At 50.4% G+C, this 52,699-nt stretch carries 38 protein-coding genes and 1 pseudogene (1 of these 39 only partly in view); 11 read left to right on the top strand and 28 right to left on the bottom strand.

Annotated features, from left to right (window positions below; all coding sequences use genetic code 11):
* Window positions 1-281 precede the first annotated feature (281 nt).
* From G8770_RS09750 to mdeB, 4 genes are all read right to left on the bottom strand, one after another.
* Window positions 282-836: an NADPH-dependent FMN reductase gene (locus tag G8770_RS09750; protein WP_167185445.1), complete on the bottom strand. Its 555-nt coding sequence runs from the start codon at window positions 834-836 to the stop codon at window positions 282-284.
* 240 nt (window positions 837-1,076) lie between these two features.
* Window positions 1,077-2,825 (bottom strand): dihydrolipoyl dehydrogenase, encoded by a 1,749-nt coding sequence (lpdA, locus tag G8770_RS09745; protein WP_167185442.1) that lies wholly within the window; start codon window positions 2,823-2,825, stop codon window positions 1,077-1,079.
* Window positions 2,826-2,836: 11 nt separating this feature from the next.
* Window positions 2,837-4,171 (bottom strand): dihydrolipoyllysine-residue acetyltransferase, encoded by a 1,335-nt coding sequence (locus G8770_RS09740; protein WP_167185439.1) that lies wholly within the window; start codon window positions 4,169-4,171, stop codon window positions 2,837-2,839.
* A gap of 2 nt (window positions 4,172-4,173) precedes the next feature.
* A complete protein-coding gene (mdeB, locus tag G8770_RS09735; protein WP_167185436.1) occupies window positions 4,174-6,882 on the bottom strand; it encodes an alpha-ketoglutarate dehydrogenase in 2,709 nt (902 codons plus the stop codon).
* A gap of 514 nt (window positions 6,883-7,396) precedes the next feature.
* Between mdeB and G8770_RS09730 the strand changes: the two genes are divergently transcribed.
* The gene (locus tag G8770_RS09730; protein ID WP_167185434.1) at window positions 7,397-7,867 is read left to right on the top strand and encodes an Lrp/AsnC family transcriptional regulator; all 471 of its coding nucleotides are present in this window, start codon (window positions 7,397-7,399) and stop codon (window positions 7,865-7,867) included.
* 21 nt (window positions 7,868-7,888) lie between these two features.
* Here G8770_RS09730 and G8770_RS09725 read toward each other — a convergent pair whose 3' ends face one another.
* Window positions 7,889-8,731, bottom strand: a complete 843-nt coding sequence (locus G8770_RS09725; RefSeq protein ID WP_167185431.1) for an AraC family transcriptional regulator — start codon at window positions 8,729-8,731, stop codon at window positions 7,889-7,891.
* Between the two features lie 97 nt (window positions 8,732-8,828).
* Here G8770_RS09725 and G8770_RS09720 point away from each other — a divergent pair, with 97 nt between their 5' ends.
* Window positions 8,829-9,788, top strand: a complete 960-nt coding sequence (locus tag G8770_RS09720; RefSeq protein WP_167185428.1) for a quinone oxidoreductase family protein — start codon at window positions 8,829-8,831, stop codon at window positions 9,786-9,788.
* Between the two features lie 146 nt (window positions 9,789-9,934).
* Here the strand turns inward: G8770_RS09720 and G8770_RS09715 are convergent, their stop codons facing one another.
* From G8770_RS09715 to G8770_RS09685, 7 genes are all read right to left on the bottom strand, one after another.
* On the bottom strand, window positions 9,935-12,127 hold the full coding sequence (locus G8770_RS09715; protein ID WP_167185425.1) for a xanthine dehydrogenase family protein molybdopterin-binding subunit: 2,193 nt from the start codon (window positions 12,125-12,127) through the stop codon (window positions 9,935-9,937).
* Window positions 12,124-12,624 (bottom strand): (2Fe-2S)-binding protein, encoded by a 501-nt coding sequence (locus G8770_RS09710; protein ID WP_167185422.1) that lies wholly within the window; start codon window positions 12,622-12,624, stop codon window positions 12,124-12,126. Before G8770_RS09710 ends, G8770_RS09715 begins: the two co-directional genes overlap by 4 nt.
* 125 nt (window positions 12,625-12,749) lie before the next feature.
* Entirely contained in the window at window positions 12,750-15,164 is a 2,415-nt protein-coding gene (locus G8770_RS09705) for a TonB-dependent receptor (protein ID WP_167185419.1), read from the bottom strand.
* A 354-nt stretch (window positions 15,165-15,518) separates the two neighbouring features.
* Window positions 15,519-15,950: a nuclear transport factor 2 family protein gene (locus G8770_RS09700; RefSeq protein WP_167185417.1), complete on the bottom strand. Its 432-nt coding sequence runs from the start codon at window positions 15,948-15,950 to the stop codon at window positions 15,519-15,521.
* An 18-nt stretch (window positions 15,951-15,968) separates the two neighbouring features.
* A complete protein-coding gene (locus tag G8770_RS09695; RefSeq protein WP_167185415.1) occupies window positions 15,969-16,856 on the bottom strand; it encodes an alpha/beta hydrolase in 888 nt (295 codons plus the stop codon).
* A gap of 38 nt (window positions 16,857-16,894) precedes the next feature.
* The gene (locus G8770_RS09690) at window positions 16,895-18,418 is read right to left on the bottom strand and encodes an amidohydrolase family protein (protein ID WP_167185410.1); all 1,524 of its coding nucleotides are present in this window, start codon (window positions 18,416-18,418) and stop codon (window positions 16,895-16,897) included.
* A 235-nt stretch (window positions 18,419-18,653) separates the two neighbouring features.
* Window positions 18,654-19,565, bottom strand: coding sequence for a LysR family transcriptional regulator (locus G8770_RS09685; RefSeq protein ID WP_167185407.1), 912 nt, complete (start codon window positions 19,563-19,565; stop codon window positions 18,654-18,656).
* A gap of 275 nt (window positions 19,566-19,840) precedes the next feature.
* Between G8770_RS09685 and G8770_RS09680 the strand changes: the two genes are divergently transcribed.
* Window positions 19,841-22,027, top strand: a complete 2,187-nt coding sequence (locus G8770_RS09680; RefSeq protein WP_167185404.1) for a TonB-dependent receptor — start codon at window positions 19,841-19,843, stop codon at window positions 22,025-22,027.
* 219 nt (window positions 22,028-22,246) lie between these two features.
* Here the strand turns inward: G8770_RS09680 and G8770_RS09675 are convergent, their stop codons facing one another.
* Entirely contained in the window at window positions 22,247-24,412 is a 2,166-nt protein-coding gene (locus G8770_RS09675) for a TonB-dependent receptor (protein ID WP_167185401.1), read from the bottom strand.
* A 198-nt stretch (window positions 24,413-24,610) separates the two neighbouring features.
* Window positions 24,611-25,855, bottom strand: coding sequence for an MFS transporter (locus G8770_RS09670; RefSeq protein ID WP_167185398.1), 1,245 nt, complete (start codon window positions 25,853-25,855; stop codon window positions 24,611-24,613).
* Window positions 25,856-26,152: 297 nt separating this feature from the next.
* Between G8770_RS09670 and G8770_RS09665 the strand changes: the two genes are divergently transcribed.
* Window positions 26,153-26,773, top strand: a complete 621-nt coding sequence (locus G8770_RS09665) for a nuclear transport factor 2 family protein (protein WP_167185395.1) — start codon at window positions 26,153-26,155, stop codon at window positions 26,771-26,773.
* Window positions 26,774-26,878: 105 nt separating this feature from the next.
* On the opposite strand, the gene G8770_RS09660 is transcribed toward G8770_RS09665, so the two are convergent.
* A complete protein-coding gene (locus G8770_RS09660; protein ID WP_167185392.1) occupies window positions 26,879-27,982 on the bottom strand; it encodes an amidohydrolase family protein in 1,104 nt (367 codons plus the stop codon).
* Window positions 27,983-28,047: 65 nt separating this feature from the next.
* Complete coding sequence (locus G8770_RS09655) at window positions 28,048-28,839, bottom strand: alpha/beta hydrolase (protein ID WP_243760407.1); 792 nt, start codon at window positions 28,837-28,839, stop codon at window positions 28,048-28,050.
* A 381-nt stretch (window positions 28,840-29,220) separates the two neighbouring features.
* Between G8770_RS09655 and moaA the strand changes: the two genes are divergently transcribed.
* Window positions 29,221-30,207, top strand: coding sequence for a GTP 3',8-cyclase MoaA (gene moaA, locus G8770_RS09650; protein ID WP_167185386.1), 987 nt, complete (start codon window positions 29,221-29,223; stop codon window positions 30,205-30,207).
* A gap of 10 nt (window positions 30,208-30,217) precedes the next feature.
* Here moaA and G8770_RS09645 read toward each other — a convergent pair whose 3' ends face one another.
* The 5 genes from G8770_RS09645 to G8770_RS09625 all read right to left on the bottom strand — a co-directional run bounded on the left by G8770_RS09645 (window position 30,218) and on the right by G8770_RS09625 (window position 36,637).
* Window positions 30,218-31,072 (bottom strand): fumarylacetoacetate hydrolase family protein, encoded by an 855-nt coding sequence (locus G8770_RS09645; RefSeq protein WP_167185383.1) that lies wholly within the window; start codon window positions 31,070-31,072, stop codon window positions 30,218-30,220.
* 85 nt (window positions 31,073-31,157) lie between these two features.
* A complete protein-coding gene (locus G8770_RS09640; RefSeq protein ID WP_167185380.1) occupies window positions 31,158-32,090 on the bottom strand; it encodes a VOC family protein in 933 nt (310 codons plus the stop codon).
* Between the two features lie 11 nt (window positions 32,091-32,101).
* Window positions 32,102-32,944 (bottom strand): 4Fe-4S dicluster domain-containing protein, encoded by an 843-nt coding sequence (locus G8770_RS09635; protein ID WP_167185377.1) that lies wholly within the window; start codon window positions 32,942-32,944, stop codon window positions 32,102-32,104.
* A 9-nt stretch (window positions 32,945-32,953) separates the two neighbouring features.
* The gene (locus G8770_RS09630; protein WP_167185374.1) at window positions 32,954-35,938 is read right to left on the bottom strand and encodes a molybdopterin-dependent oxidoreductase; all 2,985 of its coding nucleotides are present in this window, start codon (window positions 35,936-35,938) and stop codon (window positions 32,954-32,956) included.
* Between the two features lie 126 nt (window positions 35,939-36,064).
* A complete protein-coding gene (locus G8770_RS09625) occupies window positions 36,065-36,637 on the bottom strand; it encodes a VOC family protein (protein WP_167185371.1) in 573 nt (190 codons plus the stop codon).
* Window positions 36,638-37,026: 389 nt separating this feature from the next.
* Here G8770_RS09625 and G8770_RS09620 point away from each other — a divergent pair, with 389 nt between their 5' ends.
* The gene (locus G8770_RS09620) at window positions 37,027-37,983 is read left to right on the top strand and encodes a glutathione S-transferase family protein (RefSeq protein ID WP_167185368.1); all 957 of its coding nucleotides are present in this window, start codon (window positions 37,027-37,029) and stop codon (window positions 37,981-37,983) included.
* Window positions 37,984-38,190: 207 nt separating this feature from the next.
* Here G8770_RS09620 and G8770_RS09615 read toward each other — a convergent pair whose 3' ends face one another.
* Window positions 38,191-38,400, bottom strand: a complete 210-nt coding sequence (locus G8770_RS09615; RefSeq protein ID WP_341771129.1) for an amidohydrolase family protein — start codon at window positions 38,398-38,400, stop codon at window positions 38,191-38,193.
* A 937-nt stretch (window positions 38,401-39,337) separates the two neighbouring features.
* On the opposite strand from G8770_RS09615, the gene G8770_RS09610 reads away from it, so the two are divergent.
* The 3 genes from G8770_RS09610 to G8770_RS09600 all read left to right on the top strand — a co-directional run bounded on the left by G8770_RS09610 (window position 39,338) and on the right by G8770_RS09600 (window position 43,263).
* On the top strand, window positions 39,338-41,518 hold the full coding sequence (locus tag G8770_RS09610) for a TonB-dependent receptor (RefSeq protein WP_167185362.1): 2,181 nt from the start codon (window positions 39,338-39,340) through the stop codon (window positions 41,516-41,518).
* 140 nt (window positions 41,519-41,658) lie between these two features.
* On the top strand, window positions 41,659-42,735 hold the full coding sequence (locus tag G8770_RS09605) for an aromatic ring-hydroxylating oxygenase subunit alpha (protein ID WP_167185358.1): 1,077 nt from the start codon (window positions 41,659-41,661) through the stop codon (window positions 42,733-42,735).
* A gap of 48 nt (window positions 42,736-42,783) precedes the next feature.
* On the top strand, window positions 42,784-43,263 hold the full coding sequence (locus tag G8770_RS09600; RefSeq protein WP_167185355.1) for a MarR family winged helix-turn-helix transcriptional regulator: 480 nt from the start codon (window positions 42,784-42,786) through the stop codon (window positions 43,261-43,263).
* A gap of 165 nt (window positions 43,264-43,428) precedes the next feature.
* On the opposite strand, the gene G8770_RS09595 is transcribed toward G8770_RS09600, so the two are convergent.
* The 4 genes and pseudogenes from G8770_RS09595 to G8770_RS24635 form a co-directional block, all read right to left on the bottom strand.
* A complete protein-coding gene (locus G8770_RS09595) occupies window positions 43,429-43,971 on the bottom strand; it encodes a VOC family protein (RefSeq protein WP_167185352.1) in 543 nt (180 codons plus the stop codon).
* On the bottom strand, window positions 43,916-44,122 hold the full coding sequence (locus G8770_RS09590; RefSeq protein ID WP_167185349.1) for a VOC family protein: 207 nt from the start codon (window positions 44,120-44,122) through the stop codon (window positions 43,916-43,918). Before G8770_RS09590 ends, G8770_RS09595 begins: the two co-directional genes overlap by 56 nt.
* A gap of 20 nt (window positions 44,123-44,142) precedes the next feature.
* Window positions 44,143-44,685, bottom strand: coding sequence for a polysaccharide deacetylase family protein (locus G8770_RS24150; RefSeq protein WP_243760380.1), 543 nt, complete (start codon window positions 44,683-44,685; stop codon window positions 44,143-44,145).
* A 4-nt stretch (window positions 44,686-44,689) separates the two neighbouring features.
* Window positions 44,690-44,803 (bottom strand): annotated as a pseudogene (locus tag G8770_RS24635) (hypothetical protein); the annotation flags it as partial.
* A gap of 378 nt (window positions 44,804-45,181) precedes the next feature.
* Between G8770_RS24635 and G8770_RS09575 the strand changes: the two are divergent.
* Window positions 45,182-46,195 carry a Tn3 family transposase gene (locus G8770_RS09575; protein WP_167185340.1) on the top strand — a complete coding sequence of 338 codons (1,014 nt, stop codon included), beginning with the start codon at window positions 45,182-45,184 and terminating at the stop codon, window positions 46,193-46,195.
* A 468-nt stretch (window positions 46,196-46,663) separates the two neighbouring features.
* Here G8770_RS09575 and G8770_RS09570 read toward each other — a convergent pair whose 3' ends face one another.
* Window positions 46,664-47,527, bottom strand: a complete 864-nt coding sequence (locus G8770_RS09570) for a helix-turn-helix domain-containing protein (RefSeq protein ID WP_341771128.1) — start codon at window positions 47,525-47,527, stop codon at window positions 46,664-46,666.
* Between the two features lie 520 nt (window positions 47,528-48,047).
* Here G8770_RS09570 and G8770_RS09565 point away from each other — a divergent pair.
* Window positions 48,048-50,516 (top strand): beta-glucosidase, encoded by a 2,469-nt coding sequence (locus G8770_RS09565; protein ID WP_167185335.1) that lies wholly within the window; start codon window positions 48,048-48,050, stop codon window positions 50,514-50,516.
* 428 nt (window positions 50,517-50,944) lie between these two features.
* Here the strand turns inward: G8770_RS09565 and G8770_RS09560 are convergent, their stop codons facing one another.
* Window positions 50,945-52,699, bottom strand: the 3' portion of a protein-coding gene (locus tag G8770_RS09560; RefSeq protein WP_208022166.1) for a DUF3604 domain-containing protein. The gene runs 129 nt beyond the window's last position; 1,755 of the gene's 1,884 nt are visible here — the last part of the coding sequence; its start codon lies beyond the right edge, outside the window — the gene reads right to left on this strand; it ends in the stop codon at window positions 50,945-50,947.

The raw sequence follows: 52,699 nt of genomic DNA, 5'->3' as shown, positions 1-52,699 counted from the left end.
CTGGGAGTATGACAAGGAGATGTACAAAAAGCGCAATGAAGTAGAGCGCCTATTTAGACGGCTGAAGGGATTCCGGAGAATCTTCAGCCGCTTTGAGAAACTGGATGTTGTCTTCCGGTTTTTTATTAACTTCTCGCTGATTGCTGACAAGCTAATTAGTGTGAACAGGCCCTAGCTTGATGCCTGAGAAGATGTGGGGTTTGTGGTTACTAACAATCTCGACTCTGTACACTCAGGAGTGAAGGTGCCCAGTTGTTAAGAGACAGCGCTCATGGGCAAGATTAAGAAATCCCGTTAATCTCATCTGACATCCTCTTAAAAGCGGCAACTGCAAAGTCGATTGCTGCCACATCCTCAAATTGACCATCGACTATCTTTGTTCCAATATTTCCAATAACGATTTCCGGGGTGTTAACTGGTCGCGCGAGCGCAGATACCAATGCCTCTCGTATTTGGTACTGTGCGCGAACTCCACCGGTGAACGCTGGGGAGCTGGTTAAAATCAATACTGGCTTGTCCCTCAACGGAGAGTTGTTGTGTGGTCGAGATGCCCAGTCAAGCGCATTTTTCAGCACCCCCGGAATGCCATGATTATACTCCGGAGATGAGATCACGATCCCATCCGCTACAGCAATCTGATCGCGTATTTTTTGAACACTATCCATCAGCGGATCGACATACAGGTCCTGATTAAAGTGTGGAAGGGAGCCAATATCAGCATACTCGTAGTCGGCCTCCAAAGTAGTTGCCTCAGAAAGTGCCATTAGTAGCGCGGTAGAATATGAGTTTTCACGCAGGCTACCAGAAATTCCGAGGAGTCGGAGTTTCCTGGACATATAAAAGCTCCTTTTTAAATTTGAATGAGTAAGTAACTGTTTTAGTTTTTTTAAATATATCAAAGGGGCTACAATAATACTTACAGTTTTAGGAGGAATGTAGCCAATCACGCTAAAATGATTAGAGAAAGATTAAAGACCTCGCCTGTCGACGAGGCCGCAGGTAAAACGCTTGGTGACACCAACTAAATCATAAACCGAGCGGTACAAATCCCACAAAATGTGGATGGCTAATAAAAACTATTTCACCGGAGGCAAGTCTGTACAACTTCCGTGAGCCGCTTCAGCAGCCAATCCAATGGACTCACCAAGTGTTGGATGCGGGTGGATGGTCTTTCCAATATCAACATCGTCCGCACCCATCTCAATCGCCAGAGCGACTTCACCAATCATATCTCCCGCAGAAGGGCCAACAATGGCACCGCCGAGAATACGTCCAGTGTCGATATCAAACAGCAGCTTACTAAAGCCCTGTTCACAACCATTGGCGATCGCACGTCCCGAGGCACTCCAGGGGAAAACACCTTTACGAACCTTGATGCCCTGTTCATTTGCTTGATTTTCCGTCAGCCCAACCCAGGCGATTTCCGGATCAGTGTAAGCCACGCTGGGAATAACATGTGCATCAAAGGAAGTGGTCTGCAATTTTTTATCGCCTTTAATCTCACCGGCGATCACTTCTGCGGCCACGTGCCCCTCGTGAACCGCTTTGTGAGCTAACATCGGCTGGCCCACAATATCTCCAATTGCAAAAATACCGGCGATATTCGTACGCTGTTGCTTATCCACGGTAATAAACCCGCGCTCATCCACTTGAATTCCGGCAGCTTCGGCTCCCACTTTGTGGCCATTGGGGCGTCGCCCCACCGCTTGCAGAACCAGGTCATAGGTTTCGCTTTGTGGGGCTGAACCGCCATCAAAGCACACTGCAATACCATCGTCTGTCGCGCTGGCGGATACCGTTTTAGTTCGCGTCATAATACGATTGAAACGATGCTTATTCATCGCCTTCCAGACTTTAATTAAGTCTTTATCGGCACCCGCAAAAATATCATCCAGCATCTCGACGACATCGATTTTACTTCCCAACGCAGCATAGACTGAGCCCATTTCCAGGCCAATGATGCCACCGCCGATGATCAACATGCGTTCGGGAATGCTCTTCAGTTTCAGTGCACCGGTGGAATCCACGATACGTTCATCTTCGGGTAAAAACGGCAACTGTACGGATTCCGAGCCGGCCGCGATGATGGCACGCTTGAAACCAATGATTTGACGCTCGTCATTGGCATCCACGGTCAAGAGAGCGTTGCTGACAAATTGGCCGGAGCCTTCTACTACCTTGACCTTGCGCATTTTGGCCATGGCCGCGAGGCCTCCGGTGAGCTTGCCAATCACACCTTCTTTATGACTTCTGAGTTTTGCCAGGTCGATGTCGGGATCGCTAAAGTCCACGCCCAAGTCTTTAAAGTGCTTAACTTCTTCCATCACAGAGGCAACATGCAGAAGCGCTTTCGAGGGAATACAACCCACATTCAGACAGACGCCACCCAGTGTAGGGTAACGTTCGACCAGTACCACATCCAGACCGAGATCGGCAGCACGGAAGGCCGCCGAGTACCCACCGGGGCCACCACCAACAACAACCAGATCGCAGTTTAGATCTGCCTCATCGCTCTGTTGAGTTGTGGAACCGGGCGGTGTCGCAGGTTCCGGCTTTGCCGTTGGCGTGGCTTCACTCATATTACTGGATATGGTTTCCAGCGTTGCTATCAGAGTCCCTTCACTGACCCTATCGCCGACACTGATTGTCAGTTCGGTAATAATCCCGGCCGCGGGCGAGGGAATTTCCATGGTGGCTTTATCGGTTTCGATACTGATCAGACCGTCCTCTTCAGCGACGCTGTCTCCGACAGCAACCAGAATCTCAATGACTTCTACATTGTTGATATCACCAATGTCAGGAACCCGTATTTCTATGTTTTTCACAGTCATTGCTCCTACAGGGAAATACGTCTGAAATCTGCCAGTGCACTGGCCAGGTAAGCGTTGAACTTACCCGCCATAGCGCCATCAACAGCGCGATGATCCCAGCTCAGGCTCATCGGTAACACGAGCCTTGGTTCGACCCCGCCATCAGTCCATGTGACCTGTGTGCGCGCTTTACCCACCCCGAGAATCGCTATCTCTGGTGCGTTAATAATGGGGGTAAAATAGGTGCCGCCAATACCGCCCAGAGACGAAATCGAAAAGCACCCCCCGCTCATGTCGGCTGCGGTCAGTTTGCCGTTACGGGCCTTGGCCGCCAAGCCCCGAACTTCCTCGGCGACTTCTAACAGGCCCTTTTTATCCGCGTCGCGGATCACGGGGACGACCAAGCCATTGGGTGTGTCAGCCGCAAATCCAATGTGGTAATACTGCTTAAGAACGATCTCCTCGCCTTCAATGCTGGCATTGAATTCAGGAAACTTCTTCAGGGCAGCAACGCACGCTTTGATCAACATGGCCACTAGCGTCACCTTAACACCGTCGCGCTCGTACTCTCCATTTAAGCTGACACGAAACGCCTCCAGCTCGGTAATATCCGCATCTTCGTGATTGGTCACATGGGGAATCGTGACCCAATTGCGATGAAGATTGGCACCGCTGATCTTTTGGATACGTGACAGTTCTCGACGCTCCACTGGGCCGAACTTTTCAAAATCGACTTTTGGCCAGGGCAATAAACCTGGGAATCCGCTGGTGACTTGCGAGGCCGAAGTCGCCCCCGAAGCTTGTCCGCGCATCACCCCTTTGACAAAAGCAAAGACGTCGTCACGGGTAATACGCCCCTTATCACCCGTCGGTTGAACTTGAGCGAGGGGGACTTCCAGTTCGCGCGCCAACTTCCGTACAGACGGCGAGGCATGAGCCGTGCCGCTGCTGACTGGGGCCTCTGGAGCCGAAGTTCCGGTTTCGATTTTGCTCTGGTTGTTGGCCAAAGGCTGACTGTTGGCTAAGGGCTCCTTACTGGCTGAAGGCTGCTCAATGGCTGAAGGCTCTTTTTCAGTAGCGCCCGATGCTGGTTCGACGGTTGCTGATGAGGTTTCGTCCGCGGCCAATTCGAGCAGTGCAATCACACTGCCTTCACTGACCTTGCTGCCCTCTTCGATGTGCAGTTCCTTGATGATGCCGGCGTGGGACGATGGGATTTCCATCGTCGCCTTATCGGTTTCCACGGCGAACAACTCCTGCTCCACCGTAATCCTGTCACCCGGTTTTACCAGTAACTCAACCACTTCGACATTTTCCGCACCACCAATGTCGGGAACCCGGAGTTCAATTATGCTACTCATGATCACGCCTCCCATGCTGATGTGGCTTCGGTATCAATCTGGTACTTTTCAATCGCTTGCGCACAGATGGACGCGTCAATCTGACCTTGTTTTACCAATGTTGCCAATGCGGTCACGACGATGTGATGACGATCGACGCCGAAAAAATTCCGCAACGCTGTGCGCGTATCACTGCGACCATAACCGTCAGTACCCAATACGCTGTAACGCGGTTCAATGTAAGAGGCAATCAGCTGCGGTACACCACGCACATAATCCGAAGCGGCAATAACCGGAGTATTGCCATGCAAACACTGAGCTACATGACTGCTACGCGGAGTTTCCAGCGGATGGTGATGGTTCCAGCGCTCCACTTCGCGGGCTTCGCGAGCCAATTCCGTGTAGCTGGTGACACTCCAGATATCGGATTCAATACCCCAGTCTGTCGCCAGCAGTTCCCCGGCGGCAATCACTTCCAACATGATGGTGCCAGAACCCAGTAAATTCACTTTGCCGTTAGCGCTATCAACATTTTGAGTGGCGTAGCGGTACATCCCTTTAATGATATCTTCCTCTACACCTTGCGGCAGGGATGGCTGCGCGTAGTTTTCATTCATCACCGTGATGTAATAAAACACGTCTTCCTGTCGCTCTAGCATTCGCCGCGAACCGTGATCCAGAATCACCGCCAATTCACCCGCAAAAGCCGGGTCATAAGCGCGACAATTCGGTACGGTGGATGCCACCAGATGACTGCTGCCATCCTGGTGTTGCAGGCCCTCACCACCCAGTGTGGTTTTACCGGCGGTAGCGCCAATCAAAAACCCGCGCGCACGTTGATCACCTGCCGCCCAAATAAAATCACCAATGCGCTGGAAACCAAACATGGAGTAATAAATGTAAAACGGCAACATCGTCACGCCGTGCACGGAGTAACTGGTCGCTGCCGAAATCCAGGAACTGATGGCACCGGCCTCGGTAATGCCCTCTTCCAGAATCTGACCATCCTGTACTTCGCGATAACTCAGGATAGAGCCAATATCCTCCGGCTCATAACGCTGGCCAACATTGGAATAGATACCCACCTGTTTAAACAGGTTGGCCATCCCGAAGGTACGCGCTTCGTCAGCAACGATAGGCACTACGCGTGGACCCAAGGTTTTATCTTTGAGCATCGATGACATCATGCGCACAAAGGCCATGGTGGTGGACATTTCTTTGCCATCGGCTTCCAGAGCGAACTTTCCATATTTGGACAATTCAGGAATCGGCAGGGTTTCTGCCGTTGTGCGGCGGCTGGGCATATAGCCCCCCAACGCCTGACGACGTTCGTGCAGGTAACGCATTTCTTCACTGTCATCTCTTGGCTTATAAAAACTGAGTGTTTCGGTTTCTTCATCGGTCAGAGGCAATTGAAAATGATCTCTGAAATTTAACAACGCCTCACGGTCCAGCTTTTTCTGCTGGTGTGTGGTCATCTTGCCCTGTCCGGCTTCACCCATGCCGTAGCCTTTTTTGGTCTGAGCCAAAATAACGGTGGGACGGCCGGTGTGGTTTTTCGCCGCGTGGTAGGCTGCATAAATTTTAACGAGATCGTGACCACCGCGTTTGAGTTTATCAATCTGATCGTCGGTCAAGCCTTCAGCCAGCTTTTTCAGCGATTCATTCTGACCAAAGAAATTTTCCCGGTTGTATTTGCCGTCTTTAGCCGCAAACGTTTGAAACTGACCGTCGACGGTATCGGCAAACACACGAGTGAGTGCGCCATCGTGATCCTGAGCAAACAGTCCATCCCAGTCGGAACCCCACAACAGCTTGATGACATTCCAGCCGGCACCATTAAATTGAGTTTCCAGCTCATCGACAATGCGGCTGTTACCTCGCACCGGACCATCCAGGCGCTGCAAGTTACAGTTCACCACCCAGATCAAATTATCCAATCCTTCGCGAGACGCAAGAGTCAGCGCTGACATGCTCTCGGGCTCATCCATTTCACCATCGCCAAACACTCCCCAGACTTTACGGTTCGACGTGTCCTGCAAACCACGATGTTCCAGATAGCGCATAAAACGGGCATGATAAATGGAACTCATTGGGCCGATACCCATAGAGCCGGTAGGGAACTGCCAGAAGTCCGGCATTAACCAAGGGTGTGGATAGCTGGACAGCCCTTGCGCCCCCACACGTTGGGCGGTCACCTCTTGTCGATAATGCTCAAGATCCTGCTCATTCAAACGGCCTTCCAGGAATGCCCGGGCGTACACACCCGGTGCCGAGTGGGGCTGGTAAAAAACGAGATCGCCATCGCTATTATCATCTGACGCCTTGAAAAAGTGGTTAAAACCTACCTCGAACAGGTCCGCCGCACTGGCGTAACTGGCGATATGCCCGCCCAACTCACCATAGGCTTTGTTGGCCCGAACGACCATCGCCAGCGCATTCCAGCGCATCAGTGACACCAAACGCTCTTCGATCGTCAGATCGCCGGGAAACGACGGCTGCTGTTCCACCGACACGGTGTTCACATAAGGGGTGCCATAGGACGGTTGCCAACCAATAGCCGGATCTCGGGCCAGAGATGTAATAGAATCCAGAATTTGACGGGCCCGTTCAGGGCCTGCGTTCGCCACTAGTGACTGCAGTGCTTCACACCACTCCGCCAGTTCTTGATGATCATTGTCTGTTTGTGATGCCGCTGAACCACCGGCAATTAACGTATTGTAATGCGCCATAGAATGCACCTCCTTTATTTGAGGACAGTGTAACCTGTAACTGGCAACTTTAAGTGCTCTTTTGGGTTGTCAAAATGGAAAATATAGGTATATTATGCCGTAATAAAAGAGATATTCGGCATAAAATAACTGAAACGGGAAGGAGTCGATGCACAAATACTTCGAAAACTGAAAAGCGAGATCAGCATCACTTATGCTGATCTCGTAAAGAAGTTAACTTTTCATCTTCACCTTGTTTTACACGGGTTAATTGATTAGAAGCCAAAGTTTACGGAAGACGAATAGAAAATGGGTTACACACTTTCATATAGGTTTTGATGTGGATTTCGTCGATCACCTTGACTGTTTCGATCCACCAGCAATCCAGGTATTGTAATGAGCCATCATGTGATGCCCCTGAGCCTTATCGTAAGGTTATGGGGGTAATTTAAGTACTGTTGTTCGTATTTCACACCGGTACTTTCGGCATAATGTGCTTAGTAAAATCTTTTTACACAGGAAATGTTATTAACCTATGAAACTCGACAAAACCGACGCGAAGATTTTGCGTGAACTACAAAATGACAGCAGCATTACCAATGCTGAATTGGCACAGCGTGTAAACCTCTCCCCCTCTCCTTGTCTGACCCGGGTAAAGCGACTCGAAGCTGAAGGCTTGATTCGCGATTATGTAGCGCTGTTGGACCCTGCGCAGCTGGGTTTGCATTTGAATGTTTTTATTTCCATAAGCCTAAAGGCACAAAGTCGGGAATTATTGAAGGAATTTGAACGTCGGATTTGCACTCACGATGAAGTCATGGAGTGCTACCTTATGACCGGTGATTCTGACTATTTGATTCGTGTCGTTATGCCTGATATGACGGCCCTGGAACGTTTTATTGTTGATGTGATATCGCCCATGCCTGAAGTGGAAAATATTCGATCCAGTTTTTCTTTGAAGCAAGTTCGTTACAAAACATCCTTACCCCTGCCAAAGACCTTTTAATTTGATCCAGGGTTTAATCAACTATAGCAGGTTTGAAGTACTTGGTTTTGGGCAGCGTATAGCTTTCATAAATTCTCCGGGTGACATTCCCAGATTTTGCTTAAACATGGCAATAAAGGCAGAACTGGACTCGTAACCTAAATCGCCGGCTACCTGGGTAATCGTAACACCGTCTTCTGCTAATCTCTGTTGTGCAATTTGTACCCGCAATTGTTGCCGCCACCCTTGAAAACTGAGCTTGGTTTCTTTTTTGAACAGTCGTTGCAGTGTTCGAATAGAGGCGCCTACTGTCTCACTCCATTGCTCGATGGTGCGATTGTCCTCAGGGTGCGCCTGCAGGTGGGTGCAGATTTTCAACAGCCGTTGATCTGTTGGTAATGGCAGATACACTGGTTCGGACTCGGCTGCACTAAGTTGATCGTGCAATGTACGAAACAATCTTCCGCCGGGGCCATCCCAGTCACACTGATCGCCCATCTCCAATGCCGCAATAATCAATTCTTTTAATAATGGCCGGACATGAATGACGCAACATTCAGTACTCAGCGATGCACTCTCATTGGCATCTAGGTACAAACTGGAGATTTCAGCACCGTGAAGGCTAGACACTTCATGAACAACGTCTGGTGGAACCCATACGGCGCGGTTGGGTGGAATTAGATAGCGACCAGACGGCGTCGTCACTTCGAGAACTCCGATATAGGAGTAGACCAATTGCCCCCATGGGTGGCTGTGTTCCCGAACTACGGACCGGGGTGCCAGTGTCCGGTGCAACACACTGATGGGCTGCTCCGCCGAGCCCGTGATAGGACTTACCAGGGCGGCAGTTTTCCAGTCTGGATGAGTTTGACGTGTTCTCTTCATGTTTTGGCATTTTACCTAAAGTCTGCCAATGCAGACCAGCGTTATTATGTCATTGTTCATTCCGTTATTGCATATACAAACAAAAGGTAAACCGATAATGAAAGCAGCTGTTGTTAACGAGTTTGGTCAGATTCCGTACTATGGCGATATAGAAGCGCCGAAAGTCGGGACTGGTGAAGTTTTGGTCCACACACGAGCTGCAGCCCTCAGTCAGTTGGTTCGAGCCCAGGCCGCAGGCAAACATTACAGCTGCGGCAAAATACTGCCTGTAGTTCCGGGGGCTGACGGGGTGGGTGTTTTGGAAAATGGCCAGAGGGTTTTTTTCGCCTTTCCAAAGCCGCCTATTGGTTCCATGGCGGAAGCCGTCGCTGTGCGCTCTGAACTGTGTGTACCGATTCCCGAGTTTGTCGATGACATTACGGCAGCGGCTATCGGTAACCCTGGCATGTCATCCATTGCGGCGCTGGAATTTCGAGCAGGTTTTCAACCGGGTGAATCCGTATTGGTCAATGGAGCCGCCGGAGTTTCTGGACGTCTGGCGATACAGATTGCCAAAGAGCTGGGGGCATCCCGGGTGGTGGCAACCGCACGTAAACCGGAAGTCGAAGCGGAGTTGCGGGCGTTGGGAGCAGATCACTTTGTTTTGCTGCATGCAGATACTGAAATCCTGACAGCAGAGTTTCAGTTAGAGATGCAAAGCTACGGTATTGACGTTGTTCTGGATTATTTGTGGGGGCAACCGGCAAGCTGTCTACTACAGGCTGCGGCCAATGTGGTCGCCGAACCGCAGCGACCTCGCATTCGATTCGTCAATATCGGCGGGCTTGCGGGTATGAGTTTGTCGCTGTCTGCAGGGCTGCTGCGCAGTACCGGCGTTGAACTCAAGGGCAGCGGACTGGGCAGCGTCTCTAACGAGAATCTGGTGAACTGTATCGGCAAATTGTTAAAGATGGTGGAACCAGCAAAACTGGCTGTTGATGCAATGCCGATGCCATTGAAAGACGTTCAGTCCGCTTGGCAAACCACCACCAGTCGTCGCATAGTGCTGACTGTGTAATATAGTACTGGCTCGTTATAATTCGTGCTTGTCCTTTAAACCTCGTACTGTCTTTTAAACTTAGCACGTATCTTATAACACAGTCCTGGCCCTGTAATTCAGGGCCAGAGTCCTGCTTCCAGGCTAACTTCCGGCAGACGTTAATTTTAACTCGCCAGCACTGTTTTCACGCGTGCGGGCAAAAAAGGCAATTGCCGTAAGCGTTTTCCGGTCAATTGCGCAAAGGCGTTACCGACGGCGGGTGCAGTAATTGGCAGTGCAGCCTCTCCTATGCCACCCGGTGGGAGACCGCTCTCCAGAAGCTGCACATGAATCTCGGGAACCTGAGCCATTTTCATCACGGAATAATTGTGAAAGTTAGATTGTTCAACAGCGCCTTTTTCAACCGTAATCGATTCCATTAAAGTACTGCCGAGCCCCTGAATAATTGCACCTTCAGTTTGGGTGATCGCATTTTCCCGCTGTACAACGACGCCTGCGTCAAGCGCGCACCAAACACGATGAACACGGATACTGGAGGCAGTTTCTTCCAGCGATATTTCCACCACCATGGCCGTCAAACTGCCCACATTTTCCGCAAACGCCAATCCCAATGCCCGACCGTTGACGGCGCCTTTTTTCCAGGGCGACATGGCTACGGCCGCGTCGAGAACCGCCAGTGCACGCGGATCATTGCCCAGCAGCTGGCGTCGGTATTGATAGCTGTTTTGGCTGGCCGCCAGCGCTAACTCATCCACAAAGGATTCAATCGCAAATTTATTGGGGCCATAGGCTACGGCACGCCAGTGTTTCGTCCGCAGGCCACTGGGCACGACAGAGAAGTCAATCTGTTGATTGGCAACATCGTAATGGGGAATCTTCGCCCCACCGGCCAGTAGCATCGGGTTGTCACCAATGGTTCGGTGTTGCCAACGGGTAATCTTGCCCTGATGATCCAGACTGCCCTGCATGCGTTGCAGCGTGGCAGGGCGATAGGCGCCATTTTGCAAGTCGTCTTCCCGGCTCCAGATCAGCTTCACCGGGACATTAGCCGCTTGAGCCAACGAGACCGCTTCGAGGCTGAAATCATGCCACGACCGTCGCCCGAAGCCACCACCCAGAAACTGCGGATAGAGGTGGACATTGTCTACCGGTAATTGCATCTGCTTAGCTACCGCATCCCGCAGACCACTGGCGAATTGGGTGCCCGCCCAAAGCTCGACACTTTTTTTATCCGGGGCAATGCGCACCACGGAATTCAGGGGCTCCATCTGCGCGTGGTAGACGAAATCGGTGCGGTAATCCGCAATCAGGTTCTTTGCAGCGGATTGTTGGGCCTCTTCGACATTGCCTGAGTGGTGTACCGGTTTGATTGGCGCGCTGCTAGTGCCTGCCACCTTATCGTATTCATCGAAAATTGTAGAGGAGTGAAAGGTGTTTGCCAGCGCATCGTCGGTCCAGGTAATTTTTAGCGCTCGGCGAGCCTTCACCACCGCCCAGTAACTGGAGCCAACGATGCCAACACCATGATCCAGTGTCACTACTGCTGTGACACCGGGCATTGCCTCGATATCGGATTTGTTGAACGATTGCGGGCGATTACCGTGAACCGGTGCCCGCTGAATCACGCAATAGTGCAGGTTGGGCAATTCAATATCAATGGCATAGACCGCCGAGCCGTTGACTTTCGATGGAATGTCGCGACGCAGCACATCGGTTTTTCCGATCAGCGTAAACTCGTTGACCGGTTTCAGATCCACCTCGCTGATCGGGGGCAGGTTTTTCTCCAGCCGTGCAAACCTAGCAATGTCGCCGTAGCTGATCGAGCGTTGGGTTTTTCTGTGGTAGACAACGCTGTTGCGGCTGGTGAGTTCATCTGCGGCGACTTCCCAATGGCGAGCCGCGTTGTAAAGCAGTTGCTGCCGTATCATGGCACCCGCGAAGCGGAGTTTTGTAAAGTAACTGCGTACCGCGTAGCTGCCGACAGTGAGCATCATCATATGGCCGGCGATGGAGGCATGTCCGTACACACTGGCATCAATGGGAGAGTATTCAATGACTACCTGATCCCAATCGGCATCAAGCTCTTCGGCAACAATCAGTGGTAGTGCCGTGGCAGAACCCTGCCCCATTTCAGCGACAGGATTGTAAATGGTGATTGTGCCGCTGCTGTCAATATGCACCCAGGGCGAGGTCAGAGCCGCGCTGGGTAATTCGGCCTGGTGGCTGAGGCTATCCACTGCCAACGCCTCACCGGCGCAGACCATAAAAGCCAGACCGGAGAATCCCTTGAGTAACTGGCGTCGATTCAACGGCAGCTGACCCTGTTCGGTATTTGCGCGATCGTTTGATACCGTCATGTGGATGAGCCCTCAATCGTGCCAGTGGATGGATCGAAAACATTGACCCCGGATGCTGCCAGGGAGTGTATCGCTCGCTTGACTCGGGGATAGGTGCCGCAACGGCAGATGTTGGTGATGGTCTGATCGATATCGTCGTCGCTGGGATTGGGGATGCGGCGCAGAAGATCCGCCGCCGCCAGAATCATGCCCGACTGGCAGTAGCCGCATTGCGGCACGGCTTCATCGATCCAGCGCTGTTGGATCACGCTGAGTTGGTCGCCGCTGGCCAGGCCCTCAACAGTGGTGATTCGGGCACCCTCGGCGGCGATGACCGGCAAGGTACAGGAACGCAGCAGATTGTCGTTAAAGAAAATACTGCAGGCACCGCACTGCCCCAATCCACAACCGAATTTCGTGCCTTTAAGGCCGATGGAGTCTCTGATGACCCACAGTAACGGGGTATCTGTGTCGCCGTCAAAACTTACGGCTTGTTCATTCACAATAAATTTGATCATCAGTGCCTACCCTGCGGTTGTATTGGTGGTAACTTTTTGGATAGCAATAATAAAAAACGGGGGAAGGTTTAGCCGGCACGACTGAGGGTGCCGTACAAGCCAGGACTTCCCCCTAAGCACGGGTCTTAAAAACTGTATGCAAAACGAACGCCCCAATTTCTGGGTAACGACGTTCCAGTGATCATCAGATTGGTAGACGGCGAACTGTTCAGGTAATTCGGCGTACGCTCATCCTCGATATTGCGGATGTAAGCGGAAACCGACCAACCACCACCAAAAGATTCCAGAGTGGCTTGGGCGTTGGTGCGCCAGACAGAGTCGACGTATTGCTCATCCAAGTACTGGAAAGCCAGGTAGCGCTCGCTCTTGTACTGGGTATCCAGGCCGAGAATCAGGCTGAGATCATCATCAATCGGGAAGGTTTGCTGTATGCCCAGATTGATAGTCCACTCAGGAGAATTGTAGGAATCAAAACCGCTACAGTCTACAACCCAGACCGGGCCAGCTTGTTCACTGTCACAGCCGGTCACCGGCGGTGTGCCCTGGAAAGGCTCTTGATAAACAAAGTCGGTGGATTCTGCGTGCAGGTAGTGAATATTGGCACTCAGCAGGGTATTTTCAGTGAGCAGGAAGCGGGATTCGAGCTCGATACCCATGATCTCGGATTCGCCGATGTTTTCGGTGATGTTGGCGGTGCGGCCGTCCATGTCGGTGGCGACGTGTGAAACCTGCTGGTCGGTGTATTCCCAATAGAAGGCTTCAACGTTCAGTTGCAGACGCTGATCCAGTAACCGGTTCTTTGAACCGATGGTGTAAGCGGTCAGGTATTCCGGGTCAAAGGTTTCGAAGCCGGTGGCTGGGTTAAAGCCACCCGAGCGATAACCGGTTTCGACACTGGCGTAGAGCAGTGAATCTTCGGCAATGTCGTACTCGGCGGCCAGACGGAAGGTGGCGCGCTCGTTTTTCAGGCTTTCATTCAGGTAGAGGTCGGACCGACTCACGGCGATGTTCCAATCTGGCAGCATGGGAATGGGCGATGCGCCAGTGTAAAAATTGGGTCCTGCACCCTCTGCCGGTAACATAGCCAGTTCTTCCGGGGATTCCGCAAATTCAAACAGTGGGGCGCCGATACACGGTGCGGCCGGATCCATTGTCAGGTTGGTACAGAAAATAGTACCGCCGGTGGTAACACCTTTGGAGGCTTTCTTGTCGGTGCTGTAACGCACGGCTCCCACTATACGAAAATCTTCGGTGATGTTAGCGGTAATACGAGCGAAGGGCGCAAAGGATTCGGTGGTGTATTCGTTATCCAGGAACGAGGCGATGGAACTGATGTTCAGTGCGGTGTCGATCTCAACGCTTTCGTCAAAATAGTAGGCACCTAGGATATAATCGTAGATACCTGCAGAACCGGAAAGGCGAACCTCAAAGCTAAACTGCTCGTCGGTTTCTTTTTGCAGGTACGGGAAGGCACCGGCCGGTGACAGGTAGTCCAGTTCTGCCTGGCGCCAGGCTGGAATAACGGTCAGCGTACCCAGATCGGTTTCGTAGTTAATTTCAACATGGGCACCGAAGTATTCGTTGTCACGGTACTGCTCAGGGCCCATATCATTGATGAAAGTGGCTCCAGGCAGTGAAAAGGTATTGCGTCGAAATGCTTGTGATGCATCGGTGTAGATACCCTCGTTATAATCCAGATTGGAATCATAAAATACATTTTCACTAACCTGATCGTATTCAACTTTGCCCGCGTAGGTGATACCGGCACCGGTATCGTCATTAGCAGCGTAGTCGGCCGAGAAGCGGATAATCAACTTTTCACTGGGTTCTGTCAGTACCTGAAAGCGGAACGCGCGAGTGTCTTCTTCGCCAGTACCGTCTTTAAAGGTTGGATCAGAATTCACCACACTTGCGGAGATGCGTGCAGCGGTGTTCTCACCCAGAGGAATATTCACTGCACCTTCGGTGGTGAAGCTGTTGCTGTCCACGTCTTCCAGTGTGCCGTAACTGGCGGTGATGTAACCGGAGGTTTCACCCAGGCGCGGTTGCGCCGGAATGACATTGATGGCACCACCGGTGGCGTTACGACCATAAAGAGTGCCTTGTGGGCCTTTCAGGATTTCGACGCGTTCCAGATCATAGAACACACCGGTGGATGAGGTTGGGCGAGCCATGTAGACGCCATCGTAGTTAAACGCTGATGCGGAATCACTGTTGGGCGTGAGAGTAAAGTTACCAACGCCGCGGATGAAAACCAGATTACCGTTTGCGGTAGATTGCACACTCAGTGCAGGAGACAGCTCACCCAGACGACTCATGTCGGTGATGCCCGCATCAATCATATCTTCGCCGGTCGCTACATCTATGGCAATGGCGGCATTTTGCAGGCCTTCAGCTTTACGTTGTGCGGTGACGATGATTTCTTCCAGCATGAAGCTTTTATCTTGCGCAAAGGTTGGCTGAGACATGGCCAGTGCCAGTGGCACGGGTAAAAAGGCTTTGGCCAAACGGGCAGATTTCAGTTTCTTGTCTCGATTCATGGCTCTCTCCGTCGAATTTTTTTCAAGCGCTTCAGTCGCTTAACAACTCTTTGTTATAGGGTTTGCTCGTATAACTTTTATTCTCAAGCAATTGTTATTGTCTATCTCTTTAGAGACAGTGTTAATCTACGTATCTACTGCGAAACTAGAAAGATATAAATAATGCCTAATCGATAACAAACAGATATCGCTTTTAATGTCGATTCAAAAGAGCTAGAACCTGCTAATAAAGACAAGTATCGATTCTTGGAGGACAGTCTCGAGGTGGGTGCAGAGCTAAATGGCCCCGATCTGCAGGCAAGAAAGGGGCTTCAGTAGTACGGTGATTAATACGTGTTTAAGTGGAAATTACCCTTATCCTATATCACCAAAGACGATACGAACGCGACGTTTCTGAATTTTCCATATGCCGTTTTCACAGATAAAATCGTCATGGTACTCACCCACGAACTTGGGACCGGTGAGAGGCAGAGTTTCGGTTTGCCTGCCTTCACCATTAAAAAACACAAAGTAGGTAATTCCGCGGGCGGAACAGTCGGTGATGTTGGTTATCTCAATATTGGTGCAAATATGACGGGTCTGGATAGATTCATCCCGGCTGTCAAGCATCCCTTTAATGGCCTCGAGATTGTTAAATACTTTCCCGTCCCAACGAGAAAATTCCGCATGATTGCTGAATACGTTGGCAGCGCGGCTATAGTCCCGCTGGTCGACAGCGTTAGCGAACGCAATGGACAAGGCTTTGCAGGCTTCTCCATGGAAAAAATCGGTGGTGCTAATGGTCATAGGCATGGCTCCTGGTTGTTATTGTCGCCACCAGGCTTCCTGTGCGCATTGCATGGCGAAGCCCAGTTGCTGTATCTGAAAGGATGAGGCGATGAGGTGATAATCCATGCAGTGACCGGTTTGCTCAACCATGGCAGCATCGACTCTCGATGCCCAGGTCAGTGAGCGAGCAAAGTCATTGACCTCTGCGGGGCTAACAATCCAGAGCTTGTCCATTTCGCCCTGGCGGTAGTGTACGGGTACGCGAACCTTGGCAAGAACATCGGATACCTTATCGGACCAGGTGCCCACAATGTCGACCAGTTCGACCTTCGGTGCTTCGGTATAAGCCGGGTAAGTGACATTGGGCATATCATCGCCAAAACTGCCCTCGGGACCGAACATAACATCGTCTTTGATAGCTTTGGGCATGTCGACCATATAGGTGTCTGGCAGTGAATCCCAGGCGTCGCGGAAGTGTTCCGGTGTTCTCATGCCAACGCCGGAAACAGCCAGTCCCAGCAAGGGCGATTGCCTGTTTTCCGCCGCGATTACCGTGGCTATGGCCGCGCCAATAGAGTGCCCTATGAGTACGATACCGCAGGTGCCTGCACCGTATTCTTCCCAGGCCGCTTGCAGTAACGGGCCGAGATAAGCCGCCTGCCCCTCAATCGTGGCTCTATCGATCGGCAGCGGTTTACTGAAGCCGTAGCCGGGTCGATCCAAGGCAAGGATGGGAATATTCAACTGTTTGGCTTTGTCGAACAGCGAGTAGCCAGGTACATCGAAATACGCTGAACTGTATGTCCCGCCGTGCACGGCAATTACCAGTGGTGTCGCCACCTCATAGGGGCCTGTGACAACTCCTTGGCGACCGGATAAACCGGCAAACAGGTTGTCTTTAAAAATAGAACTTTCAACTGTCATGTGTGTGCCTGTTGTAATTATTGTATATCAAAATACCATTAGAACTGTGTTGCAGATGTTTTCAGGTTGAGCAGCGCCTCACGGTTGTAGTAGGCACCGTTTCTGATTATTCCCTCAATGCTGTGTAAGTGTTTAACACTGTCCAGCGGATTGTCCGACAAAATGACCAGGTTAGCCTCGGCGCCAGGTGCTACCACACCCAGTTCGCCTTCGCGGCCCAGGAACTCCGCGGCATTGACGGTTGTCATCTGCAATACTTTTAACGGATTGACACCGGCTTGTGCCAGCAAATCAAATTCGCGGTGCAGGCTGTAACCGGGTATCAGCCACTGACCGCCAAGATCCGAACCGGCCAGCATTTTGACACCTGAACGATCAAACATTTTCACCAGTCGTTCCTGCAAGGCGTAAAACTCCGCCATAATTTTTCGCTGCTCGGCAGTCATGGTTGATTCAAAATCTTCTGCGACTGTAGCCCAGAGTTCCCGCGTCGCAGGCGGCATGTATTTGAGGTTCTCGTTGTTACGGTAGGCCTGATCATCACCGTATTCCATGGCGCGCAGGCGTATCAGGGTCGGCACTTGCCACAGCTGTGAGGCTGCAATCTCGGCAGCCAGCTGCTGACATTTTTCTTCATCAAAACTGGCGACCATACGCTGCATCAGGTCATAAGCTCGATCCTCTTTGGCCAACTGGGGGTTGGCCAACGTGCGTTTGACGACCCTCTCAATGACCGGGGATAACAAGGTAGCCAAAAAGTCGGGTAGCGCTGGCGGTAATGAAGGTGGCACTTCAGCCAGTTCCTGACGGATCGCCTCCTCCTCGGTTGAGCAGCTCAAAAACAGGCTGCTATCAGGCCCCAGATGTTCAATGGCACGCATGCCGTGAGCGATTGCGGTACGGACATCAATGTCCTCTGGCAGGTGGCCTACCAGCGGTAGCTGCTGCTTGGCGGATTCATTGAGGGCTGCGAGGTAGACGTCCCGCTGCAGAGCCACAGCTTTGATAAAATCGGCCCCCTGCTGCTTCTGCTCCTGCACTGTGGCTCGCACCTGCTCGGGAGTATCGCCCACCTGTGGAATCAGGATGTGGCCGGGCATGACCAGCAGCTCCGGATAAGCGGTAGGATTCAAGTCACCCTGATTGCGCCAGCGCAGCAGGTCAGTGTTCCCCGACATCTGGCGGAATCCGGTAATGCCATTGGCGAGCATGAGCGACAGCCCTTGTCGCGGAGCTTCCAGGCCGATGGGGTGGGCGTGCATGTCCATGAAGCCGGGAACAATATACTTGCCAGAGGCGTCAACTCTTTGGCTGGCGGCGACAGTGGTCAGCTCGGAAGCCGGCGCTATCTGGTCGATACGGCCATTCTTGAGACTGATGGCCAAGCCTTGTTGCAGCCGGCCGGAATTGACGTCAACAATGGTAGCGCCCTCGATGACAAAGGGATAAATAGGGGTAGTTGCGGCTTCGCCAAATAAGGACTTTTCAACCGGTGGTTTTTCACTGCATCCGACGATAGCAGCAATCACGACGAGCAGGATAATTTTTACAACAGAATTCATGTTCAACGCGTTCCTCAGAGCTATTATCGCAGGTGTTCTGAACACCCTTATAGGATCACTGGCATACGCCAGTGGTTACCTACAGACTATAAGTCGTGGTATCTGTATCGATAAGATGGTAAGTCAGCGTTTGCGATAGCTATTTGTTATCAGTAAGTCTGATTTAGGGGAAAATGCGCGCCATTTTAGGTCGGGAGTCTGAAGACGAGCGTATCCACATCAGAGCGGCAGGACCTCAAAGCTCCATAGTTCTTTCCAGGTCGACGCTGGCACGACGAATCATGTCGCTGAAATACTCGGCTGCGGGAGTCAGCGGTAAACTGGCACGCCTCACCATGTACATGGCGGGTGCCGGCAGAAACTCCTTAACTTTAATGCGATGCAACAGGCTCTGTGCCCAGGCGAATTGTACCCATTGCTTAGGCAGCATGGTGAGTAAGTCGGAGCCTGCAGCGGCAGTCATCATAGTAAGCGCTGAATGGGCGTAGAGAGCAATTCTTGGAGCCGGCAAGCCGTACTTCTCAAACAGCGGAGACAACTCGGCATCGGAACGGACTGTGACAGCTGTTGATATCCAGTCAGCATCGCAGAGTTCACTGAGAGAGGTGGCATCAGCCAGTTCATGGCCTTTGCGACAAAAGACCACCCTTTCGTTGTCGATCAGCTTCTCGGCAATGAATTCACTGGAAATTTTGTCTTCTGCCAATGGACCTACATAGATATCAAGTGTGCCGTTTTTCAGACCGGCCTCTGCCTTGGCGAAAAGGCCTTCAGTAATATCAAGCTGGGCATCCTTGTAACGCAAACGGAAAGGTTCGAGTGTATTGTGCAACAGTGCAATGTGTGATGCCGTTGACAGACACACGGAGACTTTACCTTCTAAACCACCCTTGTACTGTTGTAGCTCATCGCGAGCCCGTTCAAGCTCACTCTGAGCGGCCTTGGCGCGCTGCAGGAATATTTCACCCATCGGGGACAGTACAACGCCTTTGGGGAGCCGTTCCAGAAGAGTTACATCGAGTTCTTTTTCTAGCTCCCGAATACTGCGGGTAATGGCGGGCTGCGCAACGCCGAGGTAACGGGCTGCCGCACGCAAACTGCCTCGTTCTGCGACCGCAATCAAGTCTCGCACCTGATTCAGCTTCATAATGTATACCTATTGTAATTGTTATCAGTTGCGCAAAAGTTAAACCGATTTGTATCGCAAAGCAACTCATAACTTATGTCATCGATATAAAAACGATATCAGGTATGAAGTGTTGCCATCTGAGCGCCTAGAGCGGCGGACGTTAGACTGGTGCCGGCAAATAAAGCAGGTATACGGTAACAAGGTCTATAACAATTTCCGCCAGTCTCACAGGCTTTTTATCGCCGATTTAAATCATTTAATAACAATAAATTAATAAACACCAAGGAGAAATGATGAGTATTCAGCCTAAACAATTAACGCGTGGCCTGACTCGGTCGCTACTGCCGTTCGCCATCGGAGTGGTCATTCATCCGGGCGCGTTGGCTCAGCAGAGCATTCAATTGGAAGAAGTTAAAGTTACTGCCCAGAAACGTGAACAGAGCTTACAAGATGCGGCCCTATCCGTGACATCGATGTCTGGCGAGAATTTATCGGAAGAGCGTATTACTTCGGTACTGGATCTACAGTCACAGGCGCCGAGCCTGCAAATATCGACCGTACAGGGTACAGCCCGGGTATATATCCGAGGGATTGGCCTGACTAACTTTTCGGCGGGAGGGGAACCCAGTGTGGCGTTCCATGTTGACGGCGCTGTGGTCTCACGCCCCGCCGCGCAGATAGGTGGGTTTTACGACCTGGAACGGATCGAGGTGTTACGTGGACCACAGGGCTCTTTGTATGGACGCAACGCAACAGGCGGTTCTCTGAACGTGATTACCCGTCGTCCTACCGAAGAGTTCGAGGGCTACGTAAATCTATCCTCTGGTAACTACAATCTGATGGAACTCGAAGGTGCCATCAGTGGATCGCTGATCGAAGAGCAATTGCTTGCCCGCCTGGCTGTTAAGACCGCTGATCGTGATGGTTTCGGCAAGAATAATGTCAGCGGCAAAGATATAGATGATGAGAACAACCAGAGTTACCGCCTGGGCTTGAGTTATATCGGCAGTGATCGATTCGATGCCTTTTTCAGTATTAACCATTATGAATCAGATGACGCGGCGGGTCTTTATCACATGCTGGGTCCGGGTAATCCGGCGGTCACGCCACCGGAAATTGCTCTCGGAGGCCAAATTGCTCGCGATCCTCGAGACATTGACTCGGATGCTGACTTGTACTCAAAAAAGGAAGTGGATTCCTATACGCTTGAAATGACGTGGGATCTGGCCGAAAACCTCTCACTAAAATCGTTGAGTAATTATTTGGAAATGGAGCGTGATTGGATTTCCGATTTGAACGGTACTCCGGTACCGGTGCTGGAATCGCGTTTTGATGAATCTTCCGAGCAGTACAGTCAGGAATTACAGTTAACCTGGGATGGCGATAATCACTCAACCATGTTTGGACTCTACTATTTCCACGAGGATATTGGGGCAGGAACCTATATTCTTGGCCCCCCTCCTGTGCAAATGGCTGGCCGTCCATTGATTCAGTTTGCCGGTGCGCAGGAGAGTGAATCATGGGCTGCGTTTGTCAACAGCACCTGGCATATCAATGAGTTGTGGTCACTGAATGTGGGTTTACGCTACAGCGAGGACGATAAATCCGACACCGGATTTACCATTGTGCCCCCTGCCAGTCTGTCTCCGGTCAGCCCCCCTTTCACCATCGATATCGATCGAGAAGCCAGCTGGGACGCCTGGACGCCGAAAGTGACTGTAGAGTACTCCCCTACCGAAGATTTGTTTTTTTACGCCACGGCCTCGCGAGGTTATAAAACGGGTGTGATGAACATTGGCAATGCCGGAGAACCAGTGGATCCGGAATTCATCTGGAGTTACGAATTGGGCATGAAGAGCCAGTGGTGGGAAAACCGGTTGCAGATCAATGCCACTGTCTTCAGTGCCACCATCGATGATCTTCAAGTGCAGCGCCCCATCAACGGCAACCTGATCACGGTGAATGCTGCCGAAGCGGAAACCCGTGGTGTCGAACTGGAAACCGTTGCCCGGTTAACCGAAGGTCTGACAGCGAAATGGAATCTCGCTTATGTGGATGGGCAATTTAACGAGTTCCTGACGGAGAATACGACCTTCGCTCCGGGTGTTGAAATCAATCTCGATGGTAATACCTTGCCGAACACACCGAAGCTGGCTTCTGATCTATCACTGGAATATGAAACCGATGTATTTGACAACTGGACTGCGCGTTTCAAAGTACAAGGCGTCTATACCAGTGAGCGTTGGTTCAATGAGTTTGAGGAAGACATTGCATATCAGGAAAGCACCTTTGTGGTAAATGCGAATATGGTGTTCAAAACTCACGACGAGAAGTGGTCGGTTAATCTTTGGGGCAAAAACCTGACCGATGAGGAAATTATTTCTCACATTAATGTCGGATCCAGCGCCCTTGGCCATATGCGTACCGCAACCTTCCAGGATCCGATGACATTTGGTGCAACCTTAGGTTACCAATTCTGATCTATATGAGGTTGTGTGAATGAGTAAAAAGAGGCCTTATGGCCTCTTTTTACTTTTAGAAATACGTAAGACAAGATGATTTTACGATTTTTCGTTTTTGAGGTCGGTGTTCAATAAAAGGTTTTTTGAAATTATGGTTATGGGCAAAAAAATGCCTCCCGAAGGAGGCCAAGCTATTAGAGTGGAGAGCTAATAGATATTCATCTTTAAATTCACCATTTAAAAGTTATAAGTGAATTGAACCATCATAGTTCTTGGTGAATTGGACGCGGAACTGATAAGCCCCGGTGTCAGTGGGTTGGTATAGGGATAGCCAAATTCCTGAGCAATATCGTCCGTCAGATTGCGCCCGATCAACGAAAGCTTCCAGGTTTCTTCCATATCGGATATAGACGCTGTGATATCCAAAGTGGTCAGGCTATCGCCTTCTGGAATACCTTCTTTCGGTTGGGCAAACTGACCGCTGCGATGACGCAGGTTACCATTGAGACCTAACAGAAAACTGTCGGAAATGGCATGTTCAAAACGGATGCCCAGGTTACCTGTCCACTCCGGTGCTATATCCAGCTTCAAACCGCTGTCTTTTTCTTCTGCATCCGCATATACCACACCGCCATTGAAAGACAGATTATCGGTCGCCTGCCAACTACCGGAAATATCGAACCCGTAAGAACGTGCATCGGCATTGCCGGTGAGGAATTCCGCACCGGTAAACAGGGTTTTCTGCAAGTCGGTAATATCAATATAGTAGATGGCAGCGTTGAGTATGGCCGCGCCGTCGAGCAGATTGGATTTAAAACCGATCTCATAGTTGTCGACCGTTTCAGCTGCGAGGCGGGCTTCGAGATCGGGATTCCCAGTCGGGATAGTATTGGACTCTGCGAAACCTCCGGTTTTGGTGCCGTTACCGTAAGAAGCATAAATCATGGTATTCGGCGTTAAATCGTATTGCAGATTGGCATTGCCGTTAAGCATGTACTCAGAATAATCCAGTGGTGTAGCCGGATACGGAGGATTAATAATGGTATTCCACAAGGTGAAAGGCTCAATTGCAGAGCGCTGCATCACCGCTTCCTTTATCTCTTCGGCGTAACGCAAGCCCGCTGCTAATCTTAAACGATCACTGATGTGCCAGGTGCCACTGACAAAAGCGGCGTAGTAGTCCACATCCTGCTCGATGGTGTTTAACATCGGGCCTTCAAATACATCACCGGGAACGGGATAATCCCAGTAACCAATTTCTTCCGACTCCCAGTCGCTGGTGAAGTAGTATAAGCCGGCCATGTAATCCAGCTTTTCACCATTGGTGGATGCAATGCGAATTTCCTGACTGTACTGCGAATAGTCTTCTTCGCGAATGAATGCCAGATAGTCACCGGGCTCAACATCGACATCATCAAAGAATGCCAGATCGTAGTCCGCATAGGTGGTTTGGGAAGTAATGACGTGGTTTTCCAGAGTCCAGTTGATGACCAGGTTGGCAATGTTGCTATCGATGTCATGGGAGCTGTCGCCATCACCGGGACCGAAGTTGGTGGATTTATAAATTTTGTCATCCAGCTTGGAGTCTGTGATACCGAGTGCAGCGGCAAGACCGTTAGGATCACCATCGAGCTGGAAGGTATCGCCGGTTTTATTGTCTTGACCGGTTTGGTACATGAAATCAAGACTGACGCTGTCGCTGACGTCCCAAGAAGTAGAGAAGCGTATGGAATAGTTATCATCGATAGGTACACCATTGCCAGTGAGTTCGTTTTCAGTGGCACCTTCCAGTTCAGAATAGTAACCCGCAATACGTGTTCTCAACGTATCGGAGATAGGCAGATCGATAGCTCCCTTGACCGAGTAGCCACCGTGTTCAGAGAGTGAAACCTGAGTGTAACCGCCGATCTCTGTACCGGGTTTTTTGGTCACCAGACTGATAGCCCCGACACTGGTGTTTTTCCCCAGCAGTGTGCTCTGGGTACCCATGATCATTTCTGTGCGTTCCAGATCGTAGATACCGGCGGAGTAGAGTCTGCCTTTACCAAAGAAAACACCGTCCAGAAATACGCCGACGGCCTGCTCGTAGGCCTGATTGCGTGATACGCTGGCGACTCCACGAAAACTCAGCACCAGACCATCATCCGGCGCGCGGCTAAATACCATACCGGGTATAAAGTTTGCCAAGTCAAAAAGATCATCCACTTGATAATTGTCGAGACTTTCCTGATCCATGACGGAGATGGAAATCGGGACATCCGACAGAGATTCATCCCGCTTTTGCGCTGTGATAATAACCTCTTCCAGAACCGGGGCCGAATAGCTGCTCATGGGTAGCATCAGTAGAGGTGAGAGTGCCGCGGCGGTAGCGAATACCAAAGGTTTTTTTTCAAATGACTTCATACACAACTTCTCCTTATTATTTAATTATTAGGTATCACACGTCACCCTGAAACTGAATGGATGACTGAGTATTGCGTAATTCTGATGCTCGACCGAGTTGCACCGTACATCAGTTGAGAGTGATCAGATCCGCTCTGAAAATCTGATAAAATTGTTTACCCGGACGTTTTGGTTATGAATCGAGGTCCTAATTTATGATCAGTGGCCGCCCTTATTGCCTGATTCATAACGCGGCAACAACGTGCATAGAATGGCAATCAACGCGGCCAGTACGATCGCTGTGAAAAGTGCATAGGTGTAACTGCCCGAGTGATCGAATGCCAGACCTACCAGCAGTGGTCCTGAAGCAGTTCCGATGGAAAAAATTCCGAACAGTGGTCCATAGATGGTGCCAAAGGATTTTTGTGGCCAATAGCGACTTACCAGAAATGACAATAGATCCATTTCGGCACCCAGCCCCAATCCCAGTAAGACGGCAACGATGACCAATACGAATGAGCCCACCTCAAGATTTAAAAGTATGCAAGCTACGGCAATTCCCATGGTGATCATGGCCAGTACCAGCGGCGCGTGGACGTTATCGACCACCCAGCCGATGAATCCGCGACTTACTATAACTGCGACTCCGACGATACCGGCCATCATGGCAGCCTGGGCAGGGTCCATGTTGCGATCGCTGAGCATGGGTATAAAGTGAGCGTAGATACCCACGGTCACCGAACCCATTGCCGTGAAAATTAAACCCAGCAGAATAAATGTGCGCTTATTGGCGTGTGGTCTTGGAGGCTCATCAGCGCAGCACTGAATAGCCTGCAATGGGTGACTGTGCCGCTTAGACTGGCGGAACATCAATGGACAAAACAACAGTGGAATCAAGCCAGCGAGACCAATGGCGAGAAATGCACTGCGCCAGCCCACATTACTAATTAACTGCTGCACGCCGGATGGGAAGATCATTGCGCCAACCCCGACCGCCGCCAGGGCAATACCCAATGCCAAACCGCGATGACGATCGAAACGTTGAACAATAATTTGTGAATAGCCCAACGGTGATGCTGTCGCCCCCAGAACGGTCATCAAAAAAAAGCAGGCGTAAAGATGAAACTTGCTGTCGGTGAGCCAGTAAAGAGACACCATCGTCAGGCCAAGTCCGACAATGGACAACGGTAGAAGGCGTTGTGCTCCGAAGCGATCAATCAGAATGCCGTGAATCGGTCCGGCAATCACTAGCCCTAATTGAGAAATCGACAAGGCGCCAGCAATCTCACTGCGAGACCAGCCAAATTCCTGAGCCAATGGTTGGAAGAAAACTCCGAAGGAATATACCACCAGAGTGCCTACTGAAAACAGCAAACCAATAAATGTGGCAAATAATGGAACTGCATGAATCTGCAGTTCATTCCGAAGGGGTTGTTGCAGACTGGTCTCTATTGCTCTTTCCACATCAATCTCTGACATTTTATTTAATATTTTTGGGTTATGGGGTCTTAGCCTATGTCAGATGTCTGCGCTAAAAAAGATTCAAAAAACAGACGTGAGATAACGAATTTTGATCAATACGTCTCGTTACGGGGCTGGCGGGGTTAATTACCGGTGATCACCACCTGAGAGAGGTTTGGCGATGAGTCATATTTACCTTATAGATAACAATTAATTATCACTACTGGTGTTTTGCCATCTTGTAGCAGGCTAAGCGCTTTTTTTACCATCTGCGCATCAGCTTATTACAGGAGTCCTACTATGGAATACCCAGATCACGCGGTGAATGACCGACGTCTAATAGAAGAATTGGTTTATAAATGGGCGCTGGCGCGGGACAGTGATGATTGGGAGGCACTTTCCCAGTGCTTCCATACGGATGCAGACATTAAAATTTCCTGGATCAGGGCAACTGCAGAAACGTTTATCGCGCGTTCTCGCGAGATGGCGGCCAACCGTGCTTCTGGTATGCATATGAAGCACCACATTACCAATAATTGGGTGGAGGTTAACGGCAATCGGGGGTTTAGCCGCTGTAACGCCGTGCTGTTGATTCGCGATCAGGCCGAAGGTGTCTGGTTCGACTTTGAGGGCCATTTCCGCTTTTTTGATCGTTTGGAAAAACGCGATGGTCGCTGGGGCATCGTCAATCGCACGGCGGTCTACGACAAGGACTTGCTAAATCCGATGTCCAGTGCCGATCAACCCCTGGAGGCATGGAGTGAGGCTGCTTTGGCTCGCTTTCCCCAGGAAGCTAAATTCCTGTATTGGTGGTTTGCCAATAAAGGCATCGAATGTGACCGCGCTCTGATTACCGCGTATAGCGATGCTGAAAAGCAATTGCTGTCAAGCTGCAAGTCCTGGCTGGGCGAAAGCAACTGAATCCTATCGGCGAAGCCCTAACAAGTCAGCCTTCATTCTGAAGGCTGATGCAAACAACACTCTGTTGTCTCAATATATTCCTAAATCAGATTCCTTAAATACCGATCATAAGCGAAACAACCGTTCAGCATTGCCGTGTGAGAGCTGCTCGTACACCTTGGTGGGCAGCGTCTTTTTGGCATCCATCAGAAAACCCATGGCATCGCCGGTGCGTTCGAACGGAAAGTCGATGGCAAACATAACCCTGTCTGGCCCCATAAGGTCAAGGCAATAGTTCAGTGGTGGCTGCCAATTCATACCACTGGTGGTGACGGTAAAGTTGGAGCGAAAGTATTCACTGGGTAATTTCTTCAGCGGCGTCATGCCAAGCGGCTTAAGTCCGCCCCTGCGCAAGATATTCTGATAGCGATTGTCCATCCGGCCGAGCCAGTAAGGCAAACCCTCCCCCATATGGCCCAGTACGATTTGCAGTTCCGGATAACGATCGAAGACGCCGCTCAGGATCATACGCGTTACGTGCATCGAACACTCGGCCTGAAATCCCCACAGAGCACCCATCATACCGTAGTCGGTATAGGCTTCGATCATGGTGTCGGGTGGAAAGGTGGGGTGCAGATAAATTGGCGCTTGCTGACGAATCGCCTCTTCGAGAATGGGCGCGAACTTGGGGTTGTCGAGAAACTCTCCCTGAGTGTGCGAGTTGATGATGACACCACTGAATCCCAGTTCGCTCATGCAACGTCGGATTTCAGCAGCGGCCTTTTCAGGCGCTTGTGGGGCAATGGTGGCCAGGCCGGCAAACCGCTGGGGATAGCGTTTAATGATCGATGCAATTTCTTCGTTGGTTTCAATGGCCAATTCAGTGCCCAGAGCCTCTTCGAATACCTGTACCCCGGGGGCGGTCATACTCAACACATGCATGTCGACGCCATGGCGGTCCATATCCTCCAGACGGATATCGATATCCCCCAGTTGTTTCACCACCTGCGGCTTTTCGTAATACATTTTAAGATAGCGAGTCACCATGGACTCGTTGCGCTCTGCCAACTTCAGGTACTCCTGGAAGTAGCGCTTGGGGGCAAAGGCCTCTTCCGTAGCAATAATTCGGCCGGGCTGTGATTGACTGCCGGCGCGCACTGCACCGCTGCTGGCCAACAGGGCAGCAGCGGCAGAGGCGCCCAGAAAATCCCGTCGTTTCAGTGTTGACATAGTTTGTCTCTCCAAAGGTGTTGGTGTTGTGGTGATTCAATGAAATTCATTCAGCGAGTGTAGGGCTAGTGCTCGACAGCGCACTGGAGGGCAAAACCCAATTGCTGGATATGCAGGGCGGCGCCAATGCGATGAAAATCCATACAGTGGCCAGTATCGGCTATCAGCATAGCGTCGACCCGCGGTGCCACAATCAGTGCCGCGCGAAACTCATCCAGCTGTTGCTGGTTGACGACCCAAAGTCGGTCATTGGCGGCCTGACGGTAATGCACCGGAATACGAATGTTGGCTAATATTTCCTCAACGCGTTGAGGCCAGCCGGATACAATGTCCAGCAGCTCTTCTCGCAATGCCGTCGTGTTCGCCCGATGGCTTGCAGATGGCATGTCATCGGTAAAGCTTTCCGCTGGGCCAAACATCACCGAATCTTTCAGTGCCGCAGACATTTCTACCACCGATGTGCCCGGCAGGTTATTCCAGGCATCAATATACTGTTTGGGAGTGCGCAGTCCGACACCCGAAACAGCAATACCCAGCAATGGCAATTGGGTATTGTCTGCCGCTATGGTGAGCGCGATGGCAGCGCCGATGGAGTGGCCGATCAGAACAATGCCCTGGTGCCCCTCACCGTAAGTGATCCATGCCTGCTCGAGAGCCAGGCGCAGATAATTGGCCTGACCCTGGATACCCGACTTGCTGTCATCCAGCTTGATGCTCATACCATAGCCAGGACGATCGATGCCCAGTACCGATATGCCCAATGCCGACGCACGCTCAAACAATGAGTAACCGGGAATATCGAAATACTCAGAAGTGAATGAACCACCATGAATGGCAATGATCAAAGGCGATACCATCTGTGTCACGGGCTTAGCCTGGGCATAGCGGCCGGAAAGGCACGAAAAAAGATTCGATCTGACTCTACTGCTTTTCATAGTTCACGATACTGGCATTTTAGTTTTGCTCTCAGTATGCGTGCGGAGGCAGTGATAACAAGATATGACTTTGCCTGTAGTGATAACAAATGATGATCGTTTAGCAGCATGAGTTTGATCATCCCACATAGCCAGCAACGGTTTTTATGGGTATCTCTATTCATTCTCTGAAAATTGAAAAGGCAATTAGCGAAGATGACACAGCGATGCCTTTTTATGATCGGTTGAGCGTATAGCCCATCTTATGTGGACTTGTTCCTTTGGGTAAGCTGGCTACTGGCAAGATATCATTCAGGAGCACCCATGAAACTGACCGATCCTTTCGGACGTCACATTACCTACCTGCGCTTATCAGTGACGGATCGCTGCAACTATCGCTGTGTGTATTGCATGTCTGAAGATATGACATTTCTGCCCAGAGCGCAGCTGCTGTCGCTGGAAGAGTGTGCCCAGATATCCGCGGCGTTTGTCGATATGGGTGTGAAAAAAATTCGCATTACTGGTGGTGAACCTCTAATCCGGCGGGATATTGCCTCGCTATTCCAACAGTTGGGGCGCTTACCTTCACTGGATGAACTGACATTAACCACCAACGGTACTCACCTGCCCTACCACGCCAGCGATTTGGCAGCGGCCGGTGTCCGCCGCATTAATATCAGCCTCGATACCTTGTGCGCGAATCAATTTCACGAGATAACCCGTACAGGATCACTGGACGATGTGTTTTGCGGGATAGACGCAGCGCGTCAGGCCGGTATCGAAACCATAAAACTGAATGCGGTGATCTTACGACACCGTAACCTCAATCAGGTAATACCATTGTTACAGTTTGCCTTGCGCGAAAGCCTGGATATCAGCTTTATTGAAGAAATGCCCCTTGGCGCGGTAGTTGATCACCAGCGGGAAACGGAATTTTGCTCCAGTGCGGAACTGCGGGCTTTGATGGCGGAACATTACGAGTTACAACCGACGACGATAAACACCGGCGGCCCATCCCGCTATTGGCGCGTTGACGGCTCTCTCTCACGGGTGGGCTTTATCTCGCCGCACAGTGATAACTTTTGCGGGGATTGCAATCGTGTGAGAGTGACCGCGGAGGGCAAGCTATTGCTGTGCCTGGGCAATGAAGATGCAGTTGATCTGAAGGCTTTGATCCGCCGATATCCCGGTGATCGCGAGCGGTTGAAGCAGACTATCGTCGATGCACTGGCACTTAAACCTGAGAAACATCATTTCTATGAGAATGATCAGCCCCAGATCATTCGTTTCATGAATGCGACCGGGGGCTGATACTGGATACTTACAGCTTGACGGTATTTTCAATCACACCAATGCCATCGATCTCGCAACGCACGACATCACCAGCCTGAAGAAACACCGGAGGGTCCATCGCCACACCAACCCCTTCGGGCGTGCCGGTGGCAATCAGGTCACCGGATTCAAGGGTGAAGGCGGTGGACAGATATTCAATCTGGGAATCGATATCGTGTACCATACCAGAGGTGTTATTGGACTGACGCAACTCACCGTTCACCAGGCATCGCAGATCCAGATTTTGTGGATCGGCCACTTCGTCAGCAGTAATGATCCATGGGCCAATCGGCCCGTGGGTATCGAAGGATTTACCCATGGTGAATGTCGGGGTATGAAACTGCCAATCACGGGCCGATACATCGTTAGCCACAAAGTAGCCAAAGATATGGTCGCGGGCATTTTCTTTTTTCACACCCTTCGCCGGTTTTCCGATGACGATGCCCAGCTCGATTTCATAGTCGAGTTTTTCCGTAACACCCGGATCGATCTCATCAAATGGACCGGAAACACAGGTGGTTTGCTTGTTGAACCAGACCTGATGATTTTGCTCTGCCACGCCCAACTTGGAAGCCTCTTCCTGATGTTTTTTGTAGTTCATACCAATAGCCAGGTACTTGCCGGGACGAGCTACAGGTGCCAGAAGTTGGGCCTCGTCAAGGCTCAGGTGTGGAGTACAACCGGTAATGGTCGTGGCGATAGAATCCAGTGCCGTTTGACCGGCGGCGATAATTTCCATCATGTCGGTATAATCCGCGCCAGCTTGGGTCAGGTCAATAATGTTGTTGTCAACAACAACGCCAGTCCGGGGGCCAGAATCAGTGTTAAAGCGAACCAGTTTCATAGTGTTACATCTCCAAAATCATTAAGAGTGTCTATCAAGGATAATACTGCATCGGGATTGTCCCTACTCAGATTTTCGGGCACGGTTATTCAGATTCATAGTTGCGAACAAAATCCTCAGGTGGATTGGGGCCCCAGGTAAACAGCGAGTCTTCCAATGGCCAGTTTTGCGCTTCCCAGTTATCGCTGTCGCCGATGTAATCGATGTCGGCGTAGTATTCGATAAAGCTGCCCCAGGGATCCTGTATATAGTGAAAGAAGTTAGAACCAATGGCGTGGCGACCAAACCCCCAGCCCTTTTCATAGCCTTTGTTAATCATCTCTCGTCCGCCCACCCCGACTTCGTCCGGAGTCGCCAGCATAAAACTGGCGTGATGGAAACCAACTGCCGAGGATTGAGCAAGAGCGATCACATGGTGATCACTGCCACCCTGGCAATGCAGAAACGCCACAGCGTCTTGCGAGCGATCAGAGAGTCGCATGCCAAGCACGTCAATCAGGAAATCGATGGATTCCTGCAGGTGTGGGGTAAACAGCAGAGTGTGTCCAAGCTTGCGCGGCACCACCTCACCCAGCTCCGATTTAGGTGGCATGGCACCGGCATTAATTCGGTTATAGTGACCGGGTGAGTTGATCAAAAACGGCGCTTCGGGGGTAACATCGCGCTCCCGTTCACAGACCTGGACATTAAACAGAAGTCCGTGTGGGTTGCGAAACCAAAGACCGCCGTTGTTAAAACCTTCAATCATGGAAAGGATTTCAATACCTGCCGCTGCAAGACGTTCTTCAATGGCTGCCAAACCGGCAATGTCCGTTCCCATGGCCACGTGGTGCAGACGTTTTCTATCGCTGCCGGGAATCAGTATCAGCGAGTCGTATTGACGCCCCTGACAGGCGAATCCCATGTGCAGGGAATTGCGACGCAACTCCAGACCAAATGCCGTATAGAAGACTTCCGCCTTATCACAATCGCTTTCCGCAATCTCCAGAGCGATGTGTTTCAAAAATTGAACCGCCATGAAAATTCTCCCTAGACCTGCAAAAGAATGTCGTTAATGTAGCGACTTTGGGAAAACGTCGCCGTGATGGCAGCCTGTCCCTGAGTGGGGTGCGATACCTCAATGGTGTACTCGCCACTGTCAGCCGCGAGACCGTCAAATTTAAAATCACCGAAGAAATCCGTTGCCGTGGTTGCAATGGAATTACCGTCTTTCAACAGGGTTACCTTTGCGTCTTCTACACAGTCGGTGGTACCGTTGTTGTCGTACAATACACAGCCACCTAAAAATTCCGTGTCCATCAGGTGCAGGTTTTTGTAGTACACCCGAGGCTTGGTACCAAACTCTGGATTTTGTACGCGCAAATTTTCTTTTTCTACCAGAGCTGACATTTCACTGTCGAGAATTTTTACAGCTTCTATGGCTTTGGTGGGGCAAGACTGCGCACAGCGTGGCTGCTTCCAGCCTTGATCCAGCAGATGAGCATCGAAGATCCAGATTTGCGGCAGTTGTAATTCTTCGTTCCACCAAATCGCCTTGTGGGGACAGACGTCTACCAGGTCTTTGCGTCCGCGGGCTTTATCTGGATCGATAATCACGATACCGTCATCGCGTTTTTTCACAGAACCGTCTCCGGCTTTTACGCAGGGTGCGTCGTCACAGTGATTGCACATGGTCACCTGGTAATTGGCTTCTACCATGGTACCTTCACCGCGAACCTTGCGTTCGATCTTGACCCAGTCAGCGCCGTGGCGCGGCTGTTCGGCAGCGTAGCCAGGAAAACTGTTCCCGTCGTGCTCGTCTTTGGTGGCCAAGGTGCAGTTGTGGCAGTTTTCGCACTTGGCAACGTCGATGATGAGATTCCACTTTTTCATATTGATCACCTATGCTCTAACCAGTTCTTCATTGGCGTAGGACCATTTTTCGACCTCGACCAAACACGAGTTACTTCCCATACCTTCGGTGTTTTTCACCTGTGGCCGTTCCGGCGTCAGCAGATTCAGTGAACCCCCACGGTCGACCCGGCCAAAACGTGGATCTTCGAACAGATCGACCTCGGCGCAGGACTCCCAGCTCTTCAATGTTCCTGGGGCCATTAGGGGCGATACATCCACAGCACAGACAACGCTGCCGCGACCGTTGTGGACGCGCACCAGATCGTGATGCTGCAAACCTCTCGCCCGCGCATCGATCGGATTCATGCGCAGCACCCAGTAGTAGTAACCATCAATACACACACGGTGATCCGGAATATCGTTTAACGTGGAGTCCTTGCCATCGCCATAGGTGTGAAAGGTATAGCGCGAGTGAGACGTGAGCAGCTGTAACGGATACTTGTCGTACAACTCAGTGGTCTGGGTACCTTCCCAGGACGGTACGTAACGGTTCAACGCCGGCCGCTCTGGATTATTCGGGTCATTCCGTTGAATGGTAGTGGAGACAAATTCGATCTTGCCCGAAGGAGTTTGCAGTCCTTTGCCGGCGATATCAGACCACTGAGAAGGCAGTGGCATGGGCTCAGGCACATCTTTGAAACGGTCTTCTGCAAACCAGCGGAAGTACGCTGGGGTGCGCAGATTTTCCGGAGCCGGTGGAATAACGTGGTAGCCTTTTTTAATAAATTTTTTCCAGCTCACGTAGTTCGGCAGGTCTGAAGATTCGAACACACGTTTGCACCAGTCAAGCTCGGAGCAACCTTCGGTAAACATCGCTCCCAGGCCCAGTTTATTCAACACAGCCGTAAATATGTCATAGTCTGACTTCGACTCTCCCAGCGGCTCGATACACTTGTGCTGGAATACCACCGTACGATGATTAAGCTGATCGGTATTGTGGTGGATATAACCGCCGGAGTTGCCCCAGTCGCTGATGTCATACCGCTCGAAAGACGTACAAGCGGGCAGAATGATGTCGGCGAATTCGGCCTCTCCTTCCAACCAGATCGACTGGTTGACCACACATTCCAGGGAATCATGACGGTACATGTCTACCCAGCGATCGGAATTGGCGATGGTCCCAAAGCTTGACGATCCATAGCGGTAGATCATGTGCACCGGGGAGTAACCGGGCATGGGATACTGAAACTCGGCAAATTGTGCCTCTGCGGATGAACCATCCCAGATGTAACCGCTCGCCTTACCGTTGACGATAGCATCGGCCAATCGCTGACGGGGAATCATCTGTTTTACCGGATTCATGGTCAGGACGTGTGGCATGCGCTGGTAGTTGTTTACTGCACACGCAGTAAAATTCAGCTCTCCGGAAATGCCCCCTTCCGCATAGCCTGGGAAATAAAAATAGTGATCCAGTGGGGTACCTGCCTGCAGATTTCCGAAGTTCACTCCGGGCTTGCCCCAGCCTTGCATGGCCATCATCAGAATCATGTTGCGAGCCCACTGGCTGCCGGTGGCGTTACGACAAGCACCACCGAAACCGGTGCCGAGACCTCCAGCCGCAAGATAGGTTTTCTTTTTGCCCCAGGCTCTGGCCAGCGCGCGTACCACATGCGCTTGCACGCCGGTTTCTTTTTCCTGCCATTCTGGGGTTTTAGGAACACCATCCTCTTCGCCCAGCAGATAGGCTTTCCATTCATCAAAGCCGGTGGTGCGGCCCTCGACATAGTCTTTATCGTAGAGATCTTCATTGACCCAGACATTCATGATGGCAATCGCCAACGCCGGATCGGTGCCTGGTTTTACGGGAATCCAGCGACCCCCGTAGAGCTGGGCGGTGGCGTTGAGGTTGGGGTCAATATGCACAAAATCAATGCCCAGTTCTTTGGCCCAGAAACGGCGCTGGGTACCCTCAAGACCACTGGCGTAGCCATTGGTACTTTCCGGGTCACTGGACCAGAAAACGATCATTTCCGCTTCTTTCAGGCAGTCTTCCACCAGGCCGTAGTGACCGGGAATCCCCACACGCATACTGTTACCGAAATGGTGCATGGCACCCCAGTACCAGCCTTCCCAGCTGTCGGGGTTGGGCACCACACGGGTAAAGCCAATCAGGTTACCGAAACGCAATAAGGCCGACAGGTAATAGCCCACATTCCCCCACTGGTGATGAGAGCCGAAGGCCATGGCGATTGAGCCGGGACCGTGGACTTTGCGCTGTCGCTTGATTTCATTGGCAACGATGTCGGTGGCCTCTTCCCAGCTGATGCGCTCATAGCCGGACTTACCCCGGTTCTGCGGATTGCGCTCACCGTTGGGGTCGAAGTCGACCCGTTTCATTGGGTAGAGAATACGCTTGTCGGAATAAACGGTGGACTTCAGGCCCTGGGCGTGAGGGTTGATAACACCCTGGCGTAACGGCGTGAATGTTTTGCCGCGTGCTTTGATGGTCCAGCTCTCAGCGTCGCTGTCATCAAAGTCGATGGGCGTCATGCGTACAATCTTATTGTCTTTGACATAGACAAACATCGGACCACCATTGGTGTTGGTGGTCAAGCGCGTGCATCCGTCGGGCATGGTGGTTCCCATCTTCTGAGTACCCGAGGCTATCATGTTCATCAAATGCATAAACCAGACGCACAGCTCACTATCACCGAGAACAGCTGCTTTAAAATTCTTGGCATCGTGAACGATTGTGTGGTAATCCGGTTTCAGCGATAAAAAGCCCAGTGCTGTATCAACATCCTGGAACACCAGATTCACTTGTGCTTCACCATCATAAACACTGCCGCGGGTGTCCACCATGCGCCCGCCTTTAAACACATAATGTCGAGCGATACTGCCGTCTTTCAGCATAATCTGGGCAACGCAATCGATATTACCGGCCTGTTTGATGGCCTCAGTGTTCTTTTTAAGGCCCCGTGCTATAGCGAGGGTGGTGCCGTAAAGAATGCCCTTCAAGAGTGTTCTTTTCATCTGGATCATTTGTCGACCTCTAGTTTTTATGGGAAATCAGCGATGCTGGTTTTCTGCAGAAAAAGACTGTGCCGATTCACTCTCTGTCTCATCGGCACAGTTGCAGAAACAGACTTTCGGACACCCTTAACGAGGACCCATCAATACTTCCAAGGGGTTTCCGAGTCCGGAGTTCCTCCAGGTTTCACGATCACCCAATTGTTGCTCGGTCATGCCTTCACGACGTTTTTCGATCAGCTCTTCCGGGTCAAATGCAGGGCCAACGGAGTCTTCTTCATAGTACGGACCTTCCATATAGGCGGTGGCATCATCCGGGTTTTCGAACGTGTCAATCTGCAGCTCAACGAAGTTTCCGTCTGGATCCTTGTAGTAAATCGATGTGGTAATGCCGTGACAGATACACACTTCAGGTAAAATATCCTGGTCACGCAGCAGTTCGTAGCGGGCAATCAGATCGTCGATATTAGCGAAGGTGTATGCTGTGTGATGTGCAGCGGCGGTAGTTTCGGTTTTACGATCCATCTCCATCGGGGGGTGAATTAACGCGATTCGGTGATGTTCTTCATCGTAAGTGACGAAGCTCAGTACTTCATCGGAAAAGACCACATGCCCATCCAGTACAGTGCTATACCAGTTTCGCATCGCTTCGCCCTGCGCTGTCTGAAATACAACATGAGAAAATTTTGGTTTTGTTGACATGGTAATTCTCCTAGCCTAATGAGCGTTGACATGGTCAATGCCGGGGTCTGTTGTTATTGAGCAGGCCTGATACCTGATATTTATTGCTATTTTTCGCAATCTGCGGGCATTAGTGAGTTCAGGTACCTACTGCGATGTGATCAAGTATGCCATTGGGATTTATCGTGGGGAGATATAGGAGGAACCAAGTCGATATCAATTTGTTATCGCAAGCCCCGAACTGTTCATTTTGGACACAAAGCTGCGATACCTGGAAGTAATCAGTCAGTCTTAACTGGTATCTTCTTTGAAGGTCAGATGGCCCCTACCATTTGCTCGCAAACCCGATGACTGCACGAACTTGCATACATTTTCTGGCGTAAGCTAGTTGTCTATAGAAGGTGAATCTTATGAATAGCATTGTCGCACGGACTCTTGAGATTTTGGAAAATCACTTTCCAGGAGAAAGCGTACTTTTTCATGAGCCAGGTGTTGAGCCTGCACTGCATTTATTTCATGCTCCCAATTCCATCTGTTCACAGAAGGTACGCGTTGTTCTGGCGGCGCTAGGACAGCCTTATGTCTCTCATCAGATGAATATTCCACGCGGCGATACCTATGTGCCTGACTATGTGCGGTTGCGGGCAGCTGCCTGTGAACAGCAGGGTCTCCCTTTTGCCAATCAGCACAGTGGCTCCACCGCCATGGCGACTACTGGTTGTGACGCCTGCGTCGTTCCCACGCTGGTGGATCAGCGCAGTGGTGAAATTCTTATCGATTCACAGCGTATTTGTTTAGAGTTGGTGGCCCGCAGCGGCAGTTATCGGGAGGAACTCTGCCCTGAATTTTGTAAACCACAACTTCTGGAAGAACTCAGGATTATTGACGAATTTCCTAATTATCCGATTCTGGCGGCCAATGTAGATAAAAAGGCGGGAGTAACTCATCCTCAATCCGAAGGGTTTGCAATTAATAAAGTAAGACGCTGCGATGAACTGATCGAAAAGTATTCCCACGACCAGCTGTTGGTTAAAGCTTATTCTGCGAAGTGGGAAAAGGAATTATCCGCGGCGAATAATCTGTTTGAAAAAGAATCTATGCAGAAAACCATAGAAATCATTAAGCATATATTGTCTGACTTGAATTCTCGGCTCAGCGATATAAATACATCATTTTTGTTTTCTGATAACCCCACGTTAGCAGATCTCTTCTGGGGACTGGAACTAATGCGATTAGATAATCTGAAGTTGAATTATCTTTGGTCAGAAGAAATATTTTCACCTTTAAATAGCTATTATCACCGTGTGTGCGATGCTCCTGCTCTGATACAGGCTGTGACGGATTGGGATGGGGCCAGGATTTCATAGCATATGATAACAGCATGACGTAGGTGAAAATTAAAAATTGAAGACCGTGAAAATATATTATAACTTTCTACCGTTACTAGGCATTACATAAATTGCACTCCTTACTACCATTAAAATCAGTAAAATGTTTAACGCAAACTATCTGTAGGTTTCGGTTTATCGGCATTAGCACTCGAACTATTCACCAACTGAAAGTGGATGATCGCGCTATCTTTTCCAATTTGAAAACAATTTCAACGCGTTTCCCTTATAAATTTTTTCCAGCGCTACGGAGTCCAGCTCTGGCATATTTTTCAATTCTGCAAACATATTTTTTAATCCTGGCTCTGGAACAAACGGATAGTCACTGCCAATGACGATCTTGTCGGCAGTGGTAAATGCCAGCAGTGACGCCATGGTAATGGGATTAGCGGAAATGGCGGTGTCATAATAAAGATCTTGCAGGGTTTAAGAATACCCTCTGGGACTTTAGCTGCCAGTGAAGGATCGACTTGACCGACGATGGCCATGCGCGCAGCGAACGTCATCAGTCAAACTTTCACGGGTCCGGTGATTTTTGCTGAGGATATGTTTTCGTTTTAATCGCTTATGATTTCAATTTAATCGCTAAGAATCGCTTTATCCTGCGCAAAGGCAGATGATATCCCCTGTGGTTAAACTGCTACAGCAAGTTTGACCTCTATCCTTGTCCGTTGAGCATCTTACAAACATCAGATGCTCAACGGATTATCTTTTACTCCAATAGTATAAATATACATTTGTTGCCTGAATGAGAAGTCAGGCATGTGTAATTTTAGGGTACCAGCAATCGCCTTCCAGAGAGAAAACCGCCAACGTTGCATAGGGTTTTATCAGGCCATTGTCGTAGCTGTTACGGCGCTTTAGTCGTTCAATGTAATCTGCTAACGCCGACCGTAAACCATTTCCCCATAGTTTTAGACCGCAGCCGCACCAGTATCGCCACCACGCTGATGTCAATGAGAAAAAAACTGTCGCCGAGTAGATATTAGCGGGTGGGACAGCCCCCATCGTCACTAAACTGGCGTTACCTCCAGTGGCGGTTGTGACGATGCTGATGGGTGTTACCGGCAGGAGCCTGCGAGCCAGTGTTAGCGGCCTACGCCAAGGGCTTTCGATACCCACCTTTCCGTAACTCCGAAAAACCGATAGTAAAAAAGCATCGGTGGGTAATTTTTATCATCTTCTATATTTGCTTGTTTCTCTTTACCTTGAATCTCTCGGATAGTTGATAAGTCTACCTTTTTTAATGTTATAACGATCCCATATATATAGCTAAATTATCGATGAAACATCATCAAACAAGACATAATCAAAATAAGAATAGGAGTGCACGATGAATAAACGATTTCATTCTTCTTCCTGCCGTTTGGCAAAGACATTACTGTCGATGTCGATTGGCGTGGGTCTTTCACCGACGACCTGGGCGGAAAAATCCATTGCACTGGAAGAGGTAATTGTCACTGCCCAAAAACGTGAAACCAGCTTGCAAGACACCGCTATCGCAGTTTCGTCAATGTCGGGGGAGTCTTTGAGTGAAGAGCGCATTACTTCGGTGCTGGATCTGCAATCTCAAGCACCGAGCCTGCAGGTGTCAACTGCTTTGGGAACCGCGCGGGTCTACATTCGTGGTATTGGATTAACCAACTTTGCATCCGGCGGTGAACCCAGTGTTGCCTTTCATGTAGACGGCGCAGTGATTTCCCGACCCAGCGCTCAAATCAGTGGCTTTTATGATCTGGAGCGAATCGAGGTACTGCGTGGCCCTCAGGGGTCACTGTACGGCCGTAACGCGACCGGCGGATCGTTGAATATTATTACCAAACGCCCTACCGAGCTTTTCGAAGGTTACGCTAATGCCACTGTTGGCAACTACGATTTGCTTGAATTGCAAGGTGCCGTGAGTGGGACATTAATCGACAATCAACTGTTAGGGCGCCTGGCGTTTAGAACCGAAGATCGGGACGGGTTTGGTGAAAACATATTCAGCGGCAAAGATGTCGATGATGTGAACAATGAAAGCTATAGATTGGGCCTGACCTATATCGGCAGTGACAAACTCGAGGCTTTTCTGAGTATCAGTCATTATGAATCTGATGATGCCGGTGATGCATTCCATATGCTGGGTGGAGGAAATCCTTCAGTACTCCCACCGGAAATTGCGATGGGTGGAGAAATTGCCCGTGACCCTCGCGATTTAAATACGGAGGTTGATATCTCCGCGCAGAAAGAGATTGATTCATACACGTTAGAAGTCAGTGGGGATGTGTCTGATAATGTGTCTATCAAATCGATCAGTAATTATCTTGAAATGGAGCGTTCATCCGATACCGATTTAAACGGGACACCGGTGGTTCTTTTGGGCAATCTGTCTGAAGAATCATCTGAACATTATAGCCAGGAATTGCAGTTAAACTGGGATGGCCAGCAGCATACGACGATGTTTGGGCTCTACTACTTTCATGAAGACATGGCGGGTCTTCAGTACTTTCCAGGTTCTCTCGGTCATCAGCTGGCAGGACGCCCGTTGATTGTTTTTGACGGTGAGCAGGAAAGCAAATCCTGGGCAGCATTTGTCAACAGTACCTGGCATGTCAATGAGGTTTGGTCCATTAACGCCGGACTGCGTTACAGCAGAGATAAAAAAAGTGATACCGGTTATACCGTTTTAGCAGGGCCACCGGGCTTGATTCCTCCGGTAACTGTTCTGATCGATCGTGAAGATGAATGGGATGCATGGACCCCCAAGCTCACCGTTGAGTATACCCCCAGAGACGGCTTGTTCTTTTTCGCCACCGCCTCAAAAGGATACAAGACCGGTGTGATGAATATTGGTAATGCGGGGGACCCCGTTGACCCGGAATTTATTGAGAGCTATGAAATCGGCATGAAAAGCCAATGGTGGGATGACCGCCTGCAGTTTAATGCAACCCTTTTCAATGCCACGGTCGAAGACCTTCAGGTGCAGCGACCCATTGGGGGAACTCTGGTTACTGTAAATGCTGCCGAAGCTGAAACGCGGGGCATTGAAATCGAATCCATCGTACGGTTAACAGAAGGCCTAACGGGAAAGTTGAATATCGCTTATGTTGATGCCGAATTCAACGAATTTTTAACCCAGAATTCCACCTTTGCGCCGGGTGTAGACATCAGCCTGAAAGGCAACTCACTGCCCAATAGCCCGGAATTTAATACCGATCTTTCTTTTGAATATGAATTTGATGTGATAGCGAACTGGTCTGCAAAATTCAAGGTCCAGGGTGTCTATACCTCCGAGCGTTGGTTTAATGAATTCCAAGAAGATATTGCCTACCAGGATGAAACCTTTGTGGTGAATGCCAATCTGGTGCTCAGATCTGATGATGAGCGTTGGTCCATTAATCTCTGGGGGAGGAACATTACGGATGAAGAGATCATCTCTCACATCAACGTAGGCTCTGCTGCACTTGGTTTTATGCGCACAGCGACTCTTCAGGAACCGGCCACCTACGGTGCTACGTTAGGGTACAGGTTCTGATCGCTTTTGTTCAAGTATTACTGGATTTGGCGGGCAGGTTCGAGCGCCTGCCCTATTACAACCAACAAATTGATAAATCAACCAATAATTTACAAAATGACTTTCACTCGACATATCAACCAAATTGAAAGAGGTTCACCATGAGCGCACAACTGCATATTCCCGGTGTCAATGATCTAAGCAATGACAAGACCACCAGCTTTCCTCTGAATCAGTGGTACATTGCTGCATTGAGCAGCGAAGTCGATCAGCAACCTTTGGGACGCACCCTGCTGAACCACCCCGTTGTCATGTTTCGTGACAGCAGTGGGGATATTTATGCCATTGAAGATCGATGCTGTCATCGCAGTCTGCCACTGTCCTCGGGTACGGTAGAAGCCAAGGGTATTCGCTGTGGCTATCACGGCATGCTCTATAACGGCAGTGGCCAATGTATTGAAATACCCGGTCAGGCGATGGTTCCTGCAAAAGCAAGGGTCGGTGCTTACACCGTGCAGGAAAAAGACGGCTTTATCTGGATGTGGTTCGGTTCAAAAGGCAACCACGCTCCCTTGGTCGATGCGCCGAGCTATCCGATTCACGGCGACAGTCGTTATGTTTGGGGCGGCGATGTTTTTCATTATGAGGCGCCCTATCAGCTCATTCATGACAATCTTCTGGATCTCAGCCATGTAGGCTACGTGCATCAGAAAACCATCGGCGGTACGCCCTCCATTCACATGAATGCCGACATGAAAACCACCGGCGATGACGTTAGCGTGCAAGTGGTTCGCTACATGCGTGATTCATTGCCGCCCCCCACCTACACATCGGCCTATCCGTTTGGGGGTAAAATTGATCGCTGGGCGGAGATTGATTTTCAGCCAACCCACATCAAAATATGGACGGGAGGTGTCGATGCCGGTAGCGCGGATCTGACTGATCCTTCGAGAGGCGGGTTTCATATGCGAGGCTTCCACGGCATAACCCCGGAAACCGAAACCACTTCTCACTACATCTGGTCCATTGCCACGAATCCGGTGTCTGACCCCCAGGGGACACTTGCCAGCGTCGTTGCCCAGACAAAATACACGTTTGAGGAAGACAAGGTCGTTATTGAAGATCAATATCAGAATATGCTGAGATTTAAAGATAAACCCATGATCAGTATCCATGTGGATGCTGGGGCGAACAGAGCCCGTCGAATTATGGAAAAGCTGCGTACCTTTGATCGCTGATTTCTGCTATGGATGGCACCGATTATTCACTGATAACGGTGCCATCCATTGTCCAAGCCTGAAGCCATTGATTTCGCGAATTACGTTCCTGCCGTTCTTACCTGGGTTGCGAATAAACTCTCGGGCGGTGCGTCTACTTTGTACCTCAAGCATTTTGGTGTGGGTATCGAGGTTTGGCGCTGTCTGGCCTTACTGGTGCAGGGCAATCCTATCTCGGCACAATATGTCTCCTCTACCATCGGCTTGGATAAGGCCGCCGTCAGTCGTTGTTTTAAGCGCATGCATGCCGATGGCTACATTACCTTTCGGGATGATGAAAATGACAAGCGATTAAAGCTGGCGGTTATTACTGCAAAGGGGCGCAAATTGCATGATCGCATCCTGGGGCTGGCTTTGGAAAGAGAAGCGGCGTTATTGAGCGGCTTCTCTACCTCGGAGGTCAAGACGCTACTCAAACTGTTACACCGCATGCACAAGAACTTGCCAAAAGTCGAAGACGTCAGTCACTCGTTTATTGGAAATAAGTGACGGGCGACTCACCTTGGGGTTTAGATTGGCCAGCGAATGGGCACGGCGATACCTCCGCCCTGCCCTTTGCCTGACTTATTGCACCGTAAAGTGACGGCTCACGCTGCTATAAACAACGATTTTACCGGTGAGCGGTATTGTCTTTTCAACGGATACCGATATTGATCAGGGTTCGGGCTCCCAGGTTTCTTTAAACATGGCTTCCACGGCCTCATCGCTGGACGACATGATGGTGTTATAGGCTTGTTCCGGAAAAACCATTTTCAGTGGGCTGGCCCCTTGCAGAGAGGGTTGTGACACAGGACGGGTGGGTAGATTGAACGGCTCCGGGTTGCGCAATTTTTCCAGTTCGTCATCGCTGATGCCGAGTAACGAGACAACTTCAGGGTCTACCCAGTTGTTGATGTCGCTGCCTGTCAGAGTGCACACTTCCAGCGTCAGGCCTTCGGGGCCGGCGAAGTAAATGGATTTGGCGAAGCCGTGATCCAGCGGACCCATGCAGTGGATATTGTTGGCGCGGATACGGTCACGGAGGGCCAACAAATCCTCAAGCGTGTCAACATTGAAGGCCAGGTGTTGCATGGTACCCATGGTACATTCTGCAATGGGGTTGCCCGAGTGGGTAATACCGATGTCCACTTGTTTTGAGTTTTTAGGCGTGTATACAAACGCCAGATAAGACGATTTGTTCAGCTCCAAAAAATCCATGAATGGCTTGTTCGGCGCCATGCATCCAGTAGAGTGCAGCCAGAGGCATACCCAGCACCTCATTGAAAAATGTCAGCGTAGTTTTCATATTCGCTGTGGAGAGGGCCAGGTGGTTAATGCCGTTGGGGCGAAGCATGGAAGTCTGTGACACGATGTAGCTCCTGAAGGTGATTATTGTTGAGGTGGTGTACCGAGCAGATGTTCAGCGATGTCCCGACAGGGGGCAATCCACAGATCGTCTGTAGCCTTGAGAGCACGTAAGAATTCGCGAAAAACCTCTCGACGACCCTCGTCCTCGCTTAACAAATAAGGGTGAAAAATTACGCTGTAGTAACCCCCCGTATCCAGTGCTTGTTGAATGACCGACTTCAGGGCTGTTGCCCATTCTTCCAGGGATTTCAGCGCTGCGGAGCCGTACAGCTGCTCTCTGTATTGACTCATAAAAGGTTCAAAGTAGAGTGCATCCACCTCTGTCCAGCGAAATGGCAGCAGCGCCAAACCGTGACTGCATTTTGCACCCTCCCCGACCGCTGACACATATGTCAGTTGATGGTTGGCAAGCAGCTCTGCACAAGTGTCGGAGATGCTGCCGCCGGGTGGGCAAAAACCAACGGGGGTAGCCGTTGCGCTGCTGAGGGCCGCGAGACTGGAACGGGTGATGTGCTGTTTTTGTCTGCCAGATCTCGTGTCGCCAGCCGTGACAAGCAACTTCATGCCCCGCGGCGCGAATGGCGTCAACAGACTCGGGATAGATGTCACCATTCCAACCTTCGATAAAAAATGTGCCCTTCAGGTCTGCTTGTTGCAGATCTCGCAGGATGATGGGTAACATTGTGCGGGTGCCATGTTGACCGATGGGTTGGTCTGCGGGCCATAGATTTAACTCCAGCTCAGCCGCTTCACCGAAGTTGTCGAACGTAATACTGATGGCGGCTTTTTGTCCGTGCGGTCCCCATTTCACAGGTACGACTCTCTTTGTATTTGTTAGCTTTATAATCATTCTATCCGGGATTGACAATCCGTAAAGAGTGAAAAATTCGCCATTACAGGTTTTTGGAAATTCACACACCGGCAGGTTATTCAACACTGAAGGCGATGATTTTTTATTGTTTAAAAGCAATAAATTAGGAAGACGTCTGACTCTTTGGTCTGGATTCTCTCATCTAAAAAAACGCACGCCTATGAGAGTAACCTCATAAGGCGTGCCAAGATGCAGATCCAACTGTTGAGTGTTTCTGACGTTACAATATCTGGTGTTCGATTGCGCCGATGTCGTCCAGCACCAGACGCAGCCGATCGCCGGACTGCAGCCAGTGGCCATTTTCCAGCCCTACCCCACCAGGCAACGAAAAGGGGACGGAGGAATTATTTATTAATCAACTTCAAGACTGATCAAATTTTAATCCCTCCGTCCCCATTTATTTTTCCATATATGATTGATGGTTTGGCTAAGACCAAAGGAACGTTATTTAAGGATGAAGACGAGCATCGGCACAGCACGGACACTCACGGTTACACGGAAGCTACCTTTACTGCGCTGAACTTTCTGGGCGTAGCTTTCTCACCTCGCATCAAAAATGTACACAAACAAAAGCTCTATTACTATGAATCGAAAACTAATAAAAGAAAATCTAGTTATGCGGTCAAGCCAGGGCGTGGTATTAGTCATAAGAAAATCATTGAGAACTGGGATGATATACTGAGACTGATGGTATCGATTAAATTGGGTTATTGCCCTGGTTCGGACACGTTTAAAACTTTATCTGCGTCAACGAGAGAAACCAAGCTGTATGCAGCTGTCAAAGAATTTGGCAGGTTATTGAAAACTGAATTTATTCTAACCTATATTGACGATGCTGATCTGAGACGCTCAATCAATAAACAATTGAACATCGTAGAGTTGGGTCAAAAACTCTCCGAAGCTATGTTTTTTGCTCGTGGTGGAGAGCTTAAAGTTGGTGTCGAGCCTAAGATCACCATAACCCAACTGTGTTTGACGTTTTTAAAAAACGTCATCATTTTATGGAACTACCTCTTTTTGAGCGAACACTATCTCAACACGGAAGACAATCAAGAGCAGGAAGCAATTCTTGAGGGTGTGAAAGAGGGTTCAGTCATTGCTTGGGCGCATGTTAATAAGTTAGGGGTTTATGACTTTGACCAACCTGCAACGCCAAGCTTCTCCAGAACGCTGCAGGAGTTTCAGGATGTAGAGCTCGATTAGCCGTCATCATAGCATCTCGAATGTGTAGAAGGGAGTGGTACTGTGTGTTCTAGCCCCTCCCCTCTTCATCCAGCTTGACACCCGGCCAAGTCTGGTTGCACTACAGTCAAAGCCACCAAATTGTAAGCGCCCCTTTCTTTGAAATTATGCTCTAGATGAATTTATATTCTTATAAATCAATATGTTACAAAGGTTTGCACAGGTTTTAGGGCAAATTTCGTAATTCACCCCACTAATGAACTGTTAAAAAATTAGTAAATATTTATACATTTCAATGGGTTACGGGGATTTACACAGGTTTTAGGGTAAATTTCGTCGATCACCCTATGTTACAAGGGTTTACACAGGTGTTAGGGAAAATTTCGTCGATCACCCTTTTTTTAGTTCGCATAATATTGATTATGTTAAATTGAGTATTTAATCAGACAGTCATTCCAAGGTGATGAAATGGTAATCTTATAGATTCGATTACAGCCTCTTACGCCGATACGCTTGCGGGCTTTTGCCAACCACTTGCCTGAATTTCCGAGAGAAATACAAGGCATCGTCGTAACCCAGGGCTTGCGCGACAGTGTGAATCTTCACAGCGCGGTTCATTAACATCTGACACGCCTGGGCCATTCGTCGTTCATCCCGCCAACTCAGCATGCTGCGCCCCAGTGAATTTTTAAACAACGCTGACAACCGTGCTTTCGACAGTCCTGCAGCCTCAGCAATGTCTTCAACGGCAATAGAATCGTACAGCTTCTGTTCAATGTAATTCATGGCCTGTTTCACGTGTGCATTGATTACATGGCCGCTGGCGTCCTCAGCCCATTGTAACGAGCGTAGAAATATCTGCTCCACCAGATTATTCCGTAACGCTGTGGGTAGTTCTTTTTCAGAGGGGTCCAGATCGAACAGCTGCTGGAAAATTTCCTGCACGACTAGATTATCCTGCGGGCGCAGGTGCAGTTGATAGATATAGGGCCCCAGCTCTTGCCAGTTAAGAGAGTTTACGACTGCAGGGGAAAGATTGCAGTAAATCCAGAAATGCCGCCAAACCGGCTGATCATCCGTTCGGCGATAATCGTATAAAGCCCCAGGCGCCAGCAACACCAGATCTCCTGGCGAAGAGGCATAAGATTGGCGCACGCAATTGAATGTTCCCCCGCCCTCCACAGTGAGCATCAAGGTCCAACCGCTGTTTTTTCCGGCAGGACGTCGCACCGCTGCATCCCCCACTTCACCCTGCCGAAGATTAGACTGACTGACCACGGGCAAAGCCACAAAATGCTGATCCACCAACTCCAGTATGGAGATCAGGTCATTGATGAATGCGGTGGCCTGCACACTGTCCAAGGTCTTGCCCAGAAAATGGCTTTGCCAGCGGCTTTTTAATGCCTGTGCCTGGGGTTGCTGCCGGAGTAACTACGAAAAAGAATCGGGGGTTAACAGCAGACGATAATCAGCGTTCTTTTCTAAATTAAGCATCTTCGTCAGAGCTTGTGTTTGTGGTGCTATCAATGCTTTACCACACAGCGAATTCCACAAGGCCCATGCCTGTGCGCAGATCTCATCTGCCCCCATCTGCGAACCCCTTTAGATTAAAAATAAGATAATCATCCATATTTTCACTCTATTGTCCATTCTCAATATTGCTGCTTTGCCGTACAGTGATTGCATCATAACAACTAAAACAGGCCAGGTTTTACCCAAGATACGCTCTGCAGGGGGTGGCGATCGTCGCTGTACCGCTGCTGATTTTGGTGGTTGCCTTGCTCTATGGCTTCTACCGTCTGATCAAGTTCATGATTGCGCGCTTGCGCGGCACTAATCACTAATCAAAAAAGAAAACAGCTAAAGGACAACCATGAATACAACACGGCCCTCCTCCAATAACGCCTTAACCACCCAGGCCAAGCAATTGGTTGAACAGATGACCCTTGAGGAGAAAGCCAGCTTGTGTTCCGGCGAAAATTTCTGGCAACTAAAATCACTGCCCCGGTTCAAGCTGCCCGCGCTGATGGTCACCGATGGCCCCCACGGTCTGCGCAAGCAGGCGGGTGACAGTGATCACCTGGGCATGAATAACAGTGTGCCAGCCACATGCTTCCCAACCGCTTCGGCCCTGGCCAGCTCCTGGGATTTGGAGTTACTGCAAACCGTAGGTGAGGCACTGGGGCGGGAGACGGCCGCTCAAAATGTGGCCGTGTTACTCGGGCCAGGGATCAATATCAAACGCCACCCATTGGGCGGGCGCAACTTTGAATACTTTTCCGAGGATCCTCTGCTCACCGGTCAATTGGCCGCGGCGATGATTCGTGGAGTGCAGTCACAAGGCGTGGGGTCCTGCCTTAAACATTTTGCCGTCAACAATCAGGAAACCAATCGCATGATCACCGATGCGGTAGTTGACGATCGGACCCTGAGAGAGCTGTATCTGCGTGGTTTCGAAGTGGCGATTGAGCAGTCACAACCCTGGAGTGTGATGTCGGCTTATAACCGCCTGAACGGTACTTATTGCAGCGACAATGCCTGGTTGCTGACTCAGGTGTTGCGAAAAGACTGGCAGTTTGAGGGCATCGTTGTTTCTGACTGGATGGCCAGCAACGACAGAGTGCGCAGCATAGAAGCCGGACTGAACCTGGAAATGCCCGGTAATGGGGGCGTTACGGATCAACAGCTTATTGAAGCAGTTAGCAATGGTAGTTTGACAGAAAAAGAGCTGGATAGATGTGTCACCGGTATTATTGAGTTAATGCTGAAGGCCCGACAACGCCCAGTACTGCCAACGGAAGTTGATCTCCCGGCCCACCATCACCTGGCTCGGGAGGCTGCCCGGCGCTCGGTAGTTTTGTTGAAAAACGAGCGACAGACACTGCCGCTGCAAACCGGACAGACGATTGCCGTCATCGGTGCCTTTGCCAAGCAACCGCGCTTTCAGGGCTGCGGCAGCTCTAAAGTGAATCCGACCCAGATCGACGCTGCCTACGACAGCCTTGCGAGCTGGGCAGAACAGCATCCTGGCACCCGCTTACTTTATGCCGACGGCTATTGTCCGAAACATTCACCCAATGACGAAGCCCTGATCTCTGACGCTGTAGAGATTGCACAAGCCGCCAACATTGTCGTGTTGTTTGCCGGCCTGCCGGAAAGCTTTGAAACAGAAACCGCCGATCGATCTCAGTTATCACTGCCACAACAACATCAGCGCCTGATTGACATTGTAGCCGCAGTTGATGTGCCCAGCGTTGTGGTTTTAAGCAATGGTTCTGCGATAACCATGAACGGGCTTGAGCAGGTGGATGCGTTGTTGGAAGGCTATCTGACCGGGCAGGCATCTGGCAGTGCCATCGCGGATATGTTAACAGGTGCCTCCAATCCCAGTGGAAAGCTGGCGGAGACTTTTCCGCTGCGACAGAGCGACCTGCTGGCCGATGCCTACTTTCCCGGCAGTGCACGCCAGGTGCAATACCGGGAGGGGCTGTATGTCGGTTATCGTTACTTCAACACTGTCGATAAAGCCGTTCTTTTTCCCTTCGGTTATGGATTGAGTTACAGTAATTTCCGCTACCTCAAGGCCGATTTGCAGGGCGACCCGCTGGCAGAGGGAGTACGTATCCGAGTCACGCTCCACAATGACAGTCACCACGATGGTGAAGAGATTGTGCAACTGTATGTGGGCTGTCAATCGTCGAATGTTCATCGGCCCAGGCAACAACTGGCAGGCTTTGCCAAGCTGTTAATCCCGGCGGGCGAAAAGCGCTCCGTAGACATCAGTCTTGATCTCCACGCCTTTGATTTTTACTGTGTGAAGCAACAACGCTGGCTGAAAAACCCGGGGCAATACAGCATCGATGTGGGCAGCTCAAGCCGTCACCTGCACTTGCAGATACCGGTGACCATCCCGGTTAGAGAACCTGTGGTAAGTACTGAAACGATAGTGAGTACAGACCCGGTGAGTGCTTTTTTTCAGGCCATGACTGCCGAGACCCGTCAAATACCCGATACAATTTTTCAAGACATGCTGCAAAGGGATATTCCAACCACCGAACCAACCCGCCCATTCACAGTCAATTCCACCCTCACCGAACTGGAGTCATCACGCTTGGGGCGCCATATAGCAAAAGCCTTTGCAGAAAAAATGTTGGAGCACACCCAAATCGATAAGGACGATACCCAGCTGGTTACCATCGTGCAGAATGTGATGAAAAGCACCCCGTTAAAATCTATGGCTCTGGCCAGTAACGGTCAGTTTAGCTTGAAAACACTGAATATTTTAATTCACTGTTTGAACTACCGTTTTGGTCAGGCGCTGTTAACGTTGCTGAGACACTAAAATATTAAAATCATTGACGGCTGATGACGGCATCAGCCGTCAATGATTTTTAACAGCAACCTACGAGGTGACGGTCTGCCAAAGGCAAACCACTGATTTTGTTGCAGCCAATAACTGGTGTCGATATTTTATATTCATTCGTTCAATATTGTCAGTATTCAACGCCCTTTTGGTGATTGGCAAGAACAGTATTTTTTGACTTGAATCGATGCTTCCCTATGTGATTAACAGAAATAAGTCATGATCAAGCCTAACACCGAAATATAGACCCGTTAATTATTTAGCTGGTGGTTGCCAGGGCGCAATTGAATCCATTATTGGCTGAAGTTTGCCGCTTATGGCCATTAAACCGCCGCGCCCTGAACCCTTTGAAAATGAAAGACTCAAGACGCAAACGAGCTAAGCGAGGGCTTTCCTCTTTCTCCAGCTTACGGTTGATACCAAATAGGTGAACTGTAAGCCCGATCCTGTATTTCTACAGGCACAGACTCTGGAAGCTCAGTGTCGAAATAAGCCGCGTCATAGGTGGTCCAGCGTGGCGTCGGGATTTCTAACACCCGAACATAGTAGAACGCCGGCTGCAACGGATCAAACTCCGGGTCTTGCCACCAAGAGATCAACTCTGGATCCCCTGTTGAGTTGCTGTAGGTGGCTTTGGCGACGTCCACCGTCGACTTTAGTGGTTGCACCCGGCCTTTACGATCGGCAGTGCGACCGTCGGAAAGCGCCACATTGTAAACCTTCTCGTGGCTTTGCCCCTTATCGTCCAGCCATCCCTTAATCACCTGCACCCGATCCAGATTGGCGGCATCCGGGTCACGCACTGCATGGATCATAAAGCTCGGCGCATTGGCGTTCTCCCTTGCGGGCAGATTACTGCCCATCGGCACACCGGAACGGTAACCATAGCGAGCGTAATCCGCACGGGTAACGTCCTCTGGCTGAAAGTTCCACCCCCCAAAAAATCGCAAGCGGATTCGGCTGCCGCTGGTGGCATACACCTCGCGACGGCGGAGAGCATCAAAGATGGCCTCACGACTGTTTTCTCTGGCCCAAACACCGGTTAATCCCGAAGCACCTAAATCCAGGTTGGACTGGAACTGCCCCCCCATTTTGGCCTTCAAGCGCTCGGCCGAAGGATTCGAGCCTTTGAACTTGCCGAAGTAATTATCTTCTCTGGTGGTGGCCAAACCGGTGTGAGTATCCGTCCCTCCCACCAATCCCATCTTGAACGGGTTGGCCCCCAGGGTCCGGTCATACTCAAGACCATCTTTCAGAGCCGAACGAGCGTATTCGTAACGCAGCATCCAGGGTTCTTTCGGTGTGCTAAAGGCAACGTTGGTTGTATCCCAGGTTTCAAAATTGGCAAATTCATCCGTTGGCGACAGGGTGGGATGACTCTCGCCATCTCCCTTCATCTGCGTGACTTCGTAGACCGGTTCCCAGCGCATGCGATTTTCCGCGTAGCGTCGATCTATAGGGTCTCCGTTAACACGCTGGGGAGAGAACATCCGTCCATTGGAGAGATTGCCGTTGTGAGGGATGGCCAATACCTGACCACCGGTGGCCTCTTCATAATGGGCCAGTCCCGCCCAAAGGCTTTCCGGGTCGGGGTTCTCATTGGCATCAATGGGTAACACTTGGCTGGTGAGGTCAGCATCATCGCGAAACAAGACCACACGATGCAGATTGTCACCGTTGATCATGGAGGTCCACTCGTATCCAATCAGCGTGGTGAATTGCCCCGGTTGGTTATAACGATCGGCTATTTGCGTAACATCGCTCCAGATAGAACGCAGAACACTGGTGGGCATGTCCGGCATCGGGCCGTGCTTGCCAATGACTTGCATAAAGGCATTGCGCAACCCCACCTTCCCAAACAGATCCAGCACTTCGGCGTAGCGGTCGCCAACCGGTTGTCCTACCACTAGCGGATCCCCGGCTTCTATGCGAGCGTACAACCCCAGATTCTCTCCATGATCTGTCACAGCCAGAAAATCCAGTGGTCGATTCAGCTTGGCTTCGATACCAATATCGGAGGTCACGGTCTCTCCCATGGCAAAACGGTAGGCCTCTTCCTGGCCAATGCTCCTAGAGCCGTTAATGTAAGCATCGGTGGAGAGATTGGTATGGAGGTGTAAATCACCCCAAAACAGTTGATTTTCAGCCGGAGTTCGCAAGGA

Source organism: Pseudomaricurvus hydrocarbonicus (genome assembly GCF_011602365.1).
Lineage (GTDB): Bacteria > Pseudomonadota > Gammaproteobacteria > Pseudomonadales > Cellvibrionaceae > Pseudomaricurvus > Pseudomaricurvus hydrocarbonicus.
Note: the sequence above shows the minus strand (reverse complement) of the source record. Positions and strands in the feature narration are given on the sequence as shown.

Bases quoted from the DNA above. Each gene is read 5' to 3' on its own strand.
- G8770_RS09635 (WP_167185377.1), bottom strand. From the start codon at position 32,944: ATGAAAAAGTGGAATCTCATCATCGACGTTGCCAAGTGCGAAAACTGC.
- G8770_RS09690 (WP_167185410.1), bottom strand. From the start codon at position 18,418: ATGAATTCTGTTGTAAAAATTATCCTGCTCGTCGTGATTGCTGCTATC.
- G8770_RS09720 (WP_167185428.1), top strand. From the start codon at position 8,829: ATGAAAGCAGCTGTTGTTAACGAGTTTGGTCAGATTCCGTACTATGGC.
- G8770_RS09645 (WP_167185383.1), bottom strand. From the start codon at position 31,072: ATGAAACTGGTTCGCTTTAACACTGATTCTGGCCCCCGGACTGGCGTT.
- G8770_RS09605 (WP_167185358.1), top strand. From the start codon at position 41,659: ATGAGCGCACAACTGCATATTCCCGGTGTCAATGATCTAAGCAATGAC.
- G8770_RS09715 (WP_167185425.1), bottom strand. From the start codon at position 12,127: ATGACGGTATCAAACGATCGCGCAAATACCGAACAGGGTCAGCTGCCG.
- G8770_RS09640 (WP_167185380.1), bottom strand. From the start codon at position 32,090: ATGGCGGTTCAATTTTTGAAACACATCGCTCTGGAGATTGCGGAAAGC.
- moaA (WP_167185386.1), top strand. From the start codon at position 29,221: ATGAAACTGACCGATCCTTTCGGACGTCACATTACCTACCTGCGCTTA.
- G8770_RS09710 (WP_167185422.1), bottom strand. From the start codon at position 12,624: ATGATCAAATTTATTGTGAATGAACAAGCCGTAAGTTTTGACGGCGAC.
- G8770_RS09750 (WP_167185445.1), bottom strand. From the start codon at position 836: ATGTCCAGGAAACTCCGACTCCTCGGAATTTCTGGTAGCCTGCGTGAA.
- G8770_RS09740 (WP_167185439.1), bottom strand. From the start codon at position 4,171: ATGAGTAGCATAATTGAACTCCGGGTTCCCGACATTGGTGGTGCGGAA.
- G8770_RS09610 (WP_167185362.1), top strand. From the start codon at position 39,338: ATGAATAAACGATTTCATTCTTCTTCCTGCCGTTTGGCAAAGACATTA.
- G8770_RS09620 (WP_167185368.1), top strand. From the start codon at position 37,027: ATGAATAGCATTGTCGCACGGACTCTTGAGATTTTGGAAAATCACTTT.
- G8770_RS24150 (WP_243760380.1), bottom strand. From the start codon at position 44,685: ATGAAGTTGCTTGTCACGGCTGGCGACACGAGATCTGGCAGACAAAAA.
- G8770_RS09680 (WP_167185404.1), top strand. From the start codon at position 19,841: ATGAGTATTCAGCCTAAACAATTAACGCGTGGCCTGACTCGGTCGCTA.
- G8770_RS09660 (WP_167185392.1), bottom strand. From the start codon at position 27,982: ATGTCAACACTGAAACGACGGGATTTTCTGGGCGCCTCTGCCGCTGCT.
- G8770_RS09565 (WP_167185335.1), top strand. From the start codon at position 48,048: ATGAATACAACACGGCCCTCCTCCAATAACGCCTTAACCACCCAGGCC.
- G8770_RS09655 (WP_243760407.1), bottom strand. From the start codon at position 28,839: ATGGTATCGCCTTTGATCATTGCCATTCATGGTGGTTCATTCACTTCT.
- G8770_RS09575 (WP_167185340.1), top strand. From the start codon at position 45,182: ATGCAGATCCAACTGTTGAGTGTTTCTGACGTTACAATATCTGGTGTT.
- G8770_RS09685 (WP_167185407.1), bottom strand. From the start codon at position 19,565: ATGAAGCTGAATCAGGTGCGAGACTTGATTGCGGTCGCAGAACGAGGC.
- G8770_RS09625 (WP_167185371.1), bottom strand. From the start codon at position 36,637: ATGTCAACAAAACCAAAATTTTCTCATGTTGTATTTCAGACAGCGCAG.
- mdeB (WP_167185436.1), bottom strand. From the start codon at position 6,882: ATGGCGCATTACAATACGTTAATTGCCGGTGGTTCAGCGGCATCACAA.
- G8770_RS09705 (WP_167185419.1), bottom strand. From the start codon at position 15,164: ATGAATCGAGACAAGAAACTGAAATCTGCCCGTTTGGCCAAAGCCTTT.
- G8770_RS09595 (WP_167185352.1), bottom strand. From the start codon at position 43,971: ATGGATTTTTTGGAGCTGAACAAATCGTCTTATCTGGCGTTTGTATAC.
- G8770_RS09730 (WP_167185434.1), top strand. From the start codon at position 7,397: ATGAAACTCGACAAAACCGACGCGAAGATTTTGCGTGAACTACAAAAT.
- G8770_RS09695 (WP_167185415.1), bottom strand. From the start codon at position 16,856: ATGACAGTTGAAAGTTCTATTTTTAAAGACAACCTGTTTGCCGGTTTA.
- G8770_RS09630 (WP_167185374.1), bottom strand. From the start codon at position 35,938: ATGAAAAGAACACTCTTGAAGGGCATTCTTTACGGCACCACCCTCGCT.
- G8770_RS09675 (WP_167185401.1), bottom strand. From the start codon at position 24,412: ATGAAGTCATTTGAAAAAAAACCTTTGGTATTCGCTACCGCCGCGGCA.
- G8770_RS09665 (WP_167185395.1), top strand. From the start codon at position 26,153: ATGGAATACCCAGATCACGCGGTGAATGACCGACGTCTAATAGAAGAA.
- G8770_RS09700 (WP_167185417.1), bottom strand. From the start codon at position 15,950: ATGACCATTAGCACCACCGATTTTTTCCATGGAGAAGCCTGCAAAGCC.
- G8770_RS09725 (WP_167185431.1), bottom strand. From the start codon at position 8,731: ATGAAGAGAACACGTCAAACTCATCCAGACTGGAAAACTGCCGCCCTG.